General features: G+C 64.8%; 51 protein-coding genes, 1 other RNA gene and 1 pseudogene (1 of these 53 running past the window's edge). 39 read left to right on the plus strand and 14 right to left on the minus strand.

The features are described from left to right. The 14 genes from ccoN (VQ067_RS18165) to hemN all read left to right on the plus strand — a co-directional run. Positions 1-782 carry the 3' portion of a cytochrome-c oxidase, cbb3-type subunit I gene (ccoN, locus tag VQ067_RS18165; RefSeq protein ID WP_003087322.1) on the plus strand. The gene continues 646 nt to the left of window position 1, outside the view, so only the last 782 of its 1,428 coding nucleotides appear in the window; its start codon lies beyond the left edge, outside the window; it ends in the stop codon at positions 780-782. Positions 783-792: 10 nt separating this feature from the next. Continuing rightward, the gene (gene ccoO, locus VQ067_RS18170) at positions 793-1,401 is read left to right on the plus strand and encodes a cytochrome-c oxidase, cbb3-type subunit II (RefSeq protein ID WP_003087318.1); all 609 of its coding nucleotides are present in this window, start codon (positions 793-795) and stop codon (positions 1,399-1,401) included. 5 nt (positions 1,402-1,406) lie between these two features. Further along, positions 1,407-1,592, plus strand: a complete 186-nt coding sequence (locus tag VQ067_RS18175) for a CcoQ/FixQ family Cbb3-type cytochrome c oxidase assembly chaperone (protein ID WP_003087314.1) — start codon at positions 1,407-1,409, stop codon at positions 1,590-1,592. Beyond that, complete coding sequence (ccoP, locus tag VQ067_RS18180) at positions 1,589-2,515, plus strand: cytochrome-c oxidase, cbb3-type subunit III (protein WP_003087308.1); 927 nt, start codon at positions 1,589-1,591, stop codon at positions 2,513-2,515. The genes VQ067_RS18175 and ccoP (VQ067_RS18180) overlap by 4 nt, the downstream gene beginning before the upstream one ends. Positions 2,516-2,879: 364 nt before the next feature. Further along, positions 2,880-4,307 carry a cytochrome-c oxidase, cbb3-type subunit I gene (ccoN, locus tag VQ067_RS18185; RefSeq protein ID WP_003087306.1) on the plus strand — a complete coding sequence of 476 codons (1,428 nt, stop codon included), beginning with the start codon at positions 2,880-2,882 and terminating at the stop codon, positions 4,305-4,307. Between the two features lie 14 nt (positions 4,308-4,321). After that, entirely contained in the window at positions 4,322-4,933 is a 612-nt protein-coding gene (gene ccoO / locus VQ067_RS18190) for a cytochrome-c oxidase, cbb3-type subunit II (RefSeq protein WP_003087303.1), read from the plus strand. A 5-nt stretch (positions 4,934-4,938) separates the two neighbouring features. After that, positions 4,939-5,124, plus strand: coding sequence for a CcoQ/FixQ family Cbb3-type cytochrome c oxidase assembly chaperone (locus VQ067_RS18195; RefSeq protein ID WP_003087298.1), 186 nt, complete (start codon positions 4,939-4,941; stop codon positions 5,122-5,124). Continuing rightward, entirely contained in the window at positions 5,121-6,077 is a 957-nt protein-coding gene (ccoP, locus tag VQ067_RS18200; protein WP_003087292.1) for a cytochrome-c oxidase, cbb3-type subunit III, read from the plus strand. The genes VQ067_RS18195 and ccoP (VQ067_RS18200) overlap by 4 nt, the downstream gene beginning before the upstream one ends. Positions 6,078-6,295: 218 nt before the next feature. Continuing rightward, positions 6,296-7,711, plus strand: a complete 1,416-nt coding sequence (gene ccoG, locus VQ067_RS18205; RefSeq protein WP_003087288.1) for a cytochrome c oxidase accessory protein CcoG — start codon at positions 6,296-6,298, stop codon at positions 7,709-7,711. A gap of 11 nt (positions 7,712-7,722) precedes the next feature. After that, entirely contained in the window at positions 7,723-8,262 is a 540-nt protein-coding gene (locus tag VQ067_RS18210) for a FixH family protein (protein ID WP_003103941.1), read from the plus strand. Then, positions 8,259-10,694: a heavy metal translocating P-type ATPase gene (locus VQ067_RS18215; RefSeq protein ID WP_023126249.1), complete on the plus strand. Its 2,436-nt coding sequence runs from the start codon at positions 8,259-8,261 to the stop codon at positions 10,692-10,694. Before VQ067_RS18210 ends, VQ067_RS18215 begins: the two co-directional genes overlap by 4 nt. Continuing rightward, positions 10,673-10,882, plus strand: a complete 210-nt coding sequence (gene ccoS, locus VQ067_RS18220; protein ID WP_003087273.1) for a cbb3-type cytochrome oxidase assembly protein CcoS — start codon at positions 10,673-10,675, stop codon at positions 10,880-10,882. Before VQ067_RS18215 ends, ccoS begins: the two co-directional genes overlap by 22 nt. Next, the gene (locus VQ067_RS18225) at positions 10,875-11,558 is read left to right on the plus strand and encodes a sulfite exporter TauE/SafE family protein (protein ID WP_003087270.1); all 684 of its coding nucleotides are present in this window, start codon (positions 10,875-10,877) and stop codon (positions 11,556-11,558) included. The genes ccoS and VQ067_RS18225 overlap by 8 nt, the downstream gene beginning before the upstream one ends. 127 nt (positions 11,559-11,685) lie before the next feature. Next, positions 11,686-13,068, plus strand: coding sequence for an oxygen-independent coproporphyrinogen III oxidase (gene hemN, locus VQ067_RS18230; protein ID WP_003087267.1), 1,383 nt, complete (start codon positions 11,686-11,688; stop codon positions 13,066-13,068). A 48-nt stretch (positions 13,069-13,116) separates the two neighbouring features. On the opposite strand, the gene VQ067_RS18235 is transcribed toward hemN, so the two are convergent. After that, positions 13,117-13,584 (minus strand): hypothetical protein, encoded by a 468-nt coding sequence (locus VQ067_RS18235; RefSeq protein ID WP_003087264.1) that lies wholly within the window; start codon positions 13,582-13,584, stop codon positions 13,117-13,119. 245 nt (positions 13,585-13,829) lie between these two features. On the opposite strand from VQ067_RS18235, the gene anr reads away from it, so the two are divergent. From anr to mdtI, 5 genes are all read left to right on the plus strand, one after another. Beyond that, entirely contained in the window at positions 13,830-14,564 is a 735-nt protein-coding gene (anr, locus tag VQ067_RS18240) for a transcriptional regulator Anr (protein WP_003087262.1), read from the plus strand. An 85-nt stretch (positions 14,565-14,649) separates the two neighbouring features. After that, positions 14,650-15,198 (plus strand): adenine phosphoribosyltransferase, encoded by a 549-nt coding sequence (locus VQ067_RS18245; RefSeq protein WP_003087259.1) that lies wholly within the window; start codon positions 14,650-14,652, stop codon positions 15,196-15,198. 239 nt (positions 15,199-15,437) lie between these two features. Next, positions 15,438-16,274 carry a metal-dependent hydrolase gene (locus VQ067_RS18250; protein WP_003087258.1) on the plus strand — a complete coding sequence of 279 codons (837 nt, stop codon included), beginning with the start codon at positions 15,438-15,440 and terminating at the stop codon, positions 16,272-16,274. Positions 16,275-16,682: 408 nt separating this feature from the next. Continuing rightward, a complete protein-coding gene (locus VQ067_RS18255; RefSeq protein WP_003087256.1) occupies positions 16,683-17,051 on the plus strand; it encodes a multidrug/spermidine efflux SMR transporter subunit MdtJ in 369 nt (122 codons plus the stop codon). Continuing rightward, positions 17,045-17,374, plus strand: a complete 330-nt coding sequence (gene mdtI, locus VQ067_RS18260; protein ID WP_003103934.1) for a multidrug/spermidine efflux SMR transporter subunit MdtI — start codon at positions 17,045-17,047, stop codon at positions 17,372-17,374. Before VQ067_RS18255 ends, mdtI begins: the two co-directional genes overlap by 7 nt. Before the next feature lie 525 nt (positions 17,375-17,899). Here the strand turns inward: mdtI and VQ067_RS18265 are convergent. Next, positions 17,900-18,097 (minus strand): annotated as a pseudogene (locus VQ067_RS18265) (TetR family transcriptional regulator); the annotation flags it as partial. Between the two features lie 92 nt (positions 18,098-18,189). Between VQ067_RS18265 and VQ067_RS18270 the strand changes: the two are divergent. From VQ067_RS18270 to VQ067_RS18280, 3 genes are all read left to right on the plus strand, one after another. Then, a complete protein-coding gene (locus VQ067_RS18270) occupies positions 18,190-19,773 on the plus strand; it encodes a flavin-containing monooxygenase (protein WP_003121915.1) in 1,584 nt (527 codons plus the stop codon). After that, positions 19,770-20,657: an SDR family NAD(P)-dependent oxidoreductase gene (locus VQ067_RS18275; protein WP_003087246.1), complete on the plus strand. Its 888-nt coding sequence runs from the start codon at positions 19,770-19,772 to the stop codon at positions 20,655-20,657. The genes VQ067_RS18270 and VQ067_RS18275 overlap by 4 nt, the downstream gene beginning before the upstream one ends. A gap of 73 nt (positions 20,658-20,730) precedes the next feature. After that, on the plus strand, positions 20,731-21,270 hold the full coding sequence (locus VQ067_RS18280) for a CbrC family protein (RefSeq protein ID WP_003087245.1): 540 nt from the start codon (positions 20,731-20,733) through the stop codon (positions 21,268-21,270). 12 nt (positions 21,271-21,282) lie between these two features. On the opposite strand, the gene VQ067_RS18285 is transcribed toward VQ067_RS18280, so the two are convergent. From VQ067_RS18285 to dnaX, 4 genes are all read right to left on the minus strand, one after another. Next, a complete protein-coding gene (locus VQ067_RS18285; RefSeq protein WP_003087244.1) occupies positions 21,283-22,431 on the minus strand; it encodes an acyl-CoA dehydrogenase family protein in 1,149 nt (382 codons plus the stop codon). Between the two features lie 122 nt (positions 22,432-22,553). Further along, positions 22,554-23,150, minus strand: coding sequence for a recombination mediator RecR (gene recR / locus VQ067_RS18290; RefSeq protein WP_003087237.1), 597 nt, complete (start codon positions 23,148-23,150; stop codon positions 22,554-22,556). 78 nt (positions 23,151-23,228) lie between these two features. Further along, the gene (locus tag VQ067_RS18295) at positions 23,229-23,555 is read right to left on the minus strand and encodes a YbaB/EbfC family nucleoid-associated protein (protein ID WP_003087236.1); all 327 of its coding nucleotides are present in this window, start codon (positions 23,553-23,555) and stop codon (positions 23,229-23,231) included. 45 nt (positions 23,556-23,600) lie between these two features. Then, a complete protein-coding gene (dnaX, locus tag VQ067_RS18300) occupies positions 23,601-25,733 on the minus strand; it encodes a DNA polymerase III subunit gamma/tau (RefSeq protein WP_340080879.1) in 2,133 nt (710 codons plus the stop codon). A gap of 36 nt (positions 25,734-25,769) precedes the next feature. Here dnaX and VQ067_RS18305 point away from each other — a divergent pair, with 36 nt between their 5' ends. Continuing rightward, positions 25,770-26,636, plus strand: coding sequence for a substrate-binding periplasmic protein (locus VQ067_RS18305; RefSeq protein WP_074241328.1), 867 nt, complete (start codon positions 25,770-25,772; stop codon positions 26,634-26,636). A gap of 46 nt (positions 26,637-26,682) precedes the next feature. Here the strand turns inward: VQ067_RS18305 and ffs are convergent. The 6 genes from ffs to VQ067_RS18335 form a co-directional block, all read right to left on the minus strand. Beyond that, positions 26,683-26,779, minus strand: an RNA gene (gene ffs / locus VQ067_RS18310) — signal recognition particle sRNA small type. A 110-nt stretch (positions 26,780-26,889) separates the two neighbouring features. Further along, a complete protein-coding gene (locus VQ067_RS18315) occupies positions 26,890-27,267 on the minus strand; it encodes a hypothetical protein (RefSeq protein WP_003083354.1) in 378 nt (125 codons plus the stop codon). A gap of 45 nt (positions 27,268-27,312) precedes the next feature. Beyond that, a complete protein-coding gene (ligA, locus tag VQ067_RS18320; RefSeq protein WP_003140219.1) occupies positions 27,313-29,697 on the minus strand; it encodes an NAD-dependent DNA ligase LigA in 2,385 nt (794 codons plus the stop codon). 90 nt (positions 29,698-29,787) lie between these two features. Further along, complete coding sequence (zipA, locus tag VQ067_RS18325; RefSeq protein WP_023092009.1) at positions 29,788-30,657, minus strand: cell division protein ZipA; 870 nt, start codon at positions 30,655-30,657, stop codon at positions 29,788-29,790. 165 nt (positions 30,658-30,822) lie between these two features. Continuing rightward, positions 30,823-34,311, minus strand: coding sequence for a chromosome segregation protein SMC (gene smc, locus VQ067_RS18330; RefSeq protein ID WP_003133020.1), 3,489 nt, complete (start codon positions 34,309-34,311; stop codon positions 30,823-30,825). Between the two features lie 25 nt (positions 34,312-34,336). Continuing rightward, positions 34,337-34,996 carry a GntR family transcriptional regulator gene (locus VQ067_RS18335; RefSeq protein WP_003087224.1) on the minus strand — a complete coding sequence of 220 codons (660 nt, stop codon included), beginning with the start codon at positions 34,994-34,996 and terminating at the stop codon, positions 34,337-34,339. A 180-nt stretch (positions 34,997-35,176) separates the two neighbouring features. Between VQ067_RS18335 and alkB2 the strand changes: the two genes are divergently transcribed. The 5 genes from alkB2 to guaD all read left to right on the plus strand — a co-directional run bounded on the left by alkB2 (position 35,177) and on the right by guaD (position 42,617). Continuing rightward, complete coding sequence (gene alkB2, locus VQ067_RS18340; protein ID WP_003083349.1) at positions 35,177-36,310, plus strand: alkane 1-monooxygenase AlkB2; 1,134 nt, start codon at positions 35,177-35,179, stop codon at positions 36,308-36,310. Positions 36,311-36,530: 220 nt separating this feature from the next. After that, entirely contained in the window at positions 36,531-37,985 is a 1,455-nt protein-coding gene (gene xdhA / locus VQ067_RS18345) for a xanthine dehydrogenase small subunit (protein WP_023875552.1), read from the plus strand. Next, positions 37,978-40,377: a xanthine dehydrogenase molybdopterin binding subunit gene (xdhB, locus tag VQ067_RS18350; RefSeq protein ID WP_003087217.1), complete on the plus strand. Its 2,400-nt coding sequence runs from the start codon at positions 37,978-37,980 to the stop codon at positions 40,375-40,377. Before xdhA ends, xdhB begins: the two co-directional genes overlap by 8 nt. 26 nt (positions 40,378-40,403) lie before the next feature. Beyond that, positions 40,404-41,243 (plus strand): xanthine dehydrogenase accessory protein XdhC, encoded by an 840-nt coding sequence (gene xdhC / locus VQ067_RS18355; RefSeq protein ID WP_003117774.1) that lies wholly within the window; start codon positions 40,404-40,406, stop codon positions 41,241-41,243. Positions 41,244-41,312: 69 nt separating this feature from the next. After that, positions 41,313-42,617: a guanine deaminase gene (gene guaD, locus VQ067_RS18360; protein ID WP_003083342.1), complete on the plus strand. Its 1,305-nt coding sequence runs from the start codon at positions 41,313-41,315 to the stop codon at positions 42,615-42,617. A 53-nt stretch (positions 42,618-42,670) separates the two neighbouring features. Here the strand turns inward: guaD and VQ067_RS18365 are convergent, their stop codons facing one another. Further along, complete coding sequence (locus tag VQ067_RS18365; protein ID WP_033990455.1) at positions 42,671-43,450, minus strand: GntR family transcriptional regulator; 780 nt, start codon at positions 43,448-43,450, stop codon at positions 42,671-42,673. 374 nt (positions 43,451-43,824) lie between these two features. On the opposite strand from VQ067_RS18365, the gene VQ067_RS18370 reads away from it, so the two are divergent. Continuing rightward, positions 43,825-45,174, plus strand: coding sequence for an NCS2 family permease (locus VQ067_RS18370; RefSeq protein WP_023099760.1), 1,350 nt, complete (start codon positions 43,825-43,827; stop codon positions 45,172-45,174). A 241-nt stretch (positions 45,175-45,415) separates the two neighbouring features. Here the strand turns inward: VQ067_RS18370 and uraH are convergent, their stop codons facing one another. After that, entirely contained in the window at positions 45,416-45,796 is a 381-nt protein-coding gene (gene uraH, locus VQ067_RS18375) for a hydroxyisourate hydrolase (RefSeq protein ID WP_003087207.1), read from the minus strand. A 372-nt stretch (positions 45,797-46,168) separates the two neighbouring features. On the opposite strand from uraH, the gene puuE reads away from it, so the two are divergent. The 10 genes from puuE to VQ067_RS18425 all read left to right on the plus strand — a co-directional run bounded on the left by puuE (position 46,169) and on the right by VQ067_RS18425 (position 57,475). Continuing rightward, positions 46,169-47,095: an allantoinase PuuE gene (puuE, locus tag VQ067_RS18380; RefSeq protein ID WP_003083336.1), complete on the plus strand. Its 927-nt coding sequence runs from the start codon at positions 46,169-46,171 to the stop codon at positions 47,093-47,095. Then, positions 47,092-47,607 carry a 2-oxo-4-hydroxy-4-carboxy-5-ureidoimidazoline decarboxylase gene (uraD, locus tag VQ067_RS18385; RefSeq protein WP_003087205.1) on the plus strand — a complete coding sequence of 172 codons (516 nt, stop codon included), beginning with the start codon at positions 47,092-47,094 and terminating at the stop codon, positions 47,605-47,607. Before puuE ends, uraD begins: the two co-directional genes overlap by 4 nt. Positions 47,608-47,624: 17 nt before the next feature. Further along, positions 47,625-48,623 carry an allantoicase gene (gene alc, locus VQ067_RS18390; RefSeq protein ID WP_003087203.1) on the plus strand — a complete coding sequence of 333 codons (999 nt, stop codon included), beginning with the start codon at positions 47,625-47,627 and terminating at the stop codon, positions 48,621-48,623. A gap of 54 nt (positions 48,624-48,677) precedes the next feature. Continuing rightward, positions 48,678-49,187, plus strand: coding sequence for an ureidoglycolate lyase (locus VQ067_RS18395; RefSeq protein WP_003083329.1), 510 nt, complete (start codon positions 48,678-48,680; stop codon positions 49,185-49,187). A 48-nt stretch (positions 49,188-49,235) separates the two neighbouring features. After that, a complete protein-coding gene (locus VQ067_RS18400) occupies positions 49,236-50,513 on the plus strand; it encodes a urate hydroxylase PuuD (RefSeq protein WP_033957153.1) in 1,278 nt (425 codons plus the stop codon). A 617-nt stretch (positions 50,514-51,130) separates the two neighbouring features. Further along, positions 51,131-51,649: an Hcp family type VI secretion system effector gene (locus tag VQ067_RS18405; protein WP_003083317.1), complete on the plus strand. Its 519-nt coding sequence runs from the start codon at positions 51,131-51,133 to the stop codon at positions 51,647-51,649. A gap of 179 nt (positions 51,650-51,828) precedes the next feature. Further along, positions 51,829-54,357, plus strand: coding sequence for a type VI secretion system Vgr family protein (locus VQ067_RS18410; protein WP_060853493.1), 2,529 nt, complete (start codon positions 51,829-51,831; stop codon positions 54,355-54,357). Then, the gene (locus VQ067_RS18415; RefSeq protein ID WP_033941300.1) at positions 54,354-56,063 is read left to right on the plus strand and encodes an esterase/lipase family protein; all 1,710 of its coding nucleotides are present in this window, start codon (positions 54,354-54,356) and stop codon (positions 56,061-56,063) included. The genes VQ067_RS18410 and VQ067_RS18415 overlap by 4 nt, the downstream gene beginning before the upstream one ends. After that, entirely contained in the window at positions 56,060-57,202 is a 1,143-nt protein-coding gene (locus tag VQ067_RS18420; RefSeq protein WP_033990099.1) for a T6SS immunity protein Tli4 family protein, read from the plus strand. Before VQ067_RS18415 ends, VQ067_RS18420 begins: the two co-directional genes overlap by 4 nt. Before the next feature lie 12 nt (positions 57,203-57,214). Next, positions 57,215-57,475 carry a PAAR domain-containing protein gene (locus tag VQ067_RS18425; RefSeq protein WP_003083211.1) on the plus strand — a complete coding sequence of 87 codons (261 nt, stop codon included), beginning with the start codon at positions 57,215-57,217 and terminating at the stop codon, positions 57,473-57,475. Positions 57,476-57,671 lie beyond the last annotated feature (196 nt).

Consider the following 57,671-nt stretch of genomic DNA (forward strand, 5'->3'; position numbering starts at 1 on the left):
CCGCCGGCTTCCTCGGCATGATGTACTACTTCGTGCCCAAGCAGGCCGAGCGTCCGGTCTATTCCTACCGCCTGTCCATCGTCCACTTCTGGGCGCTGATCGCGGTGTACATCTGGGCCGGCCCGCACCACCTGCACTACACCGCGCTGCCGGACTGGGCGCAGTCGCTGGGCATGGTGATGTCGCTGATCCTCCTGGCGCCGAGCTGGGGCGGCATGATCAACGGCATGATGACCCTCTCGGGCGCCTGGCATAAGCTGCGCAGCGACCCGATCCTGCGCTTCCTGGTGGTGTCCCTGGCCTTCTACGGCATGTCCACCTTCGAAGGCCCGATGATGGCGATCAAGACCGTCAACGCCCTCTCCCACTATACCGACTGGACCATCGGCCACGTACACGCCGGCGCCCTCGGCTGGGTCGCGATGGTTTCCATCGGCTCGCTCTACCACCTGATCCCGAAGGTCTTCGGCCGCGAGAAGATGTACAGCCTGGGCCTGATCAACGCGCACTTCTGGCTGGCCACCATCGGTACCGTGCTTTACATCGCCTCGATGTGGGTCAACGGCATCACCCAGGGCCTGATGTGGCGCGCGGTCAACGAGGACGGCACCCTGACCTACTCCTTCGTCGAAGCGCTGGCCGCCGGCCACCCCGGCTTCATCGTGCGCATGCTCGGCGGTTTCATCTTCCTGCTCGGCATGTTCCTGATGGCCTACAACACCTGGCGCACCGTCAGTGCCGCCAAGCCGGCCGAATACGAAGCCGCCGCACAGATCGCCTGAGGAGCCGAGCATGAAACACGAAATACTCGAGAAGAACGTCGGCCTGCTGGCGCTATGCATGGCCGTGGCCGTGAGCATCGGCGGCCTGACCCAGATCGTGCCGCTGTTCTTCCAGGACGTGACCAACACCCCGGTCGAAGGCATGAAGCCCTACACCGCGCTGCAACTGGAAGGCCGCGACATCTATATCCGCGAAGGCTGCGTCGGCTGCCACTCGCAGATGATCCGTCCGTTCCGCGCCGAAACCGAACGCTACGGCCACTACTCGGTGGCCGGCGAGAGCGTCTGGGACCACCCCTTCCTGTGGGGTTCCAAGCGTACCGGTCCGGACCTGGCCCGCGTCGGTAGCCGCTACTCCGACGACTGGCACCGCGCGCACCTGTTCAACCCGCGCAACGTGGTGCCCGAGTCGAAGATGCCGGCCTACCCGTGGCTGGTGGAGAACAAGCTCGACGGCAAGGACATCGAGAAGAAGCTCGAAGTGATGCGCACCCTCGGCGTGCCCTATACCGACGAAGACATCAAGGGCGCCAAGGACTCGCTGAAAGGCAAGACCGAAATGGACGCCGTGGTCGCCTACCTGCAGGTGCTCGGCACCTCGATCAAGAACAAACGGTGACGGCAATGGATATCGGGACGCTGCGAGGACTCGGCACGCTGCTGATCATGGTCGCCTTCATCGGTCTGGTGATCTGGGCCTACAGCGGCAAACGCAAGAAGAGCTTCGACGAAGCGACGATGCTGCCCTTCGCAGACGATCCCGAAGCCAAAAAGCACGTCGAGCAAGCTTCTAGGAGTAACAAAGAATGACCACCTTCTGGAGTCTGTACATCACAGCTCTTACCGTCGGTACCTTGATCGCCCTGCTCTGGCTGGTCTTCGCCACCCGCAAGGGCGAGGCCAAGGGTACTACCGAAAAGACCATGGGCCACTCCTACGACGGCATCGAGGAGTATGACAACCCGCTGCCGAAGTGGTGGTTCATGCTGTACATCGGCACCATCGTCTTCTCCGTCGGCTACCTGGTCCTGTACCCGGGCCTGGGTAACTGGAAAGGCGTGCTGCCGGGCTACGAGGGCGGCTGGACCCAGGACAAGCAGTGGGAACGCGAGATGAACATCGCCCAGGAGAAGTACGGGCCGATCTTCGCCAAGTACGCCGCCATGCCCATCGAGGAAGTGGCCAAGGACGAGCACGCCATGAAGATGGGCAGCCGCATGTTCGCCACCTACTGCTCGATCTGCCACGGTTCCGACGCCAAGGGCGCCCTCGGCTTCCCCAACCTGGCCGACAACGAGTGGCGCTGGGGCGGTGACCCGCAGAGCATCGAGACCACCATCCTCGGCGGTCGCCACGCGATCATGGCGGCCTGGGGCGACATCCTCGGCGAAGACGGGGTGAAGAACGTCGCCGCCTACGTCCGCACCGAACTCGCCGGGCTGAAGCTGCCGGAAGGCACCAAGGCCGACGTCGAGGCCGGCAAGCAGATCTTCTCGGTCAACTGCGTCGCCTGCCACGGCCCGGAAGGCAAGGGTACCGCCCTGGTCGGCGCGCCGAACCTGACCAACCCCGGCGCGTTCATCTACGGCTCCAGCTACGCCCAGCTCCAACAAACCATCCGCCATGGCCGCCAGGGCCAGATGCCGGCCCAGGAGCCCTACCTGGGCAAAGAAAAGGTGCACATCCTGGCCGCCTACATCTACAACCTGTCGCACAACCAGGGCAGCAACTGACCCCTCCCCCCACCCGCGCCCTCCCGGGCGCGGGTCCTTCCCCCGGTCTCAGACCTTAGTCCCAGGCGGCGCGACGAAGTGTCGCACCAGCGGACGCCTTTCCTACCCTTCCTTTTCAATCGCGTCTAAGCTGCTCTGCATTCGTCCCTCTCCGGCAGAGCGACGGGACACCTAACTTCACCGGCCGAACCCACTCGCCCGGATAGCGCCAGAAAGCCATACGGCCGCCTTGGAAAGCGCTCTGAAGCAGGCATCAAACTGGCGTCGCCCCTGGCCTGGCGCGTTGCAATGCCCACCCGCTTTCTCCATACTTGCCGCCGATTTTTTGTCCCTAAAAAAGTCCATTAACCGTGGAACCCCTAGCATGAGCACAGCAATCAGTCAGACTGCTTATAACTATAAGGTGGTCCGCCAGTTCGCCGTTATGACGGTGGTCTGGGGGGTCATTGGAATGGGTCTCGGTGTCCTGATCGCCGCCCAACTGGTATGGCCCGAATTGAACTTCGACCTGCCATGGACGAGCTTCGGCCGCCTTCGCCCCCTGCACACCAACGCGGTGATCTTCGCCTTCGGTGGGTGCGCCCTCTTCGCCACCTCGTACTACGTGGTGCAACGTACCTCGCAAGCCCGACTGATTTCAGACACGCTGGCGGCCTTCACCTTCTGGGGTTGGCAGGCCGTGATCGTGGGCGCCGTGCTGACCCTGCCGCAGGGTTTCACCACCTCCAAGGAATACGCCGAACTGGAATGGCCGCTGGCCATCCTCTTGGCGATCGTCTGGATCACCTACGCGATCGTGTTCTTCGGCACCATCGTCAAGCGCAAGGTCAAGCACATCTATGTGGGCAACTGGTTCTACGGTGCCTTCATCCTGGTGACGGCGATGCTGCACATCGTCAACCACATGTCGCTGCCGGTGAGCTGGTTCAAGTCCTACTCCGCCTACTCCGGCGCCACCGATGCGATGGTCCAGTGGTGGTACGGCCACAACGCCGTGGGCTTCTTCCTGACCACCGGCTTCCTCGGCATGATGTACTACTTCGTGCCCAAGCAGGCCGAGCGTCCGGTCTATTCCTATCGCCTGTCCATCGTCCACTTCTGGGCGCTGATCTCCCTGTACATCTGGGCCGGCCCGCACCACCTGCACTACACCGCGCTGCCGGACTGGGCGCAGTCGCTGGGCATGGTGATGTCGCTGATCCTCCTGGCACCGAGCTGGGGCGGCATGATCAACGGCATGATGACCCTCTCCGGCGCCTGGCATAAGCTGCGCACCGACCCGATCCTGCGCTTCCTGGTGGTATCCCTGGCCTTCTACGGCATGTCCACCTTCGAAGGCCCGATGATGGCGATCAAGACCGTCAACGCCCTCTCCCACTACACCGACTGGACCATCGGCCACGTGCACGCCGGCGCCCTCGGCTGGGTGGCGATGATCTCCATCGGCTCGCTCTACCACCTGATCCCGAAAGTCTTCGGTCGCCCGCAGATGCACAGCATCGGCCTGATCAACGCGCACTTCTGGCTGGCCACCATCGGCACCGTGCTGTACATCGCCTCGATGTGGGTCAACGGCATCACCCAGGGCCTGATGTGGCGCGCGGTCAACGAGGACGGCACCCTGACCTACTCCTTCGTTGAAGCACTGGTCGCAAGCCACCCGGGCTTCATCGTGCGCATGATCGGCGGTGGTTTCTTCCTCACCGGCATGCTGCTGATGGCCTACAACACCTGGCGCACCGTGCGTGCTGCCAAGCCGGCCGAATACGAAGCCGCCGCGCAGATCGCCTGAGGAGCCCGACGTAAATGAAGAACCACGAAATACTCGAGAAGAACGTCGGCCTGCTGGCCATCTTCATGGTGATCGCCGTCAGCATCGGCGGCCTGACCCAGATCGTTCCGCTGTTCTTCCAGGACGTGACCAATACCCCGGTCGAAGGCATGAAGCCGCGTACCGCCCTGGAACTGGAAGGTCGCGACATCTACATCCGCGAAGGCTGCGTCGGCTGCCACTCGCAGATGGTCCGTCCGTTCCGTGCCGAGACCGAACGCTACGGCCATTACTCGGTCGCCGGTGAAAGCGTCTGGGACCACCCGTTCCTGTGGGGTTCCAAGCGTACCGGCCCGGACCTGGCCCGCGTCGGCGGCCGTTACTCCGACGACTGGCACCGCGCGCACCTGTACAACCCGCGCAACGTGGTGCCCGAGTCGAAGATGCCTGCCTACCCGTGGCTGGTAGAGAACAAGCTTGATGGCAAGGACACCGCCACCAAGATGGAAGTCCTGCGCAAGCTGGGCGTGCCTTACACCGATGAGGACATCGCCGGTGCACGTGAAGCCGTGAAGGGCAAGACCGAGATGGACGCCCTGGTGGCGTTCCTTCAAGGCCTGGGAACCTCTATCAAGAGCAAACGGTGAGTGTGATGGATATCGGGACTCTGCGTGGACTGGGCACCGTGGTGATCATGGTCGCCTTCATCGGCCTGGTGATCTGGGCCTACAGCGGCAAGCGCAAGAAGAGCTTCGACGAAGCGACGATGCTGCCCTTCGCAGACGATCCCGAAGCCAAAAAGCACGTCGAGCAAGCTTCTAGGAGTAACAAAGAATGACGACCTTCTGGAGTCTGTACATTACAGCTCTCACCCTCGGCACCCTGCTGGCGCTGACCTGGCTGATCTTCGCCACCCGCAAGGGCCAGCGCAGCAGCACCACCGACGAGACCGTGGGCCACTCCTACGACGGCATCGAGGAGTACGACAACCCGCTGCCGAAGTGGTGGTTCATGCTGTTCGTCGGCACCCTGGTGTTCGCCGTGGGCTACCTGGCCCTGTACCCGGGCCTGGGCACCTGGAAAGGCCTGATGCCGGGCTACCAGTCCGCCGACGAATTCGCCGACAAGGAAAAAGGCTGGACCGGCGTTCACCAGTGGGAAAAGGAAATGGCCAAGGCCGACGAGAAGTACGGCCCGATCTTCGCCAAGTTCGCCGCGATGCCCATCGAGGAAGTCGCCAAGGATCCGCAGGCGGTGAAAATGGGCGGTCGCCTGTTCGCCTCCAACTGCTCAATCTGCCACGGCTCCGACGCCAAGGGCGCCTACGGCTTCCCCAACCTGACCGACGCCGACTGGCGCTGGGGCGGCGAGCCGGAAACCATCAAGACCACCATCATGGCTGGCCGCCACGCCGCCATGCCGGCCTGGGGTGAAGTGATCGGCGAGGAAGGCGTGAAGAACGTCGCCGCTTTCGTCCTCACCCAGATGGATGGCCGCAAGCTGCCGGAAGGCGCCAAGGCAGACATCGAGGCCGGCAAGCAGGTCTTCGCCACCACCTGCGTCGCCTGCCACGGTCCGGAAGGCAAGGGCACCCCGGCGATGGGCGCTCCCGATCTGACCCACCCCGGCGCGTTCATCTACGGCTCCAGCTTCGCGCAACTGCAGCAGACCATCCGCTACGGTCGCCAGGGTGTGATGCCGGCGCAACAGGAACACCTGGGCAACGACAAGGTGCACCTGCTGGCCGCCTACGTATACAGCCTGTCGCACGGCGAGAAGAGCGCCGAATAAGCGCTCCCCTCCCCCACGACCCAGACGGCGCCGGCAACCCCGGCGCCGTTTTATTTTGTGCAAAAGAAAAGCGCGAATGGGACAATACGCGACCAAAAGTCGCACAGTTACCGCAAAAAGCCTGATAGATCAGGCGTATAATCAGTAGGCGTGCAACTATTTTCTGACCCTGTCGGCATGTACCGGCCGGGCGCCCCCCACTGCCGTGGTACGCACTGATGAGCAAACAGATTCCCGTTCAAGACGTCACCCCGCCTGCCAAGGGCGACACCAATAACAACGATCTCTACGCCAAGCGCGAGAAGATCTACACCCGGGCCTTCACCGGTATCTTCCGCCGACTGCGCATGGTGGGCGGTGCGGCGCTCTTCCTCCTCTACTTCGGTACCGTCTGGCTCAACTGGAGCGGCCGCCAGGCCGTCTGGTGGGACCTGCCCGAGCGCAAGTTCTACATCTTCGGCGCCACCTTCTGGCCGCAGGACTTCATGCTGCTGTCCTGGCTGCTGATCGTCTGCGCCTTCGGCCTGTTCTTCATCACCGTGTTCGCCGGTCGCGTCTGGTGCGGCTATACCTGCCCGCAGAGCGTGTGGACCTGGATCTACATGTGGTGCGAGAAGGTCACCGAAGGCGACCGCAACCAGCGCATCAAGCTGGACAAGGCCCCGATGAGCGGCAACAAGCTGCTGCGCAAGACCGCCAAGCACAGCCTGTGGCTGCTGATCGGCCTGGTCACCGGCCTGACCTTCGTCGGCTACTTCTCGCCGATCCGCGAGCTGATTCCCGAGCTGCTCACCGGCCAGGCCGACGGCTGGGCCTACTTCTGGGTCGGCTTCTTCACCCTGGCCACCTACGGCAACGCCGGCTGGCTGCGCGAGCAGGTGTGCATCTACATGTGCCCCTACGCGCGCTTCCAGAGCGTGATGTTCGACAAGGACACCCTGATCGTCTCCTACGATCCGCGTCGCGGCGAGAAGCGCGGCCCGCGCAAGAAGTCCCTCGACTACAAGGCCCAGGGCCTGGGCGACTGCATCGACTGCACGATGTGCGTGCAGGTCTGCCCGACCGGCATCGACATCCGCGACGGCCTGCAGATCGAGTGCATCGGCTGCGCCGCGTGCATCGACGCCTGCGACAGCATCATGGAGAAGATGAACTACCCGAAAGGGCTGATCAGCTACACCACCGAGCACAACCTCAACGGCCAGAAGACTCACCTGGCCCGGCCGCGCCTGATCGGCTACGCCATCGCCCTGGTGCTGATGATTTCCGCCCTGATCACCGCGGTGGTCCTGCGCCCGCTGGTCGGCTTCGACGTCAGCAAGGACCGCGTGCTCTACCGCGAGAACGAACTCGGCCGCATCGAGAACGTGTACAGCCTGAAGATCATGAACAAGGATCAGCAGGACCACACCTACATCCTCGGCGCCAAGGGCCTCGAAGGCCTGACCCTGGAAGGCCGGCGCGAGCTGAAGGTGGCGGCGGGCGACATCCTCAACCTGCCGATGGAACTGTCCATCGAGCCGGAGAAGCTGCCTTCGACCACCAACGAGATCGTCTTCACCATCGAGTCGGCCGACGACCCGAGCATCCATAAAGAAGCGAAGAGTCGCTTCATTGGCCCACGCACCCGTTGAGTAACTTGAGCATGCAGTCCGAGACCCACCCTCAACCCTGGTACAAACACTTCTGGGCCTGGTTCATCGTGGCCCTCCTGGCGACCTCGGTGGTGCTCGGGCTGAGCCTGGTCACCATCGCAGTGCGCAACCAGGACACCCTGGTCACCGACAACTACTACGAGGCCGGCAAGGGCATCAACCGCTCCCTGGAACGCGAGAACCTGGCCGTACGCCTGCAAGTGCACGCCAAGGTCAAGGTCGACGACCTGACCGGCGAAGTCGAAGTGCGCCTGACCGGCAACAGCCGTCCGGAGCAACTCACCCTCAACCTGATCTCGCCGACCCAGCCGGAGAAGGACCGCCGCGTGGAGCTGCTGCGCAGTAACTCCGACCGCGAGCGCTACGTCGGGCAACTGACCGACGCCGTCGAGGGCCGTCGCTTCGTCGAACTGCTCGGCCAGGAAGGCAGCGGCCAGTGGCGCCTGTTCGAGGAAGAGGTGGTATCGCCGACCGTGGTCATGGAGCTGGGTGACGAACCGCTCCAGGGAGCAGAAGCGAAGCGCCCATGAGCGCCCCCCTGCCCTGCTACCACTGCGGCTTGCCGGTCCCCGCCGGCAGCCGCTTCGAGGCCCGCGTGCTCGGCGAGACGCGGGCCATGTGCTGTCCGGGCTGCCAGGCGGTGGCCGAGGCCATCGTCGCCGGCGGCCTGGAAAGCTACTACCGGCACCGCAGCGAAAACGCCGCCAACCCCGAAGCCTTGCCCAAGGCGCTCAGCGAAGAGTTGCAGCTCTACGACCGCCCGGACGTACAGGGCGGCTTCGTCCGCCATGAGGGCGAGCTGGCGGAAACCAGCCTGATGATCGAAGGCATCAGTTGCGCCGCCTGCGGCTGGCTGATCGAGAAGCACCTGCGCCAGTTGCCTGGCGTGGCCGAGGCGCGGCTCAACCTGTCCAACCATCGCCTGCACGTGCGCTGGCAGGACAGCCAGTTGCCGCTCAGCCAGTTGCTCGGCGAACTGCGCCAGATCGGCTATGCCGGCCATCCCTACCAACCCGACCGCGCCACCGAGCGCCTGGCCATGGAGAACCGCCGCGCCCTGCGCCAGCTCGGTGTCGCCGGGCTGCTGTGGATCCAGGTGATGATGGCGGTGATGGCGACCTGGCCGGAATTCAACCTCGACCTTTCCGCCGGCATGGACCGCATCCTGCGCTGGGTCAGCCTGATCCTCACCACGCCGATCGTCTTCTACTGCTGCGGCCAGTTCTTCCGTGGCGCCCTGCGTGACCTGCGCACCCGCCACCTGACCATGGACGTCTCGGTGTCGCTGGCGATCGGCGGCGCCTACGTCGCCGGCATCTGGTCGACGATCACCGGCCAGGGCGAGCTGTATTTCGACGCGGTCGGCATGTTCGCCCTGTTCCTCCTCGCCGGCCGCTACCTCGAACGCCGCGCGCGGGAGCGCACCGCCGCCTCCACCGCGCAACTGGTCAACCTGCTGCCGGCGTCCTGCCTGCGCCTGGACGCCGCCAACCAGGGCGAGCGCATCCTGCTCAGCGAACTGCGCGTCGGCGACCGCGTGCTGGTACCGCCAGGCGCCGTGCTGCCGGCCGACGGAGTGATCCTCGACGGCCAGTCCAGCGTCGACGAGTCGCTGCTCACCGGCGAGTACCTGCCCCATCCACGCCAGGCCGGCGACGCCGTCACCGGCGGCACCCTGAACGTCGAGGGGCCGCTGACCGTCGAGGTCGGCGCCCTTGGCGACGACAGCCGCCTGTCGGCCATCGTCCGCCTGCTGGAACGCGCCCAGGCGGACAAGCCGCGCCTGGCGGAACTGGCCGACAAGGTCGCGCAGTGGTTCCTGCTCATCGTCCTGCTGGTCGCCGCAGCGGTCGGCGCGCTGTGGTGGCAGGTCGACCACCAGCGCGCCTTCTGGGTGGTGCTGTCGCTGCTGGTCGCCACCTGCCCCTGCGCCCTGTCGCTGGCCACGCCCACCGCGCTCACCGCGGCCACCGGCAGCCTGCACAAGCTCGGCCTGCTGATCACGCGCGGGCACGTGCTGGAAGGGCTGAACCACATCGACACGGTAATCTTCGACAAGACCGGCACCCTCACCGAAGGCCGCCTGACGCTCAAGCAGGTGCTACCCCTGCGCGATCTCGACGCGGATCGCTGCCTGGCCCTCGCCGCCGCCCTCGAGAACCGTTCCGAACACCCCATCGCCCGCGCCTTCGGCCGTGCGCCGGAGGCCGCCGACAGCGTCGCAAGCCATCCGGGGCTGGGCCTCGAAGGCCTGGTGGAAGGCCGCCGCCTGCGCATCGGCCAGGCCGCCTTCGTCAGCGACCTGGGCGGCAGCGCCACGCCCGCGATGCCCGGCGACTCCGGACAGTGGCTGCTGCTCGGCGACGAGCAGGGACCGCTGGCCTGGTTCGGTCTCGACGACCGCCTGCGCAGCGACGCCCCCGCCCTGCTCGCCGCCTGCAAGGCGCGCGGCTGGCGCACCCTCCTGCTATCCGGCGACGCCTCGCCGATGGTCGCCAGCGTCGCTGCCGAACTGGGCATCGACGAAGCCCGCGGCGGCCTGACCCCGGACGACAAGCTGGCCATGCTCGAACGCCTGCACGGCGAGGGCCGCCGGGTGCTGATGCTCGGCGACGGAGTCAACGACGTACCGGTGCTCGCCGGTGCCGACATCAGCGTCGCCATGGGCAGCGCCACCGACCTGGCCAAGACCAGCGCCGACGCGGTGCTCCTGTCCAACCGCCTGGACAGCCTGGTGCAGGCCTTCCGGCTGGCGCGCCGCACCCGCCATATCATCATCGAGAACCTGGCCTGGGCCAGCCTGTACAATGGCCTGGTCCTGCCCTTCGCCGCGCTCGGCTGGATCACCCCGGGCTGGGCGGCGATCGGCATGTCGGTCAGTTCGCTGCTGGTGGTGGTCAACGCCCTGCGGCTGACCCGAATCCCTTCGCCGAGGTCCGTATGGCCGCGCTCTACATCCTGATCCCCGTCGCGATCGTCATCGTCGCCATCGCCATCTACGTGTTCTTCTGGGCGGTGGACAGCGGCCAGTACGACGATCTCGACGGCCCCGCCCACAGCATTCTCTTCGACGACGAAGACCCGAAGCACCAGGCCGGCGTCGACGAAGCGGAGAAGCCGTCGAAACCCGAGGACCGACCGCGTGGCTGAACTGGCGCCGTTGCTGGTTTCCGCGCTGATCCTCGGCCTGCTCGGGGGAGGCCACTGCCTGGGCATGTGCGGCGGCCTGATGGGCGCCCTGACCCTGGCCATTCCCGCCGAACAGCGCGGCCGTCGTCTGCGCCTGCTGCTGGCCTACAACCTCGGCCGCATCCTCAGCTACGCCTGCGCCGGCCTGCTGCTCGGCCTGGCCGGCTGGGCGGTGGCGCGCACCCCGTTGGCCGGCGCGCTGCGGGTGGTCGCCGGGCTGCTGCTGATCGCCATGGGACTCTACCTGGCCGGCTGGTGGAGCGGCCTGACCCGCGTCGAGGCGCTCGGTCGCGGCCTCTGGCGCCACCTGGAACCCTTCGCCCGGCGCCTGCTGCCGGTCTCCAGCCTGCCACGGGCCCTGCTGCTCGGAGCGATCTGGGGCTGGCTGCCCTGCGGGCTGGTCTACAGCACCCTGCTCTGGGCCACCAGCCAGGGATCGGCACTGGACAGCGCGCTGCTGATGCTGGCGTTCGGCCTCGGCACCTGGCCGGTTCTGCTGGCCACCGGCATGGCCGCCGAACGGGTGACCGCCCTGCTGCGCCGTCGCGGCGTACGCATCGTGGGCGGCCTGATGGTCATCCTCTTCGGCCTCTGGACCCTCCCAGGACCGCACCAGGCCTGGCTGATGGGGCATTGACGGACGCCCGTCCCAACATCGGGCGACACATCCTGTATACATTCACCCGCTTGATACAAATCAACAGGCCTTCCCGGCGCAATCCCTAGACTTCCCGACTAAAGCTCGCCAACTGGGGATCTCTGGCATGCTCGACACCATTCGCTGGGACGCTGACCTGATTCGGCGCTACGACCTTTCCGGCCCGCGTTACACCTCCTATCCGACCGCCGTGCAGTTCCACGAAGGCATCGGCCCGTTCGACCAGTTGCACGCCCTGCGCGACAGCCGGAAGGCCGGACACCCCCTGTCGCTCTACGTGCACATCCCGTTCTGCGCCAACATCTGCTACTACTGCGCCTGCAACAAGGTGATCACCAAGGATCGCGGGCGCAGCGCGCCGTACCTTGCGCGCCTGGTCCGCGAGATCGAGATCGTCAGCCGCCACCTCTCCCGCGAGCAGGTGGTCGAGCAACTGCACTTCGGTGGCGGAACCCCGACCTTCCTCAGTCCCGGCCAGTTGCGCGAACTCATGTCGCAATTGCGCACCCACCTCAACCTGCTGGACGACGATTCGGGCGACTACGGCATCGAGATCGACCCGCGCGAGGCCGACTGGTCGACCATGGGCCTGCTCCGCGAACTCGGTTTCAACCGCGTCAGCCTCGGCGTACAGGACTTCGACATGGAGGTGCAGAAGGCGGTCAACCGCATGCAGACCCCGGAGGAGACCCGTACCATCGTCGAGGCCGCGCGCACCCTGCAGTACCGCTCGATCAACCTCGACCTGATCTACGGACTGCCGAAACAGACGCCGGACAGCTTCGCCCGCACGGTCGACGAAGTGATCGCGCTACAGCCGGATCGCCTCTCGGTGTTCAACTATGCCCACCTGCCCGAGCGTTTCATGCCGCAGCGGCGGATCAACGCCGACGACCTGCCGAGCCCGGGCCAGAAGCTGGAAATGCTCCAGCGCACCACCGAGCAGCTCGCCGCGGCGGGCTACCGCTATATCGGCATGGACCACTTCGCCCTGCCCGACGACGAGTTGGCCAGCGCCCAGGAAGACGGCACCCTGCAACGCAATTTCCAGGGCTACACCACCCACGGGCATTGCGACCTGGTAGGTCTCGGGGTCTCGGCGATCAGCCAGATCGGCGACCTCTACAGCCAGAACAGCAGCGACATCAACGACTACCAGACCAGCCTCGACAACGGCCAGTTGGCGATCCGTCGCGGCCTGCACTGCAACAGCGACGACCGGGTGCGGCGCGCGGTGATCCAGCAACTGATCTGTCACTTCGAACTGGCCTTCGAGGATATCGAGACAGAGTTCGGCATCGACTTCCGCAGTTACTTCGCCGAGCTGTGGCCCGATCTCGAACGCTTCGCCGCCGACGGCCTGATCCGCCTGGACGCCAAAGGCATCGACATCACTTCTTCCGGACGTCTGCTGGTGCGTTCGATCTGCATGCTGTTCGACCGCTACCTGCCCAGCCTCAACCGGCAGCGCTTCTCCCGGGTGATCTGAAAGCGCACCGCCCTGCCCGCACGACAGGGCGGTGAGTCCCCGCCCCTTCTACCGGCTGCCCATGACCTTCATGATCAGCGCCGGGTCGCTGATACCCATCTCCTTGATGGCCGATGCCATCGCTGCCGTTGCCGTCTGCAGGGCGGAGTTGAGTTGTTGCAACTCCTTCTGCAACTCAGGCACGCGAGCCTCCTTCGCCCCCGGATCGGACGACCTCATGGCCTCCTGCAGCTCCCTGAGCTTCTCCTCGATCTTCTTCTTCAACTCGCGGATCATTTTCACCATCGGCCGCAACTCCTGCGGGATATCCTCGTCCTCCTCCTCCACCGGCACCCCCATGGTGGCGGCCAGCTCGCGCCCTGCCTGGGAAAGCCGTACATGCTGATCGGCGGCGTCGGTACCGGCGGCCGGGTCTTCCGCCTGCTCGGCGGTGCCGGTCCGCGCGGCCTTGGCATCCGCGGCGGCGCGCGACGAGGGCGGCACCTGGGTGGTGATCCAGCCACTGAGGGTCAACATTCCAGTCACTCCGGGAAAAATGGAATTCTTCCATTGGATCGGCCCACGCGTCGCGAACTTGAGCCCCCTTTTCGTCGCCCCTTGACAGGGTGCGACAGGTAGTCGCAGTTGTTTGACGCAAGTCACTGATTGGAAACGCCATCGGCCTGTCAGAAATGGTCGTTGCCAGACCTATGGCTGGCACCCGCATCGCGGCTGCGTTACCCTTACTCCTGTTGTGCCTTTAACCTAGCAAGGACCCCTCAATGGCCGAAACCATCAAGGTGCGCGCACTGCCCCAAGCACACTGCAAGGATTGCAGTCTGGCCCCACTGTGCCTCCCCCTGTCGCTGACCGTGGAAGACATGGATTCGCTGGACGAGATCGTCAAGCGCGGTCGTCCCCTGAAGAAAGGCGAATTCCTGTTCCGCCAGGGCGATCCTTTCGGCTCGGTCTTTGCCGTGCGCTCCGGCGCCCTGAAAACCTTCAGCATCACCGATGCCGGCGAAGAGCAGATCACCGGCTTCCACCTGCCCAGCGAGCTGGTCGGCCTGTCCGGGATGGATACCGAGACCTATCCGGTATCCGCCCAGGCCCTGGAAACCACCTCGGTCTGCGAGATTCCCTTCGAGCGCCTGGACGAACTGTCCGAGCAGCTGCCGCAACTGCGCCGCCAACTGATGCGCCTGATGAGCCGGGAAATCCGCGATGACCAGCAGATGATGCTGCTGCTGTCGAAGAAGACTGCCGACGAGCGCATCGCCACCTTCCTGGTCAACCTGTCGGCGCGCTTCCGTGCCCGTGGCTTCTCCGCCCAGCAGTTCCGCCTGGCCATGTCGCGCAACGAGATCGGCAACTATCTCGGCCTGGCCGTAGAAACCGTGTCGCGGGTCTTCACCCGCTTCCAGCAGAACGGCCTGATCAGCGCGGAAGGCAAGGAAGTGCACATCCTCGACTCCATCGAGCTGTGCGCCCTCGCCGGCGGCCAGCTGGAAGGCTGAAGCGCCTGCGAACCGCCAACGGGCCCGCCTCAACGCGGGCCCGTTGTATGATGGGCCCCGAAAAACGCCCAGCCCAGGATCTTCCATGATTTTCGACGAGTTCACCCTCAAGTCGCAGATCCGCGCCGTGCCGGACTTTCCCAAGCCCGGCGTGGTGTTCCGCGACATCACCCCGCTGTTCCAGTCGCCACGCGCGCTGCGCATGACCGTGGACAGCTTCGTCCAGCGCTACATCGAGGCCGATTTCAGCCACATCGGCGCCATGGATGCCCGTGGCTTCCTCATCGGCTCGGCGGTGGCCTATGCACTGAACAAGCCGCTGGTCCTGTTCCGCAAGCAGGGCAAGCTACCCGCCGACGTACTCGCCGAGGGCTACCAGACCGAATACGGCGAGGCCTTCCTCGAAGTACATGCCGACAGCCTCTGCGAAGGCGACAGCGTACTGATCTTCGACGACCTCATCGCCACCGGCGGGACCCTGCTGGCGGCCGCGAGCCTGGTACGACGCCTCGGGGCCAGGGTCTTCGAGGCCGCGGCGATCATCGACCTACCGGAACTCGGCGGCTCCACTCGCCTGCAGGACGCCGGCATCTCCACCTTCAGTCTCACCGCGTTCGCTCTCGACGAGCGTTGATACGCCGGGGCGCGCCCTGGCGCCCCGCGTTCGCTCCTTGCGCCCCATCTTCCGTCTGGTCGAGCCGACCTGGCCATTAATGACTTCGAAATGGCCAGGAATGACCTCCCGCTGTTAGACAATCCTGCAATAATTACATCAGCTAATGACACATTCAGAGGTGTTATAGCGAACTCGCCATAGGGAACCCGAGGAAACCTGTGCGTTTCCCCTCCCCAGAACAACAAAAGGAGTTAGCCATGACTGCCACTGGCACCGCCTCCCCGGTTCGCGCCAATTTCCCCGTGCGGCGGATGGATTTCAGCTTCAGCGAAACCCCGAAGTACTGGTGGGACGGCCAACCCTTCATGACCCAGTTCATGAACAACCTGTCCTCGCTCTTCCCCTACGGCGAAAAATTCTTCGTCGATAGCGTGCGCGCGGTGCGCGACCGCCTGGAGGATCCGCAACTGAAGAAGGACGTCAGTGCCTTCATCGGCCAGGAGGCGATGCACTCCAAGGAGCATGCCGCCTACAACGAATATGCCGAGGAGCACGGGGTCGACCTGGAGTGCCTCGAACTGCGGATCAAGGTCCTGCTGGAAAACGTCAGCAAGGTCACCACCAGGAAACACCAGTTGGCGATCACCTGCGCCCTCGAGCATTTCACCGCGACCATGGCCGCGCAGCTGCTCAAGCGCGAAGACCTGACCATCCAGATGCAGTCGCCGAAGATGTACAAGCTGTGGATGTGGCATGCCATCGAGGAGAACGAACACAAGAATGTCGCCTACGATGTGTACCAGAAAGTCTACGGCGGCTACTTCACCCGGGTTCTGGTGATGATGCTGACCACCCTGATGTTCTTCGGCGTCATCGGCTGGTTCCAGCTCGACCTGCTACGCAAGGACGGCCAATTGTTCAACTGGCGCTCCTGGAAGCATGGCCTGGGCACCCTGTTCGGCCTGCGCAAGGGCTTCTTCACCCGCCTGCTGCTGCCCTACCTGGACTACTACCGGCCGGGCTTCCACCCCAGCGACCACGACACCGCGAAACTGGAGAAATACTGGAAGGACAAACTGGCCTTCGCCGATTGAAGCCCGCCTCCGCCAGTGCCGCTCCACCCCCGACGCCAGGCCCCGCCTGGCGTTTCTTATTCGAGAGAAGAACAGGATATTGCACACGGAAAAGCCTCCGTTTCGACTACCGTTCCTGAATCCGCCATTTTACGGAGGAAATAATTAGTCAATTCCTATCGATTGGCTTTTTACGATGCCCTGAGGTAATATCATGTTCATTATGTTGAACACTAAGGCATTACCTCTCCCCACTTCCCGTCTGGTCTCCCGCGAGCGTCACTGGACCGGCGACCTCTAGCTCCCTCCCTCGACACCTGCTGTCGGTGGCGACCGCCCCTGCGCTTCGGGGTCTTTCCCGCCCCTCGCCACCGCTCTTCGTCATCTTTGGCCGCGGCCTCCATTCCGCGGTGCCCATGGGAGGGCAACATGCGTTCCTGGATCTATCTGTTACTGGCTATCGGCGCCGAAGTGATCGGCACCACCTCGATGAAACTGGCCGCCACCCACGCCCCTGTCGCAGGCATGCTGCTGATGTACGGGATGATCGGCCTGTCCTATTTCTTCCTCGCCCTGGCGGTCAAGCGTGTCCCCGTCGGAGTCGCCTACGCCCTTTGGGAAGGCATTGGCATCGTCCTGATCACGGCGGTCAGCGTCGCCTGGCTGGGCGAAAGCATCGGCCTGTACAAGGCCGTCGGCCTCGGCGTGATGATCGCCGGCATCCTGCTGATCAAGTCCGGCACCCGCAACGCCAGCGGCACGCCGGCGCAGCCCCGTGGGGAGGCCGTCACATGCTGACCCTGAACTGGATTCCCTTCGCCTGGCTCGGCCTGGCGATCGCCCTCGAGGTCGTCGCCAACCTGCTGTTGAAATACTCCGACGGTTTCCGCAGGCGCGGCCTCGGGATCGCCTCGATCCTCTGCGTGATGGCCGCCTTCACCGCGCTGGCGCAGGCGGTGAAGGACATCGAGCTGTCACTCGCCTATGCGATCTGGGGCGGCTTCGGCATCCTCGCCACCGTCGCCATGGGCTGGGCGCTGTTCGGTCAGCGCCTGGCCTGGCGCGGCTGGCTCGGCCTGTTGCTGCTGCTGGCCGGCATGAGCCTGCTCAAGCTGGCCTGACGCCTCGGCGTCCAACGAAACGCCCATCATCTGCAGGACCGCGGCGCCGGTGAACAACAGCAGTATCTGTTCCTCACCCAGGGCGCAGATTTCCCGACGCCGCTCCGGCTGGCCGATATAGTCCAGCGACAACTGAAACAGCTGGCGGCCGATCAGGCTGGAGAGGCGGCGGATGGTCGCCTCGCTCACCGCCGGCAACAACCTGAATTCGATGATGTCCTCCGACATGTCCTCGGCGAACTCATCCATGATCTGACGCAGGGCACCACGCAGCACCGGCGAAGCCCCATGCAGTTCGCGCACGCCGACGATGAACGCGGCGGGATTGCTCTCCACGAAGTCGAAGAACAGCCGCACCGTCTCCCGGCAGACCCGCCGCCCCCTTTCCAGGTCCAGCCCGAACGGCGTCGTCTGCGCTCGGGCGCTGGGCGCCGCACGAGTCGCGGCCTCGCGGCGAAGCTGGCGCAGCGGCTGGCGCAGCTGGGTAGAGATGTCGCGGATCATGGTCAGGCCAAGATCGTCGATATCGCGGAAATGCCGATAGAAGGTGTTCGGATTCAGGCCCGCCTCGCGCGCCAGCTCGCGCAAGCCGATGGCCCCCAGGCTGCGGCTGCTGCTGCCCAGGCGCAAGGCCGCCTCCAGCAAGGCGCGTTTGCCGGGAGCGTCGGCAACCCTGTCCTTCGTTTCGTTCATATCGCTCATGTTCCACCTGGTTGTTTCCATGCGCCACAAGTTCGGCCGTTGCGCCGCGCCGACCCTACCTAAGGTTGGCTTGACCCTGAAGTATACAGATGTCTACATTCGCAGGTAGACGAGTGTATACGCCAGCAAACAATCATAACAGGAGCTTGGCCATGAGTACCCAACCCACCCCTGCCGCCGCCCGGCACTGCAAGGTCGCCATCATCGGCACCGGTTTCTCCGGGCTGGGGATGGCGATCCGTCTCCGCCAGGAAGGCGAGGACGACTTCCTGATCTTCGAAAAGGACGCCGGCGTCGGCGGCACCTGGAGAGTCAACAACTACCCTGGCTGCGCCTGCGACGTGCAATCCCACGTCTATTCCTTCTCCTTCGAAGCGAACCCGGAGTGGACGCGGATGTTCGCCCGCCAGCCGGAAATCCGCGCCTATCTGGAGAAGTGCTGGGAAAAATACCGCTTGCAGGAAAAGACCCTGCTGAACACCGAGATCGGCAAGCTGGCCTGGGACGAGCGGCAAAGCCTCTGGCACCTGCATGACGCCCAGGGCAACCATTACACCGCGAACGCCGTGGTTTCCGGCATGGGCGGCCTGTCCACCCCGGCCTATCCACGCCTCGATGGCCTGGAGAACTTCCAGGGCAAGGTCTTCCATTCCCAGCAGTGGGACCATGACTACGACCTCAAGGGCAAGCGCGTGGCGGTGATCGGCACCGGCGCCTCGGCGATCCAGTTCGTCCCGGAGATCCAGCCGCTGGTGGCCGCGCTCGATCTCTACCAGCGAACTCCGCCATGGATCCTGCCCAAACCCGACCGGGCAATCAGCGAAACCGAGCGCCGGCGCTTCCGGCGCTTCCCGCTGGTGCAGAAGCTCTGGCGCGGCGGCCTCTACAGCCTGCTCGAAGGGCGGGTGCTGGGCTTCACCTTCGCCCCGCAGGTGATGAAGCTGGTGCAGCGCCTGGCGATCCGCCACATCCACAAGCAGATCAAGGATCCGGAACTGCGCCGCAAGGTCACGCCGGACTACACCATCGGCTGCAAGCGCATCCTCATGTCGCACAACTACTACCCGGCCCTGGCGGCCGCCAACTCCACGGTGATCACCGAAGGCATCCGCGCCGTCACCGCCAACGGAATCGTCGACGGCAACGGCCGGGAGCGCGAGGTCGACGCGATCATCTTCGGTACCGGTTTCACCGCCAACGATCCGATCCCCCGCGGAGTGGTCTTCGGTCGCGACGGCCGCGACCTGCTGGACAGCTGGACCAAGGGCCCGGAAGCCTACAAGGGCACTACCACCGCCGGCTTCCCCAACCTGTTCTTCCTGATGGGACCGAACACCGGCCTCGGCCACAACTCGATGGTCTACATGATCGAGTCGCAGATCGCCTACGTCCTCGATGCGCTGAAGCTGATGAAGCGCCGCGAACTGCTCAGTCTCGAGGTCAAGGCCCCGGTGCAGGAACGCTACAACGAATACCTCCAGCGCAAGCTGGACCGCAGCGTCTGGAGCGTGGGCGGTTGCAAGAGCTGGTACCTGCATCCGGTCAGCGGCCGCAACTGCACCCTGTGGCCGGGATTCACCTGGCGCTTCCGTGCCCTGACCCGGCAGTTCGACGCCTCCGCCTACCACCTCACCACGACACCGCTCGCCGCCCTGAGCAACGAAGCCCGCCAACAGGCCGAAGGGGTACCCGCATGAAGTCGTTCGAAAACAAAGTCGCCGCCATCACCGGCGCAGGCTCGGGCATCGGTCGCGCCCTGGCCGTGGAGCTGGGCAGGCAGGGTTGCCATCTGGCCCTGGCCGACGTCAATGCCGCAGCTCTCGAGGAAACCCGCCAATTGCTCGCCAGCAGCGGGGTACGCGTCTCCACCGCGGTCGTCGACGTGGCCGACCGCGAGCAGGTGCAGGCCTGGGCCGACAAGGCGGCCAGCGAACATGGCCGGGTGAACCTGATCTTCAACAACGCGGGCGTCGCCCACGCCGGTACCGTGGAAGGCAGCGACTACTCGGAATACGAGTGGATCATGAACATCAACTTCTGGGGCGTGGTGAACGGCACCAAGGCGTTCCTTCCGCACCTGAAGGCCTCCGGCAACGGCCACGTGGTCAATGTCTCCAGCGTCTTCGGGCTGTTCGCCCAGCCCGGCATGAGCGCCTACAACGCCACCAAGTACGCGGTGCGTGGCTTCACCGAGTCGTTGCGCCAGGAACTGGACATGGAGGACTCCGGCGTCTCCGCCAGTTGCGTGCATCCCGGCGGGATCAAGACCAACATCGCCAAGACCGCGCGAATGAACGAGAGCATGGCCAAGGTCACCGGCCAAGCTGCCGACAAGGCTCGCCAGCAATTCAACGACCAGTTGCTGCGGACCACCCCGGAGAAGGCCGCCCAGGTCATCCTGCGCGGCGTGCAGCGCGACAGCCGGCGCATCCTGATCGGCGCCGACGCCCACGCGATCGACGTGATGCTGCGCCTGGCGCCAGTGCTCTACCAGCGCGTGGTCACCGCCAGCATGCGCCTGGCAGCGCGCTTCGCGCCGCGCCCGAAGAGCCCCCAGGGCGCCCGCGAAGCCAGCGAGTGAACAGGCCCGCCGGGTAGCCGCTAGGCTGCCCGGCACGTCATACTCGACAGCCAGTCTCCAGGGTACGGCCGTCATGAACCCTCCCCTTCCTCTCTTCCGCTACCATCCCGAACCGCTCGCCAGCGGCAGCATCGAGGCTTCCGCCACCACCTGCCAGTGCTGTGGCAAGGCTCGTGGCTACGTCTACACCGGTTCGCCCTATTCCCGCCACGAGTTGCCGCCCGGCAGCCTTTGCCCCTGGTGCATAGCCGACGGCAGCGCGGCCGCGCGCTACGAAGCGAGCTTTTCCGACGACTATCCGCTGCTCGACGCCGGCGTCGCCGCGGATATCGTCACCGAAGTCTGCGAGCGCACGCCCGGCTACACCTCCTGGCAGCAGGAGCGCTGGCTGGTTTGCTGCGAAGATGCCTGCGCCTTTCGCGGCGACGCGGGGCGTGAGGAAATCGGGCAACTGGGAGCCGAGGGCCTGGCGCAGCGCTTCGCCGATTTCGCCTGGCCGGCTATCACCTGGCAACGCCTCGTCGACGCCTATACGCCCGGCGGCAATCCGGCCATCTACCGCTTCGACTGCCTGCACTGTGGCCAGGCGCATTACGACCTGGACTTCACCTGATAGAACGCGGCCCTACAACCCCATCTGCTTGCCGATGATCTCGTTCATGATTTCCCGCGAACCGCCGCCGATGGAGAGAATCCGGTTGTCGCGATACAGCCGCTCCACCAGGCTTTCGCGCATGTAGCCCATGCCGCCGAGCACCTGCACGGCATCATAGGTCAGGCGATCGGCGACATCGGTAGCGAAGTTCTTGGCCATCGATATCTCCTTGATCACGCTCTTGCCGACAGCCATCTTCGCTGCCTGGCGATAGGTGAACTCCCGGGAAACCTCCAGTTGCGTGGCCATTTCCGCGAGACGATGGCGCAGCACCTGGAACTTGCCGATCGGCTTGCCGAACGCTTCTCGCTCGCGCGCCCAGCGCAGCGACTCCTCCAGAGCCAGTTGCGCGGTCATGTTGGCCATCACCGCCAGGGCCAGGCGCTCGCTCTGGAAATTGGCCATGATGCAGGCGAAGCCGGCATTCTCCACGCCGATGAGGTTTTCCGCAGGCACCCGGCAGTCGTCGAAGAACAGTTCGGCGGTATCCGACGCCCACCAGCCCATCTTCTTCAGCTTGCGGCCGACATTGAACCCGGCAGTGCCCTTCTCCACCAGCAGCAGGCTGATGCCGGCGAAACCCTCGCCGCCGGTACGCACCGCCACCGTGTAGTAGTCCGCGCGCACGCCGCTGGTGATGAAGGTCTTGCTGCCGCTGACGCGATAATGATCGCCATCGCGCACCGCACGGGTCTTCAGGTTGGCCACGTCGGAGCCGCCAGAGGGCTCGGTGACCGCCAGGGCCATGATCTTCTCGCCGCGCAGCACCGCCGGCACCACCCGCTCGCGCACCTCGGGACGGGCCCACTTGACCACCGGAGGCAAGCCGATATCCAGCGATCCCAACCCGGCGACCAAGCCGCCGGAACCGCAGCGCATGAGCTCTTCGCTGGCCGCCACCTTGGCGAACAGATCGCCTTCGCAACTGCCGCCGTAGGCTTCCGGGTAGCCGATGCCGAGGATCCCGGCCGCGCCGGCCTTGAGATAGAGTTCACGGGGAAATTCCTCGGCCTCCTCCCATTCATCGATGTGCGGCAACACCTCGCGCTCGACGAAACGGCGCACCGAATCCCGGATCAGTTGATGGGACTCGTCGAAGTACTGCTGGAAGTCAGTCATGGCCGGGCTCCTGATGGGAGCCTCAGAACTTACCTAGCGCTTGCTTGGTTTTCAATACGAGAAACTGGCCATCGGCGAGGGCGTATAGGCCGCCCTTCCTACGGACACGGGAGGCACAGAGCTCAGGAGATCGGCCGCCGTCCGGCCAGGGCGTGGGCCAAGGTGCCGCCATCGACCAGCTCCAGCTCGCCACCCAGCGGCACGCCATGGGCGATACGCGACAAGGTCAGGCCGCGGCCGGCCAGTAGCTGGGCGATATAGTGGGCGGTGGCCTCGCCTTCCACGGTGGGGTTGGTGGCGAGGATCACCTCGCTGAAGGCTCCGTCCCTGATCCGCGCTTCCAGTTCGGGAATGCCGATCGCCTCCGGCCCCAGGCCGTCGAGCGGCGACAGGTGTCCCTTGAGCACGAAATAGCGGCCGCGGTAGCCGGTCTGCTCCACCGCGAATACGTCCAGCGGGCCTTCCACCACGCAGAGCAGCGAGTCGTCGCGTCGCGGGTCGGCGCACTGCGGGCACAGCTCCTCCTCGCTGAGGGTACGGCACTGCCGGCAATGACCGACCCCTTCCATCGCGGCGGTCAACGCCTGGGCCAGCTTCAGGCCGCCGCTGCGATCGCGCTCCAGCAGCATCAGCGCCATGCGCTGGGCCGACTTCTGCCCGACACCGGGAAGAATGCGCAGGGACTCGATCAGTTGGCGGATCAGCGGGCTGAAACTCATGCAGGACTCGTCGGATAGAGGGAGGGGAATGGCTGCCGGGCGCCGTCCTAAGAAGGCGGACCCGGCACGAACGCAGAATCAGAAGGGCATCTTGAAGCCGGGCGGCAGTTGCATGCCCGAGGTGAAGCCGGACATCTTTTCCTGGTTGTTCTGCTCGATCTTGCGCACCGCATCGTTAACCGCGGCGGCGATCAGGTCTTCGAGGATTTCCTTGTCTTCCTGCATCAGGCTGTCGTCCAGGCTGACGCGCTTGACGTCGTGGCGCCCGGTCATCACCACGCTGACCAGACCGGCGCCGGATTGCCCGGTCACTTCCGCGTTGGCCAGCTCTTCCTGCATCTTCTGCATCTTTTCCTGCATCTGCTGCGCCTGCTTCATCAGGCCGGCCATGCCACCTTTCATCATGTTCTTCACCTCGAATGTCGTCTTGTTGCGTGCGCCAAGCGCCGGTCAGGCCTTGGCTTCCAAAGGTTCGATGGTACCGTCACGGACCACCGCGGCGAACTGCTCGCGCAACTGCCGGACCAACGGGTCGGCATCGATCGATGCCTCGGCCGCCCGCTGGCGCTCGGCACGCCGGCGTGCCGCTGCCTGGGCCGGGGTCTCCTGCTCAGGCTTCTGCAGGGTCACCTCCAGTTTGAGGGTGCGCCCCAGGTGCTGGTTCAGCGCATCGTTCAGCCGCCGCTGCTGGGTGGCGTTGAACAGCGCGCTCTGGCCCGGATCGAGATGCAGATGCCAGTGGTCGCCGTCGGCAGCTACCAGCGTACAGTTGGCAGCGATGCTGGCGGTCAGGCCGCCGAGGCCGAGCCGCGGGAACAGCTCCAGCCACTCCGCGGCCAGGCCGGTGGCCGGCTTCGCCGCCGGCAGCGGCTCCTCCACCACGACCACGTCAGGCTCGGGCGCGGCATCCAGGTAGGCCAGGGTATCCATGTCGACTTCGTAGTAGTCGTCCGCGGGCGGTGGCTCATCGTCCTGCTCGTCCTGCTCGTCAGGTGCTACCGGCAACGCAGCCGGCAGGGCTTCCAGAACGGTTTCCACCACCGCCTCGACCGCCACTGCCGGAGGGGCCGAGGGAGCCTCCACGGCTAGCGGCTCGGGCTCGGGCTCGGGCTCGGGCTCGGGCTCGGGCTCGGGCTCGGGCTCGGGCTCGGGCTCGGGCTCGGGCTCGGGCTCGGGCTCGGGCTCGGGCTCGGGCTCGGCAGCGAGGCTCGGCGCCGGCTCTTCCCAGGGCAAGTCGACGACCTCTGCCGCGGCGGCGGGCTCTTCGACAACCGCTTCCGCGACGCGCGCCTCGACCGCCGCCGGCGGCGCGGATGGCGCTGCCGGCGCTGCCGGCGGGGCAGCCGGGGCTTCGACGGGCGCAGCCACGACAGGCGCGGGAGCAACGGCAGCGACCGGCGCAGGCGAGGCCGCGCCGGCCACGGGGGAGTTGGCGGGATCAGTCGTGGCCTTGCTGATCCCCAGGTCCTTTAGCGGCGTCCTCGGCGCGCCGTCGGCGTCCGCCGGGCGGAACGCGAGCATCCGCAGCAACACCATCTCGAAGCCGCTACGCGGATCGGGCGCCAGCGGCAGGTCGCGACGGCCGATCAGGCCCATCTGGTAATAGAACTGTACGTCTTCCGCCGGCAACGCCTGGGCCAGGGCCAGCACCCGCTCGCGGTCGCCCTGGCCATTGTCGATCGCTTCCGGCAGGGCCTGGGCGATCGCGACGCGGTGCAGCACGTTGAGTATTTCGGCAAGCACGCCGCCCCAGTCCGGCCCCTGCTCGGCCAGGTGGCGCACCGCTTCGAGCAGGGCGCGCGCATCGCCCTCCAGCAAGGCCTGGAGCACGCCATAGACCTGGCCGTGATCGAGGGTACCGAGCATCGCCCGCACGTCTGCGGCCAGCACCTTGCCCTCGCCGAAGGCGATGGCCTGGTCGGTCAGGCTCATGGCGTCACGCATCGAGCCGTCGGCGGCGCGCCCGAGCAACCACAGGGCGTCATCCTCGAAGGGCACGTTCTCGGCTCCGAGCACGTGGGTCAGGTGCTCGACCACCCGCTCCGGCGGCATGTTCTTCAGGGAGAACTGCAGACAGCGCGAGAGGATGGTCACCGGCAACTTCTGCGGGTCGGTGGTGGCCAGCAGGAACTTGACGTGCGGCGGCGGCTCCTCGAGGGTCTTGAGCAGCGCATTGAAACTGTGCGACGAGAGCATGTGCACTTCGTCGATCAGGTAGACCTTGTAGCGGCCGCGGGTCGGCGAGTACTGCACGTTGTCGAGCAGCTCGCGGGTATCCTCGACCTTGGTCCGGCTCGCGGCGTCCACTTCGATCAGGTCGACGAAGCGGCCTTCGTCGATTTCGCGACAGACCGAGCATTCGCCGCACGGCGTGGAGCTGACCCCGGTCTCGCAGTTCAGGCACTTGGCCAGGATCCGCGCGATGGTGGTCTTGCCGACCCCGCGGGTACCGGTGAACAGGTAGGCATGGTGCAACCGCTGATTGTCCAGGGCGTTGATCAGAGCCTTGAGCACATGGGTCTGGCCGACCATTTCACGGAAGGAACGGGGACGCCATTTACGCGCAAGAACTTGATAACTCATCGAAAACCGTCGCAGAAGGGAAGCACAAGTCGGCCAATGCTAGCGCAATTTACCCCTTCTGCGCTCGCCGACTTGGCAAACTGCGTGCTAAGAATTCCCCTGGCCCTTCAGCAGCCCTCGTCGGTGGCAATGACTCTACCTTCCCTGACATCGTTCATGCCTCATTTCGGCGCACCTGCGCTGCTCCTGCTGCAGTTGCTCGCGGCCCTGCCAGCGACGGCCGCGGAGACCGACGCGACGCCATTGCGCTTCTCGGTGATGGAAAGCTGGAGCATGCCGTTGGTCCGCCTGCAACGGGGCCAGCCGATCGACGGCATCGTCTACAACATCACCCGCTCCCTTGCCCGGCAGGTCGGCCGCAAGGCGCTCTACCACCCCTACCCGCGCGGGCGCATCGAGCAGGCGATGAACGCTGGCGAAATCGATGTCCGCTGCTACATCAGCCCCGCCTGGCTCAGCCACGACTTCCCCGGCTATCGCTGGAGCGTCGCGCTGCTGGTGCAACGCGACATCCTGGTCGCCCGCGAAGGCTTCGCGCCGATTCCCGAGGCGCTGCCGGCCCAGCGTATCGGTACCGTCCTCGGCTACAGCTATCCGCGCTTGCAAGCGCTGTTCGACATCGGCCGACTGCGCCGCGACGATGCGCGCACCCAGGACCTGGTGCTGGAAAAGCTGCGCGCCGGCCGCTACCGCTACGCGGTCAGCCATCAACTGTCGCTGCACTGGAGCAACCGCCAGGCGCCGGGGCAGCCGCCACTCCAGGAAGCCGCGCAGCTCGAAGAGACGGCGGTGAGCTGCCTGGTGCGGGACTCCGCGGAGGTTCCGGTGGAAGCGATACTGAAGACGTTCGAGGAAATGAAGCGCAGCGGAGAGATCGAGGAGATACTGCAGCGCTACCGATAAGAGCGGCGGCGGCGTGCGGAAAATGGCGGGCCTGAAATGGAGGCGGCCCCGCCAGCCACACCCCGGCACACGATGTTCCCGCTGTGGCTGCTTCCTTCCGGACCTGACCAGGTTGACGGGTAATCGTTGCGGGGGGACCGACAGGGCCACCATTGCAGCCTACCCTCGGGTAGGCCGCGCCATTCTACCGGCTTGCGCGTAAGTTACAACCACTTCAAGCACTTACGTTTGCAATCCATTTCGCGAAAGCGGTTCATTGCTGCTGGATCAGACCCTCCGGCGGCGGCTGGGTCGATACGCTCAGCTCAGTATCGACATACAGGTCCAGGGTGCCCCAGCCCGGCTTGGTGCTGAACGACGCATACTTCTCCTCACCGCGATGGAAGGAGAAGGCGATCCGGTAATCGCTGCCGCCGAACAGCTTCACCGGAAACTCGCGGACCTGGCCGGGCCGGATCTCCCCGGAGAAGGTTTCCACGCCCTGCTCCTTGTAGCTGTAGGCGATCGGCGCCGAAGCCTGGCCACTGTAATGCAGCAGGATGCGCGGCCGCTCGCTCCAACCCACGTAGGCGCCGAACAGCACCACCAATGCGAGCACGCCCAGCAACCGCTGCTTTCTTGCCTTGTCCATCGTTAACTCCAGTCTTCGGAAATCTTTCGCAGCAGCGCCGCCGCTTCAGCGGGCGACGCCGTGCTCGTCGAACAGTTTCAGCAGGCCGTCTTCGTCGAGCACCTTCACGCCCAGCTCGTTGGCCTTGGCCAGCTTCGAGCCGGCGCCGGGCCCGGCGACCACGCAGTGGGTCTTGGCCGACACCGAGCCGGCCACCTTGGCGCCGAGCCCTTCCAGCTTGTCCTTGGCCACGTCCCGGCTCATCGCCTCCAAGGTGCCGGTCAGCACCCAGGTCTGCCCGGCCAGAGGCAGGCCTTCGACCGCCTTGCGCTCGCTCTGCCAATGCATGCCGAACTCACGCAACTGCGCCTCGATGGCCAGGGCACGCTGCACGTTGGCCGGCTCGTCGAAGAAATCGCGCAGGCTTTTCGCCGCTCGCTCGGGCAGACGCTCCACCTGGCGTAGATCGAGCCAGTCGGCGCGGATGATGCCGTCGAGCGAACCGAAGCGGCTGGCCAGCTTTTCCGCGCCGGTGGCGGCGATGAAGGGAATGTTCAGCTTGTCGATGAAACCGGCCAGCGAGGCACAGGCGGCGAACTCCGCGGCGACCTCGCCCTCTTCCTGCAACTGCACGCCATGTTCGGCATCGCGCAACTGGGCGATCACCTGGCGGTTGTGCTCGTCGGCGAAGAAGTTGTGGATCTCGTAGGCTACCTCGGCGCCGACGTCCGGCAGGTAGGTCAACACTTCCGGGAGCGCCTTGCCGATCCGCTCGAGCGAACCCAGCGAACGCGCCAGCAGCTTGGCGGTTTCCTCGCCGACGTCGGGAATCCCCAGAGCGAAGATGAAGCGCGCCAGCGAAGGCTTGCGGCTATCGGCGATGGCCGCAAGCAGGTTGTTGGTGGACAGCTCGGCGAACCCTTCCAGCTCGAACACCTGTTCATAGGTCAGGGTATAGAGATCCGCCGGCGAGGCGACCAGCCCGCGATCCACCAGTTGCTCGACGATCTTGTCGCCAAGACCGTCGATGTCCATTGCCCGGCGCGATACGAAATGGATGATCGCCTGCTTCAACTGCGCCTGACAGGAGAGGCGGCCGACGCAGCGATAGATGGCGCCCTCGCTGATCGACTCCTTGCCCTTGCTGCGCTTGACCAACTGGGTCCGCTCCACGGCCGAGCCGCAGACCGGGCAATGCTCGGGCACCTCGATAGCCTGCGCATCCGCCGGGCGGCGCTCGAGCACCACCTGCATGACCTGCGGAATCACATCGCCAGCACGGCGGATCACCACCGTATCGCCGATGCGCAGGCCCAGGCGGGCGACTTCATCCATGTTGTGCAGGGTCGCATTGGACACCGTGACGCCGGCCACCTGCACCGGCTTGAGGCGTGCCACCGGGGTCACGGCGCCGGTGCGGCCGACCTGGAACTCGACACCCAGCAGCTCGGTCAGCTCCTCGCGCGCGGGGAACTTGTGGGCGATCGCCCAACGCGGCTCGCGCGCGCGGAAGCCCAGTTCGCGCTGGAAGGCGATGCGGTTGACCTTGAACACCACGCCGTCGATCTCGTAGGCCAGCGCATCGCGTCGGCGACCGATGTCGTCGTAGTAGTCGCGGCAGGCCTGGGCGCCCTTGACCAGGCGCAGCTCGCGACTGATGGGGATACCCCAGCCGCGGAACGCCTCGAGGATGCCCACCTGGGTGTCCGGCAGCGTCCCGCTGACCTGGCCGAAGCCGTAGGCACAGAACTCCAGCGGGCGACTGGCGGTGATCTTCGAATCCAGCTGGCGCAGGCTGCCGGCCGCCGCGTTGCGCGGGTTGGCGAAGGTCTTGCCGCCGGTTTCCACGGCCTTGGCGTTGAGCGCCTCGAAACCGGCCTTGGACATGAACACCTCGCCGCGCACTTCGAGGATCTCCGGCCAGCCTTCGCCGTGCAGCTTCAGCGGTACGTTGCGAATGGTGCGTACGTTGCTGGTGATGTCCTCGCCGGTGCTGCCATCGCCGCGGGTGGCGCCGCGCACCAACTGGCCGCGTTCGTAGAGCAGGCTGACGGCCAGGCCGTCCAGCTTCGGCTCGCAACTGTACTCGACCTCCGCGCCACCGCCGAGCAGGTCGCCGCCAGGCAACAGGTCGGCCAGTCCTTCGCGTACGCGGCGGTCGAAGTCCAGCAGGTCCTGCTCCTCGAAAGCGTTGCCGAGGCTGAGCATGGGGATCTCATGGCGCACTTCGCCGAACGCCGAGGCCGGCGTGCCGCTGACCCGCTGGGTCGGCGAGTCGGGCGTCAGCAGTTGCGGGTACTCGGTCTCCAGCGCCTGCAACTCGCGGAACAGGCGATCGTATTCGGCGTCGGGAATGCTCGGTTCGTCGAGCACGTAGTAACGGTAGTTGTGGGTGTCCAGTTCGGTTCGCAGTTGCGCGATGCGTTCGGCGGCAGCCTGGGTGTCGGTCATGGTGGGAGTCCGTGAAACGAAAAGAGCAGCCTCGGCTGCTCTATAGAGTAGTTCGCCCCCTCCCGTACGAAGAAAGGGGCTGTGGCCGGATCAGCGCTTCTGCATCAGGCTGCGACGCTCATGGTCGATGATGCGCTGGCGGTAGTGCTCGATGGTCTGGGCGGTCAACACGCTGCGCTGCTCGTCCTTCAGCTCGCCGTTCAGCTCGTGGGCCAGCTTGCGCGCGGCGGCAACCATCACGTCGAAGGCCTGCTTCGGATGGCGCGGCCCCGGCAGACCGAGGAAGAAGCTCACGGCGCGGGTGCTGAAGTTGTCGATGTCGTCCAGGTCGAAAGTGCCCGGTTTCACCGCATTGGCCATGGAGAACAGGATCTCGCCATTGCCGGCCATGCTTTCGTGGCGATGGAAGATGTCCATGTCGCCGAAGCGCAGGCCGCTCTCGAGGATGTTCTGCAACAATGCCGGCCCCTTGAAGCCGCTTTCGTCGCGGGCGATGACGTTGATGATCAGCACCTCGTCGACCGGGGCAGGTTCGGCAGCAACCGCAGGGGCTTTCTCCCGCTCTTTCTCCTTGCGGCCCTTCGACTTGCCCTTGCGCGGCTCCACCGTCTCGGCGGCATCGCTCGGGTCCGCCTCCAGGGCCAGCCCCTCGTCGAGGTCCAGATCGCCCTGGCGCGGCTCTTCCTGGCGCTTGCCGCCCTTGCGCTCCTTGGTTTCGCGGGCACTGACGCTGGGCAGGTCCTGTTCGTCGAAGGACGGCTCGCGATGCTCGACCACCCGCGCCGGCCCCAGCAGTTCAGCCGAGTCGCCGTCGTCGTCCGGCAGATTGGCGAAACTGCGGTCGAGCTTGAACTTCAACTTGCCCTTGCCGCCCCGCATCCGCCGCCAACCGTCGAAGAGAATGCCGGCGATCACGATAAGCCCGATAACGATAAGCCATTCGCGCAGACCGATATCCATGTAATTCCGTAGCCCCTAGTGAAAATGGTGAATAAAAAAATGAAAAAAGGACGTCCCGTCCCTTGAAACGTGGAGCCAACCTTGTTCTGACAGAACTTTCCCACGCGATACAAAAAGTGGCCATTAAACTAACATGCCCATGCACAAGTTTACACTGCCTGACACTCAGGCTTCAGCCAATGCGACCGCCTCTTCCACGTCAACTGCAACAAGCCGTGAACAGCCCGGCTCATGCATGGTCACGCCCATCAACTGATCGGCCATTTCCATGGCGATCTTGTTGTGGGTGATATAGATGAACTGCACCTTTTCCGACATCTCCTTCACCAATCGCGCATAACGTCCGACGTTGGCATCGTCCAATGGCGCATCGACTTCGTCGAGCATGCAGAACGGCGCCGGGTTCAACTGGAAGATGGCGAATACCAGCGCCAGCGCGGTCAGCGCCTTTTCCCCGCCGGACAACAAGTGGATGGTGCTGTTCTTCTTGCCCGGCGGGCGCGCCATGATCGCCACACCGGTATCGAGTAAATCTTCGCCGGTAAGTTCCAGATATGCCGTACCGCCGCCGAATACCTTCGGGAACAATGCCTGAAGGCCAGCATTGATCTGGTCGAAGGTTTCCTTGAAGCGATTGCGGGTTTCCCGGTCGATCTTGCGGATGACGTTTTCCAGCGTCTCCAGCGCTTCGGCCAGGTCGTCGTTCTGCGAGTCCAGGTAGCGCTTGCGCTCGGACTGCTGCTGGTACTCCTCGATCGCCGCCAGGTTGATCGGCCCCAGACGCTGGATGCGCGCCGCGAGACTCTCGAGACGCTCCTCCCATTCGCGTTCACTGGCATCCAGGGGCAGGTTGGCCAGTACCGTATGCAGGTCGTAGCCGTCTTCGGCGAGCTGCTCCTGCAAGGCTTTGCGCCGCACCACCAGCCCCTGCCACTCCAGGCGCTGCTGCTCCAGCTGGCCACGCAGCAGTTGCGATTGCTGCTCGGCCTGGCCGCGGCGCTTCTCCACCTCGCGCAGTTCGCGATCGGCGTCTTCCAGGGCCAGCCGCGCCTGCTTGAGTTCGTCCTCGACGGCCATCCGTCGCTCCAGCAACTCCTCGAGCTTCATGCGCAGCTCTTCCAGCGGCGCCGCACCCTCCTCCAGATTGAGGTTGAGCTGTTCGCAACGCTCGTTGAGGCGCGCCGACTGCTGGTCGAGGCGCTCCAGAGCCTGCTGGGTGGAATTGTGCTGCGCCCTCAGCGAGCCGACCCGCACCGCCAGTTGGTGCGCATGGTCCTTGTGGGTACGGGCATCCTGGCGAATCCGGTCGAGCCGTTCGCGCAGGGCGTCACGCTCCGCCAGCAGGGTTTCCCGGCGCTCGGTGTCCAGCGCCATGCTATCCAGCGCTTCCTGCAGGGTCAGGCGCGCCTCGCTCAGTTGCTCCTGTTCCAGCGCGCGCTGCTCGGCCAGTTCCGCCACTTCTTCGTCGAGACGGCGGCGACGCAGTACCAGTTGCTCGACCTTGGCCTGCTGCGCGGACAACTGCGCCTTCAGCTCGCCGTGCCGGCGCCCCTCCTCCTGGACCTGGCGCCGCACCTGCTCGCGCGCGCCTTCCAGCTCGCGCTGCTCGTCGCGGGCCGCAGCCAGACGCTCCTCGCCCTCGGCGACGCGGGTTTCCAGGACCTCGCGCCGTTCCTGCAACGCCTCCAGTTCCTGGGCGCGGGCGAGCATGCCGCCTTGGGCCTCGTCGCTGCGCCGGACCCGCAGGAAGTGCCGGCCGACCCAGTAGCCATCGCGACTGATCAGGCTCTCGCCGTCGTCCAGGGCGCCGCGCTGGGCGAGCGCCTGTTCCAGGGTCTCCACCGGTTTCACCCGGGCCAACCAGGGACTCAGGTCGGCGTCGGCGCGGACCTTGTCCAGCAGCGAACCGGCCGCCGTCGCGGCTCCGCGAGCGGGGCTGAGCAGGCGCAGCTCGCCCTTGCCGAAGCCGGCCAGGGCGAGCCCGTCGAAGCCGTCCAGCAAGACCGCCTGCAGATCCGCGCCGAGCACGGTCTCCACCGCCAGCTCCCAACCCGGCTCGACACGCAAGCCTTCGGCGAGGCGCGGACGTTGTTCCAGGCCCTGCTCGCGCAACCACTCCAAGGCGCCCTGTCCGGGATCGAGAGCGGCCTGCTGCAGGGCCTCCAGCGAAGCGATGCGCCCGTTCAGGCGCTGCAACTCGCCCTGCGCCTGGTGCTGTTCGGCGGCCAGCTGCTGCAATTCCTGGCGCAATTGTTCGAGTCGCTCGGCTTGGCCCTGCTCCTGCAATTGCAGTTCTTCCAGGGCCAGTTCGGCGATCGCCACCTGTTCGTTGAGTTCGAGGATCGCCGCGTCCTCGGGGTCGGCCGCCAACTGGCCACGCTCCTCCTGCAGGCGCCGCTCGCGATCCTGCAGGCGCTCCAGGCTCTGCTCCAGGTGCTGGATGCGCGACTGCTGCACCTCGGCCTGGCGGCGGGGTTCGGCGCTCTGCTGGTTGAAGGCATCCCACTGCTGCTGCCAGGCCTGCATGCCCTGCTCGGCCTGTTCCAGGGCGATGCCCGCTTCTTCCGCGGCGGCCGCGCTGAGTTCCTGTTCCGGTGCGAGCATGGCCATTTCCTCGGCCAGGGTCGCGAGCAAGGTACGGTCGTGCCCGAGGTGCGATTCGGTTTCCTGGCGGGTCCGTTCGGCTTCGCGCAAGTCGTCCTGCAACTGGCGCTGGCGCTGCTGGCCATGCTGGATGCTCTGCTCGACCCGGGCGATGTCGCCGCCGACCGAATAGAAGCGCGCCTGCACCTGGTTGAAGCGTTCGGACAACTCGTGATGGCCGTCGCGCAGCCGTTCGATGCCGGCATCGGCACCACGCTGCTCGGCCACCAGGGCCTCGAAGGCGATCTCCTGGTCGCCGATGACCCGCTCGCGCTGACCGACCTGCTCGTTCAGGTCGCGCCAGCGCACGGCACCCAGCTGGGCCTTGAGCTGGCGCTCCTCGGCCTTGTGTTCCTGGTATTTTTCCGCCGACTGGGCCTGCCGGTGCAGGCGTTCCAGTTGCCGCCCCAGCTCTTCGCGCAGGTCGGTGAGGCGTGCCAGGTTTTCCTGGGTCCGACGGATGCGGCTTTCGGTTTCGCGGCGGCGCTCCTTGTACTTGGAAATACCCGCGGCTTCCTCGATGAAGTTGCGCAGGTCTTCCGGACGCGCCTCGATCAGCTTGGAGATCATGCCCTGTTCGATGATCGAGTAGCTGCGCGGCCCCAGGCCGGTGCCGAGGAAGATGTCGGTGATGTCGCGCCGCCGGCACTTGGTGCCGTTGAGGAAATAGGTGTTCTGCCCATCCCGCGAGACCCGTCGGCGAATGGATATCTCGGCGTACTGGGCGTATTCGCCCACCAGGGTGGTCTCGGCGTTGTCGAAGATCAGCTCGATGCTCGCCTGGCTCACCGGCTTGCGGGTATTCGAGCCGTTGAAGATGACATCGGTCATCGACTCGCCGCGCAGGTTCTTCGCCGAGCTTTCGCCCATCACCCAGCGCACCGCGTCGATGATGTTCGACTTGCCGCAGCCGTTCGGCCCTACCACTGCCGCCATGTTGCTGGGGAAGTTCACCGTGGTCGGATCGACGAAGGACTTGAACCCCGCCAGCTTGATGCTCTTCAGGCGCATGCGTGCGCTCCCGCCAGGGTCGCCATCAGCGTTCGGCGAGCGCGGCCAGCACCAGCTGGCAGTTGTGGCGGCCGTATTCCAGCAGGACCTCGCGGATCCTCGCCTCGTCACGGGCGATCACCGCTTGCAGGAGCTGGGCGAAACTGCCGAGGAACTGGTTCATTTCCGCCTTGCGCCGCTCCAGCGCCAGGTGGTAGGCGCGACTCACCGCCGGCAGCAGGTTTTCGACGGTCTCCTGCAGGTAGGGATTGTTCGCGAAAGGAAAGGCCGCGCGCATGATGTCGAAACTGGCCTCGACGAAGCCGTCGATATCGCTTTGCGCCAGGTTGTTCAGCAGGCGCTGCTGGATGGCCAGGAACGGTGCCAGCTCGGCCTCGCTGCGCCAGCGCCGGGCGACGCTTTCCGCCAGCAGGATGTAGAGCTGCACGATCAGCGCGTAGAGGCTTTCCACATGTTGCGGGGACAGTTCGGACACCTGGGCGCCGCGGCGCGGCAGGATGTTCACCAGGTGGCGGCGTTCGAGAATCAGCAGCGCCTCGCGGACCGAGCCGCGACTGACGTTGAGGGTCTGGGTGACCTTCTGCTCCTGGATACGTTCCCGTTCCTTGAGTTCTCCCCGGATGATGCGTTCCGCGAGGTGGTGGGCGATCTGCTCTGCCAGGCTGTCCGGGGCCTTGAACGTCATGGTGATCCTTTTATCCAGGGGCGCGTTTTCCGGGGGTATATGGATGGGAAGTGTAACACAGGGCGTTACCCCGCCGGCTTCCCGGCGAAGCGGCGGACAGAACGAAGGTTGGGATGGGGCAGGCCGGCCAAGGGAGGACAATTGTCAGACAATCTAACAAGATAAATACGAGGACTTCCCATGTTTGCCTCGCTTTCCTCTGCCTGGATGCTGCGTCTGAAAAAGTACGGCTACTGGATCTGGCTGATCGCGGTGCTCGGCATTCCGCTCAGCTACTGGTGGTCGCTCGGTAGCGACTATCCCAACGCCTGGCCCTGGCTGGTGATCAGCGTGGTGTTCGGGCTGATCCCGATCCTCGATGCCATCGTCGGCCGCGATCCAGCCAACCCCGAGGAAGCCAGCGAAGTGCCGGAGATGGAAGCACAGGGCTACTACCGCGTACTGTCCCTGGCCACCGTCCCGCTGTTGCTGGGCATGCTCGTCTGGTCCGGCTGGATCCTCGCCCACGAGACCCGCTGGGACTGGGTCGGCCAACTGGGCTGGATCCTGTCGGTGGGCACCGTGATGGGCGCCATCGGCATCACCGTCTCCCACGAACTGATCCACAAGGACCCGCAACTGGAACAGAACGCCGGCGGCCTGCTGCTGGCGGCGGTGTGCTATGCCGGCTTCAAGGTCGAACACGTGCGCGGCCACCATGTACACGTCTCGACCCCGGAAGATGCCTCGTCCTCGCGCTACGGCCAGAGCCTCTACTCGTTCCTCCCGCACGCCTACAAGCACAACTTCCTCAACGCCTGGCGCCTGGAGGCCGAGCGCCTGAAGCGCAAGGGCCTGCCGGCCCTGCACTGGCGCAACGAGCTGATCTGGTGGTACGCCATCAGCGCCCTCTTCCTGCTCGGCTTCAGCCTGGCCTTCGGCTGGCTGGGAGCGATCTTCTTCCTCGGCCAGTCGGTGATGGCCTTCACCCTGCTGGAGATCGTCAACTACGTCGAGCACTACGGCCTGCATCGGCGGCGTCTGGACAACGGCCGCTACGAACGCACCACGCCGGAACACTCGTGGAACAGCAATTTCCTCCTGACCAACCTGTTCCTTTTCCACCTGCAGCGCCATTCCGACCACCATGCCTACGCCAAGCGCCGCTACCAGGTGCTGCGCCACTACGACAGCAGCCCGCAACTGCCCAACGGCTACGCCGGGATGATCGTCCTCGCCCTGTTCCCGCCGCTCTGGCGCGCGGTGATGGACCCGAAGGTGCGCGCCTACTATGCCGGCGAGGAATACCAGCTTACCGACACCCAGCGCATCTGAGCGTCCCGCCCCTGGGAAACGGCACCTTCGGGTGCCGTTTTCGTTTATGGGGAAACTGACTGACCTACAGGTCAAAAAATTATTTGACTCAAAAGTCAGTTTTTTCTAGATTCGCCTCCATAGCTCCTACCGTGGAGCCCTGTGCGGAAACCGCCCCACTCCGGCCGGTTCTCCTGCAAGGCCTAGAATTCAATAACAAGAACCCGCCTGGAGGCACGCCTTGATCAGGTTCCTGCTCAACCGGGAGATCCGCGTCGAAGAACGCCTGGACCCCAACCTCACCGTCCTCGACTACCTGCGCCGGCACCTCGGCAAGACCGGCACCAAGGAAGGCTGCGCCTCCGGCGATTGCGGCGCCTGCACCGTGGTGGTCGGCGAACTGGTCACCGGCGAGGATGGTGCCGAACGCATCCGCTATCGCAGCCTGAACTCCTGCCTGACCTTCGTTTCCGCCCTTCACGGCAAGCAATTGATCACCGTCGAGGACCTCAAGCACCAGGACCGTCTGCACGACGTGCAGCAGGCGATGGTCGACTGCCATGGCTCGCAGTGCGGGTTCTGCACGCCGGGCTTCGTCATGTCGCTGTTCGCCCTGCAGAAGAACAGCGCCGGCGCCGATCCGGCCAAGGCCCACGAGGCGCTCGCCGGCAACCTCTGCCGCTGCACCGGCTACCGGCCGATCCTCGACGCCGCCGAGCAGGCCTGCTGCCACAAGCGCGCAGACCAGTTCGACGCCCGGGAAGCCGCCACCATCGAGCAATTGCGCGCCATCGCTCCGCGCGAAACCGCCGAGCTGAACAGCGGTGACCGGCGCTGCCTGCTGCCGCTCACCGTCGCCGACCTGGCCGACCTCTACGGCGCCAATCCGCAGGCACGCCTGCTGGCCGGCGGCACCGACCTGGCGCTGGAGGTCACCCAGTTCCATCGCGAACTGCCGGTGATGATCTATGTCGGCCACATCCGCGAAATGAAACGCATCGAAGTGGGCGTCAACTGCCTGGAAATCGGCGCCGCCACCCCGCTGACCGACTGCTACCAGGCGCTGGCCGCGGACTACCCGGACTTCGGCGAATTGCTGCAGCGTTTCGCGTCCCTGCAGATCCGCAACCAGGGCACTCTCGGCGGCAATATCGGCAACGCCTCGCCGATCGGCGACGCCCCGCCGCTGCTGATCGCCCTCGGCGCGAAGATCGTCCTGCGCCGCGGCGAACGGCGCCGCGAGCTGCCGCTGGAGGAGTACTTCCTCGACTACAAGGTCACCGCCCGCGAAGAAGGCGAGTTCATCGAGAAGATCCTGGTCCCGCGTGCCCGGCCCGGCCAGGCGTTCAAGGCCTACAAGGTCTCCAAGCGCATCGACGACGATATTTCCGCGGTCTGCGCCGCCATCAGCCTCGACCTGGAAGATGGCCGGATCGCCCGCGCCAGGGTCGCCTTCGGCGGCATGGCGGCGATTCCCAAGCGCGCCGCCGCCTGCGAAGCGGCGCTGCAAGGCGCGCGCCTGGAAGCCGCCAGCTTCGAACGCGCCGCGGCCGCCCTGGCGAACGACTTCACCCCGCTCAGCGACTTCCGCGCGAGCAAGGAATATCGCCTGCTGACCGCGCAGAACCTGCTGCGCAAATGCTTCCTGGAGCTGCACGCTCCCGCCGTCGAAACCCGGGTGACCGCCTATGTCTAACCATCGCAAGCCGCACAAGAGCCAGGAAGAGCTGGCCGACCTGTTCCGCGCCGAGTTGACCACCGGGGTCGGCCGCAGCGTCAAGCACGAAAGCGCCCCCAAGCACGTCAGCGGCGAGGCGATCTACATCGACGATCGCCTGGAGTTTCCCAACCAGTTGCACGTCTATGCGCGCCTGAGCGAGCGCGCCCACGCCCGCATCACCCGCCTCGACGTGACGCCCTGCTACCAGTTCCCCGGCGTCGCCATCGCCCTCACCGCCGCCGACGTTCCCGGCCAGCTGGACATCGGCCCGGTGGTGGCCGGCGACCCACTGCTGGCCGATGGCAAGGTGGAGTATGTCGGACAGATGGTCCTGGCGGTCGCCGCCGACAGCCTGGAAACCGCGCGCAAGGCGGCCATGGCGGCGATCGTCGAGTACGAAGACCTGGAACCGGTGCTCGACGTGGTCGAGGCCCTGCGCAAGCGCCATTTCGTCCTCGACAGCCACCAGCACCGCATCGGCGATTCCGCCGCCGCGCTGGCCGGCGCGCCGCATCGCCTGCAAGGCACGCTGCACATCGGCGGCCAGGAGCATTTCTACCTGGAGACGCAGATTTCCTCGGTAATGCCCAGCGAAGACGGCGGCATGATCGTCTATTGCTCGACGCAGAACCCCACCGAAGTGCAGAAGCTGGTGGCCGAGGTCCTCGGGGTTTCCTTCAACCGCATCGTCATCGACATGCGCCGCATGGGCGGCGGCTTCGGCGGCAAGGAAACCCAGGCCGCGGCGCCGGCCTGCCTGTGCGCGGTGGTCGCCTACCACACCGGGCGTCCGGCGAAGATGCGCCTGCCGCGCATGGAGGACATGCAGATCACCGGCAAGCGTCACCCGTTCTACGTCGAATACGACGTCGGCTTCGACGACGATGGCCGCCTGCACGGCATCCAGATCGACCTGGCCGGCAACTGCGGCTACTCGCCGGACCTCTCCGGCTCGATCGTCGACCGCGCCATGTTCCACTCGGACAACGCCTACTTCCTCGGCAACGCCACCATCAACGGCCACCGTTGCAAGACCAACACCGCCTCGAACACCGCCTACCGCGGTTTCGGCGGGCCCCAGGGAATGGTCGCCATCGAGGAGATCATGGACGCCGTGGCCCGCAGCCTGGGCAAGGACCCGCTGGAGGTGCGCAAGCTCAACTACTACGGCAAGGACGAGCGCAACGTCACCCACTACCACCAGACCGTCGAGCACAACCTGCTGGCGGAGATGACTGCCGAGCTGGAAGCGAGCAGCGAGTACGCCCGCCGCCGCGAAGAAATCCGTGCGTTCAATGCCGCCAGCCCGGTCCTGAAGAAAGGCCTGGCGCTGACCCCGGTGAAGTTCGGCATTTCGTTCACCGCGACCTTCCTCAACCAGGCAGGTGCGCTGATCCACATCTATACCGACGGCAGCATCCACCTGAACCATGGCGGCACCGAGATGGGCCAGGGCCTCAACACCAAGGTCGCCCAGGTGGTCGCCGAGGTCTTCCAGGTCGACGTGGAGCGCATCCAGATCACCGCCACCAATACCGACAAGGTGCCCAACACCTCGCCCACCGCCGCCTCCTCGGGCACCGACCTGAACGGCAAGGCCGCGCAGAATGCCGCCGAAACCATCAAGCGGCGCCTGGTGGAGTTCGCCGCGCGGCACTGGAAGGTCAGCGAGGAAGACGTCGAGTTCCGCAACAACCAGGTGCGTATCCGCGAGCTGATCCTGCCGTTCGAGGAACTGGTCCAGCAGGCCTACTTCGGCCAGGTCTCGTTGTCCAGCACCGGCTTCTACCGCACGCCGAAGATCTTCTACGACCGCGAACAGGCCCGTGGCCGGCCCTTCTATTATTTCGCCTACGGCGCCGCCTGCTCGGAGGTGATAGTCGACACCCTCACCGGCGAATACCGCATGCTGCGCACCGACATCCTGCATGACGTCGGCGACTCGCTGAACCCGGCCATCGACATCGGCCAGGTTGAAGGCGGCTTCGTCCAGGGCATGGGCTGGCTGACCATGGAGGAACTGGTCTGGAACGCCAAGGGCAAGCTGATGACCAGCGGCCCGGCCAGCTACAAGATTCCCGCCGTCGCCGACATGCCGCTGGACCTGCGGGTGAAACTGCTGGAGAACCGCAAGAATCCGGAGCAGACCGTGTTCCATTCCAAGGCCGTGGGCGAGCCGCCGTTCATGCTCGGCATCTCGGTCTGGTGCGCGATCAAGGACGCCGTGGCCAGCCTCGCCGACTACCGCGCGCAACCCGCCATCGACGCGCCGGCGACGCCCGAGCGGGTGCTCTGGGGCGTGGAACAGATGCGCCGGTTGAAGACCGCCCAGGCGCAAGCGGCGGACGCCGCGGTCGAGCCGGCCTGAACCGCCGCGATCGGGAGGATGACGAGATGAACTGGATCAGCGCCCTGGCCGAGTTGCAGCGTAGCGGCGAACCTTGCGTCCTGGTGACCATCATCGAGGAGCGCGGCTCGACCCCGCGCAACGCCGGCTCGAAGATGGTGGTCAGCGCCGAGCGGCTCTACGACACCATCGGCGGCGGCCACCTGGAATACAGGGCCCAGGCCATTGCCCGGGAAATGCTCGCCGCGCGGACCCAGGACACCCGCCTGGAGCGCTTCAGCCTGGGCGCCAGTCTCGGCCAATGCTGCGGCGGCGCCACGGTGCTGCTGTTCGAGCCGATGGGCCAGCCGCAGGCACACATCGCCGTGTTCGGCGCGGGCCACGTCGGTCGCGCCCTGGTACCCTTGCTCGCCAGCCTGCCCTGCCGGGTGCGCTGGATCGATTCGCGGGAACACGAATTTCCCGCGACCCTGCCCGACGGCGTGGAGAAAGTGGTGAACGACGAAGTGCTCGACGAGGTCGAGCGGATGCCGCCCGGCAGCCACTTCATCGTCATGACCCACAACCACCCGCTGGACCTGGAGCTTACCGCGGCGATCCTGGCGCGCAACGACTTCGCCTACTTCGGCCTGATCGGCTCGAAGACCAAGCGCGTCAAGTTCGAGCACCGCCTGCGCGAACGTGGCGTCGACGCCGAACGCTTGCAACGGATGCGCTGCCCGATGGGCCTGGATCAGGTGAAAGGCAAGCTGCCGGCGGAGATCGCCATCTCCATCGCCGGCGAGGTGATCGCCACCTACAACGCCGCCTTCGGCCTGGAACGCAAGCAGGGGCCGTCAAGCGTCACCCGGCTGACCCCGGAGTCGCGCCGCGCCCATGAATCCTGAGCGGCCCCCCGCTCCCCCGCGTCCGCCGCCAGGCGGCGGACCTCCCACGAACCTTTTTTCGAGACTGCCATGACCCGCAACGCCAAAGCCTACCGCGCCGCCATCCTGCACAGCATCGCCGACCCCGCGGAGGTCGGCGTCGAACGCTCCTACGAATACTTCGAGGACGGCCTGTTGCTGGTGGAGGACGGCAAGGTCGCTCGCCTCGGTGACGCCGAAACCCTGCTCGGCGAGATCGGCGAGGTCGAGGTCTTCGAGTACCGCGACGCGCTGATCACCCCCGGCTTCATCGATACCCACATCCATTTCCCGCAGACCGGGATGATCGCCTCCTACGGCGAACAACTGCTGGACTGGCTGAACACCTATACCTTCCCCACCGAGCGCCAATTCGGTGACCAGGCCCATGCCGACCAGGTCGCCGAGATCTTCCTGCAGGAACTGCTGCGCAACGGCACTACCACCGCGCTGGTCTTCGGCAGCGTGCACCGGCAGTCGGTGGAATCGCTGTTCGAGGCCGCCCGGCGCCTGGACCTGCGCCTGATCGCCGGCAAGGTGATGATGGACCGCAACGCGCCGGATTACCTGACCGACACCGCTGAGAGCAGCTACCGCGACAGCAAGGCGCTGATCGAGCGCTGGCACGGCCAGGGCCGTCTGCTCTACGCAGTGACCCCGCGCTTCGCCCCGACCAGCACCGCGGAACAGCTGGACATGGCGGCGCGGCTGCTCCGCGAGCATCCCGGCGTATACCTGCACACCCACCTGTCGGAGAACCTCAAGGAAATCGAGTGGGTGAAGGAGCTGTTCCCCGAGCGCAGCGGCTACCTGGACGTCTACGACCACCACGGCCTGCTCGGGCCGCGCTCGGTGTTCGCCCATGGCGTGCACCTGTGCGACGGCGAATGCCAGCGCCTGGCGGAGACTGGCTCGGCAGTGGCGTTCTGCCCGACCTCCAACCTGTTCCTCGGCAGCGGTCTGTTCGACCTGCCGAAGCTGGAGCGCTACAAGGTCAAGGTCGGCCTCGGCACCGATGTCGGCGCCGGCACCAGCTTCTCCCAGTTGCAGTCCCTGAACGAGGCGTACAAGGTCATGCAGTTGCAGGGCGCCCGCCTCGATCCGTTCAAGTCGCTCTACCTCGCCACCCTCGGCGGCGCCCGCGCGCTGGAGCTGGACGACCGGATCGGCAGCTTCGCCACCGGCAACGAGGCGGACTTCGTGGTCCTCGACTACCACGCCACCCCGCTGCTCTCCTACCGCCTGAGCCAGGCCGGCAGCCTGGCCGAACGGCTGTTCGCGCTGACCATCCTCGGCGACGACCGCACGGTGAAGGAAACCTTCGCCGCCGGTCGCTCGGTGCATCGCCGCGACTGACTCCCGGCGGAAACGAAAAAGCCCCGCATCGCGGGGCTTTTTCATGCTTCGGATCAGGCCGCCGAGTCGCTGTCGGCCTTGGCCCGGCGAGGCTTCTTCTTGCCGCCGAGGAGGTGCGAGAACACCGCGTGCAGGTCGCCGGAAGCGTTGTCGCTCTCCAGGTTGAGCTTGCTGTCGATATGCTCCATGTGGTGCATCATCAGGGTCACCGCGCGCTCCTTGTCGCCTTTCTCGATGGAGTCGAGGATCTCGTTGTGCTCGTCGAACGAGCAGTGCGAGCGACCGCCGCTTTCGTACTGGGCGATGATCAGCGAGGTCTGCGACACCAGGCTGCGCTGGAAACTCACCAGTGGAGCGTTGCGCGCCATCTCGGCGAGCTTCAGGTGGAACTCGCCGGACAGGCGGATGCCGGCGCCCCGATCGCCGCGGGCGAAGCTGGATTGTTCCTGCACCACCATCTCGCGCAACTCGGCCAGGCGCTCGGCGGTGGCGTTGTCGGTGGCCAGCTCGGTGATGGCGCGCTCGACGGTGCGACGGGCGAAAAGGATCTGCCGGGCCTCGTCGATGCTCGGGCTGGCGACCACCGCGCCGCGGTTCGGCCGTAACAGCACCACCTGCTCGTGGGCCAGGCGCGAGAGGGCGCGGCGAATGATGGTGCGGCTGACACCGAATATCTCGCCGAGCGCTTCCTCGCTCAGCTTGGTGCCGGGAGCCAGGCGTTGTTCGAGGATGGCGTCGAAGATGTGGGCGTAGACGATCTCGTCCTGGGTACCGCTGCGGGCAGCCTTGCCGGTGCGCGGCGGCTTCCTGATGTGTTGCAACTGATCGGTCATCGGTCTCGAACCTTGTGCGTCCGGCTTGTGGCCTGGGCTGATCCTCGCTCACGGGCGTGGGTGAGGCACGCCGGCGGCTGATAGCGAAATAGTGTACACAAGCAGCGGCATCCGGCGCACCACCCCTTTCCGCCCCTCGTTCCGAGCGCGCGGCACCGCCCGGAAGGACGCGTGACGGAAAGCTGATAAAAATGTGGCGAAACACCCTCAAACATTCTTTGACCTTTTTGTATACAAAGGCATAATCGCTCGCACGAGTTCTTGACCCAGAGGTCAGAAAATCGTGCCCTCACATCACCTTCGAGCCGCGTCAGGGACCTGGTAACCAACCGGCCCGCAGGACCTAACAACAAGAGCGATGAGGAGTACCTGCTGTGGAAAGCACCAAACAAGAAGAACAAGGGATCTACGCTGCGACACCGCCCGCCACCGGCCTGCTCGAACGCCTGTTCAAGCTCCGCCAGCATGGTACGACGGTCAGGACCGAGCTGGCGGCCGGGCTGACCACCTTCATCACCATGGCCTACATCATCTTCGTCAATCCCAACATCATGGCCGACGCCGGCATCGACCACGGCGCGGCGTTCGTCGCCACGTGCCTGGCGGCCGCCCTCGGCTGCTTCCTGATGGGCCTGTACGCCAACTGGCCGGTGGGCCTGGCGCCGGGAATGGGGCTGAACGCCTTCTTCACCTACACCGTGGTCGGCACCATGGGCTACAGCTGGCAGATCGCCCTGGGCGCGGTGTTCATCTCCGGGGTGATGTTCATGCTGCTGACCTTCTCCCGGGTCCGCGAATGGCTGCTCAACAGCATCCCCCGCAGCCTCAGGTTCGCCATGGGTGCGGGAGTCGGCCTGTTCCTCGGCCTGATCGGCCTGAAGACCGCCGGCATCGTGGTGGCCAGCCCGGCGACCCTGATCAAGCTCGGCCACCTCACCTCGCCCGGCCCGCTGCTGGCGGCACTGTGCTTCCTGATGATCGCCGTGCTCGAGTACCGCCGGGTGTTCGGCGGCATCCTCATCAGCATCCTCAGCGTCACCCTGGTCGGCTGGGCCCTCGGCCTGGTGCAGTACGACGGGGTGTTCTCGGCGCCGCCGAGCCTGGCGCCGACCTTCCTGGCGATGGACATCGCCGGCGCGTTCAACGTCACCATGATCAGCGTGATCCTGGCCTTCCTCTTCGTGCACATGTTCGATACCGCCGGCACTCTCATGGGCGTCGCCCAGCGCGCGCACCTGGTGAAGGAGGACGGGCGCATCGAGAACCTGTCGAAGGCGATGAAGGCCGACAGCGCCTCCAGCGTGTTCGGCGGCATGCTCGGTGTCCCGCCGGTGACCAGTTACGTGGAGAGCGCCGCGGGCGTGGCCGCCGGCGGACGTACCGGGCTCACCGCGGTGGTGGTCGGCGTGCTGTTCGTCGCCGCGATGTTCTTCGCCCCGCTGGCCGGGATGATCCCCGCCTTCGCCACCGCCGGCGCGCTGATCTACGTGGCCATGCTGATGATGGGCGGGATGGCGCACATCGACTGGGACGAGCACACCGAAACCATCCCGGCGATCGTCACGGTGATCATGATGCCGCTGACCTTCTCGGTGGCCGACGGTATCGCCCTGGGCTTCATCACCTACGTCGCGATGAAGGTCCTCACCGGCAAGCACCGCGAAGTCTCGGCCAGCCTCTATGCCTTGTTCGTGATCTTCGTCGCCAAGTTCATCTTCCTCTGACCCGCCCGGGTGGCGGATGGCCGCACGCGGCTATCCGCCTCGAACCTGTCGTTGCCCCGCAGGGCTCGCGACGCACAGCCTCATCCGTCGCCCATTCACACCTTGCGCCGCATCGTCCTGCCCCCCCCGCAGATGGCGGATAACCGGCAACCCTCGGCGCCTTCCCCGCGAACGAAAAAAGGCCCGCTCGACGGCGGGCCAGGGAAAAGGACTCAGGGAGTCAATGTTTCGTGGCACGCACCTAGCTGCCGCGATAGGTCGAATAGCTGTAGGGCGAGATCAGCAGCGGCACATGGTAGTGATCGTCGGCGGAGGCGATGCCGAAACGCAGCACCACCTGGTCGAGGAATGCCGGCTCCGGCAATTGCACGCCGCGGGCGCGATAGTAGTCGCCGGCGTTGAACACCAGTTGATAGACCCCGGGACGGAAGTCCTCGCCTTGCAGCACCGGCTGGTCGCAGCGGCCGTCGTGGTTGGTCAGGGTGGTGGCGATCAGTTCCAGTTGCTGGCCTTCTACCCGGTACAGCTCGATCTTGATGCCATGGCCGGGGCAGCCATGTGCGGAATCCAGTACATGCGTGGTCAAACGTCCCATGGGTTGCGGGCGCCCGCTGGCGGACACCACTCCTCCTCTTGCCTTCGTTCGATGGGGATCGCTCCGGGACCTGCCCGGCGCCGCTCGCTTGCAGCCCGCCAGGGAGCCGCTTGCGAAGCAATATAAGTTATCTTTCGATGAATTGTATACAAAAAACACCGCCACAACCGAAAATGCGGCAGCCGCCCCGAAATCGAGCATTCCTTCCACAAGCCCCACCCCGCAGGGCCTCATTCTTCGCTAACTGACCAGTCGGGCAGGTTTTTTGCTGGATGAATGGCAGGGATCGGCAAGCAGGATTGTATTTACAGACCGCAGGCAAACTTGTATACAATAAATCCATCACGGCATCCCCGGCCCGTCCGGCCCGCCGCCCCATCCACAATAAGGAACACTGCTGTGAGCGCTGACTACCCACGCGACCTGATCGGATACGGCAACAACCCTCCCCACCCTCACTGGCCCGGCGATGCGCGCATCGCCCTGTCCTTCGTGCTCAATTACGAAGAAGGTGGCGAGCGCTGCGTCCTGCATGGCGACAAGGAGTCCGAGGCGTTCCTTTCCGAGATGGTGGCTGCCCAGCCCTTGCAGGGCGTGCGCCACATGAGCATGGAATCGCTCTACGAATACGGCAGCCGCGCCGGGGTCTGGCGCCTGCTCAAGCTGTTCAAGCGACGCAACGTGCCGCTCACCGTGTTCGCCGTGGCCATGGCGGCGCAGCGCAACCCTGAGGTGATCAGGGCGATGGTCGCCGACGGCCATGAAATCTGCAGCCACGGCTACCGCTGGATCGACTACCAGTACATGGACGAGGCCCAGGAGCGCGAGCACATGCTCGAAGCCATCCGCATCCTCACCGAACTCACCGGCCAGCGCCCGGTGGGCTGGTACACCGGACGCACCGGCCCGAACACCCGGCGCCTGGTGATGGAGGAAGGCGGCTTCCTCTATGACTCCGACACCTACGACGACGACCTGCCCTACTGGGACCCGGCCAGCACCGCGGAGAAACCGCATCTGGTGATTCCCTATACCCTGGACACTAACGACATGCGCTTCACCCAGGTGCAGGGCTTCAACAATGGCGAGCAGTTCTTCCAGTACCTGAAGGACGCCTTCGACGTGCTCTACGAAGAAGGCGCGACGGCGCCGAAGATGCTCTCCATCGGCCTGCATTGCCGGTTGATCGGTCGCCCGGCGCGGATGGCCGCCCTGGAGCGCTTCATCCAGTACGCGCAGAGCCACGACAAGGTCTGGTTCGCCCGCCGCGAAGACATCGCCCGCCATTGGCACCGTGAGCATCCTTTCCAGGAGACCGAGGCATGAGCCGTTTCCAGACCCTGACCCCCGCCTCGCTGTCCCGCGAGGCCTTCGTCGAAGCCTTCGCCGACATCTACGAACACTCCCCCTGGGTCGCCGAGAAGGCCTATGACCTGGGTATCGACGACAGCCTCAACGATATCGAGGGCCTGCACCAGCGCATGGCCGACATTCTCCTGTCGGCAAGCCGCGAGGCCCAGCTGGCGCTGATCAACGCCCACCCGGACCTCGCCGGCAAGGCAGCGATCCGTGGCGAACTGACCGCCTCCAGCACCTCCGAGCAGGCCGGCGCCGGGATTCACGAATGCAGCGCCGAGGAGTTCGCCCGCTTCACCGAACTCAACGACGCCTACAAGGCCAGGTTCGGCTTCCCCTTCATCAAGGCGGTGAAGGGCAGCAACCGCCATCAGATCCTGGCGGCCTTCGAGGAACGCATCCAGCACTCCGCCGACGAGGAGTTCGCTACCGCGCTGGCCGAGATCAACAAGATCGCCCTGTTCCGCCTGCAGCAGCTCTGAGGCCTGCGGAGACGAGCATGAACGCCGAACACGCGCCCTTCCGCCACTACCTCGACCTCGCCGACGCGCGCCTGGGCAGCCAGGTGGTCGCCGTCAGCGACGAATGGTTCGCCCCGGCCAGCCGCATGCTGCAGGCCGGCGAACCGGTGTGGAAGGAAGGCGTGTTCGACGACAGCGGCAAGTGGATGGACGGCTGGGAAACCCGCCGCAAGCGCTTCGAGGGCCATGACCAGGCGGTGATCCGCCTGGGTGTGCCGGGCGTGCTGAAGGGCGTCGACATCGACACCCGCTTCTTCACCGGCAACCATCCGCCGGCGGCTTCCCTGGATGGCTGCTTCTGCACCGAAGGCGACCCGGACGACAGCACGTCCTGGAGCGAAGTGCTGCCGGCGGTGGGGCTGCAGGGCGATAGCCATCACTACCACCCGATAGACGACGAACGTCCCTGGACCCACCTGCGTCTGAACATCTACCCGGACGGCGGTATCGCCCGCCTGCGCCTCTATGGCGTGCCCTACCGCGACTGGAGCAGCCTGCCGCCGGGAACGGCGCTCGACCTGGCCGCAGCGGTCAACGGCGGCCGGGCGCTGGCCTGTTCCGACCAGCATTTCGGACGCATGGGCAACCTGCTCAACCCCGGACGTGCCATCAACATGGGCGACGGCTGGGAAACCGGCCGCCGCCGCACGCCGGGCCACGACTGGGTGATCGTCGCCCTCGGCCATCCCGGCAGCATCGAGGCGGCGGTCGTCGATACCTTGCACTTCAAGGGCAACTATCCGGAAAGCTGCAGCATTCAGGCCGCCTTCGTGGAAGGCGGAAACGAGGCCCGGATCGAGGCACAGAGCCTCTTCTGGCGCGAGCTGCTGCCAGCGCAGAAGCTGGAAATGCACCAGGAACATCGGTTCGAGCGGCACCTCAACGCCCTCGGCCCGATCACCCATGTACGCCTGAACATCTTTCCCGACGGCGGCGTCAGCCGCCTGCGCCTGTTCGGCAGGCCACAATTACCGTGAGACCCGGGCCCCGCGTGCGTCCGGAATACAACAAACAGAATCGACAGGATCAGTATGCGCACTCTCAAGATCGAGCCGTTGACCAAGGAAGCCTTCGCCCCGTTCGGTGACGTGATCGAAACCGCCGGCAGCGACTATTTCATGATCAACAACGGCTCCACCCGCCGTTATCACAAGCTGGCCACGGTCGAGACCGCGCAGCCGGAAGATAACGCGATCATCAGCATCTTCAGCGCCGAGAAGCTGGAAATGCCGTTGCGCATCCGCATGCTGGAACGCCATCCGCTGGGCAGCCAGGCCTTCATCCCGCTGCTCGGCAACCCCTTTCTGGTCGTGGTCGCGCCACTTGGCGATGTACCTGTACCGGGCCTCGTCCGCGCCTTCCTGACCAACGGAAGGCAGGGCGTCAATTACCACCGCGGCGTCTGGCACCATCCGGTGCTGACGATCGAAAAGCGGGATGACTTCCTGGTGGTCGATCGCAGCGGTTCCGGGAACAACTGCGACGAGCATTTCTTCACCGAGGACGAACAGCTCCTCCTCGACCCCCAATCAAACCAATAAGAGAGGTCCTGCCGCCGGTCCGCCGGCCAGGGCAAGAGGTACAAGACTGTGGAAGCACATCTCATCGAATGGCTGAACCTGCTGGTGCGCTGGATTCACATGATCGTCGGGATCGCGTGGATCGGCGCTTCGTTCTATTTCGTCTGGCTGGAGAACAACCTCAACCGCAGCAACCCGCGTGAAGGCCTGTCCGGAGACCTCTGGGCAATCCACGGTGGCGGCATCTACCACCTGGAGAAGTACAAGCTGGCTCCGCCGAAAATGCCGGAGAACCTGCACTGGTTCAAATGGGAGGCCTACTCCACCTGGATGTCCGGGGTGGTGTTGCTGACCATCGTGTTCTACCTGAACCCGACCCTCTACCTGATCGCCCCCGGCAGCGACCTGGCGCCGGCGGCGGCCATCGCCATCGGTATCGGTTCGCTGGTCTGCGGCTGGTTCGTCTACACCATCCTCTGCGATTCGGCGCTGGGCAAGACCCCTGCCCTGCTCGGCCTGGTCCTGTTCGTCCTGCTGGTCGCCGCCGCCTACGGCCTGACCCAGGTGTTCAGCGGCCGCGGCGCCTACCTGCACGTCGGCGCGATCATCGGCACCATCATGGTCGGCAACGTGTTCAGGGTGATCATGCCGGCCCAGCGCGCGCTGGTGAAAGCCATCGAAGAAAACCGCGAGCCCGATCCGGTGCTGCCGGCCAAGGGCCTGCTGCGCTCCCGGCACAACAACTACTTCACCCTGCCGGTGCTGTTCATCATGATCAGCAACCACTTCCCGAGCACCTACGGCAGCCAGTACAACTGGCTGATCCTGGCCGCCATCGCGGTGCTCGCGGTACTGGTACGCCACTACTTCAACACCCGCCACGAAAGCAACCGCTTCGCCTGGGCACTGCCCGCCGGCGCGCTGGGCATGATCGCCCTGGCCTTCGTCACCACGCCGAACTACCAGCAGGCTTCCGCACCGCTGGCCAGCACCCCGGCGGCGGCACCGGCACAACCGGCGACCGGCGGCGACGCACCAGCCGCGCCCGCCGCGCCCCAGGCGTCCAATGCCGGGGCCGCGAGCGGAGCCGACTTCGACAAGGTCCATCACGTGATCCAGGAGCGCTGCACCGTCTGCCACTCGGCGAAACCAACCAGCCAGCTGTTCAGCACCGCGCCAGGCGGGATCATGCTCGACACCCCGCAGCAGATCCAGCAACTGGCACCGAAGATCCAGGCCCAGGCCGTGGCCTCGCAGATCATGCCGCTGGGCAACATCACGCAGATGACCCAGGAAGAACGCAACCTGATCGGCAGCTGGATCGCCAAGGGCGCACAGATCAACTGAGCCTTGGCCGAAAGGCGAAGAACCGCACCTCCGGTTCCCGCAGCAGAACACCCCTGCTGGCCCTACCCCAAAAGCCCTCTCCATAGAGGGCTTTTGGCCATAACTGGCCATATCGTTCAGCCCCCAACCTCTCCAATAACTCACTTTCCTTCACCCAGGGCCGCTGGAACGAAACCGTGCGGCGCTCCACCATTGAAAGCGACCAACCAACCGTCGCTATCCGCAGGTACGTATCGTCTCGTATTTGCCCAGCAAACTTCGCTCGGGTGATCTGTGTGGCCGGGGGACCGGTGCTGCGTCGTGTGATAGTGCGCGCCCCATCTTCGGCTGCCTTGCCAATGAAGAACTGTGCAACTTTTTGGTTGATAACGTTGTGGATAGAACGCTAGGGAACAAATACCCAAAGGGCTCCGAGAGAGTGCGCAACTTTTTGCAAGCGGTGCGCAAAAAGTTGCGCAATTTTCAGTGTTCTTCCCATGAGAATCGCCAGCGAGTTTTTGGCTTCCCCCAATAACGCCTTGATGGAAAAGAGTTTCAAGACTAGTGGCACGGTTCTTGTCTAGCACCGATGTCCCCGGCATATCGCCTGGGCACTTTCAACGACAAGGAACGTATCCATGGCAACCCCCGCCTATATGTCCATCACCGGCACCAAGCAGGGCCTGATCACCGCCGGCGCCTTCACTGAGGACTCGGTCGGCAACACCTACCAGGAAGGCCACGAGGACCAGGTGATGGTCCAGGGCTTCAACCACGAAGTGATCATCCCGCGCGACCCGCAGTCCGGCCAGCCGACCGGCCAGCGCGTGCACAAGCCGGTGGTCATCACCAAGGTCTTCGACAAGGCCTCGCCGCTGCTGCTGGCCGCCCTGACCTCCGGCGAGCGCCTGACCAAGGTCGAGATCCAGTGGTACCGCACCTCCGCCGCCGGCACCCAGGAGCACTACTACACCACCGTCCTGGAAGACGCGATCATCGTCGACATCAAGGACTACATGCATAACTGCCAGGACCCGGGCAACGCCCACTTCACCCACCTGGAAGATGTGCACTTCACCTACCGCAAGATCACCTGGACCCACGAAGTCTCCGGCACCTCCGGCTCCGACGACTGGCGCTCGCCGGTCGCAGGGTGAGTTGACAGGCACACCGGTCGTACACCTGTACGGCCGGTTCTCCGTCGAGCCGAAAATGTCCGCTACTTCGCGAAATAGACACCGAGCCAAGACTTTCGGCAGCGGCTGAGCAAGAGTAACGTGGCTTGCTCCTCCAATGGATTGGAAAGGAACTGCCCACCCGGAACAGGGAACGATCCATGCGTCAAAGAGACCTGAAATTCACCTTCGTCGTTGGCGAAGGGAACCTTGCGTTCGATGTCGTCGAGTTCGAACTGGAAGAAGCGCTCTGCGAGCCTTTCCGCCTGAACCTGAAGCTGGCCAGCGACAAGAACGCCATCGATTTCAAGCAGGTACTCGACCAGCCGGGCACCTTCACCCTCTGGCAGGACGGCCGTCCGGCCCGCTACGTCCATGGCATCGTCAGCCACTTCACCCAGGGCAGCTCGGGTTTTCGCCGGACCCGCTACGAACTGCTGCTGGAACCGCAGTTGGCGCGCCTGGAGCTGTGCTGCAACTGGCGGATATTCCAGGAGAAGAGTGTTCCGGAGATTCTCCAGGCGCTGCTCAAGGAGCACCGGGTGCTCGACTACGAACAGCGTATCTACCACGAGCACCTGCCACGCGAATACTGCGTGCAGGCCGGCGACAGCGATCACTACCTGCACGACCGGCTGGCCTTCGAGGAAGGCCTGGTCTACTACTTCCGCTTCGACGAACACCGCCACACCCTGGTCTGCAGCGACCGGCTCTACGTCCAGGAGCGTATCGCCGGCGGCCCGGTACTGTTCAGCGCCCAGCCGGAGGGCGACAACCCACAGCCGGTGCTTCATTCTTTCCGCTACAGCGAAAATGTTCGTACGGCTCGACAGACCCAGCGGGACTACAGCTTCAAGCGCCCGACCTACGACCAGGAGCATCATCTCGCTGGCGAGGCGCTCGAGCATCAGGGCTCGTCCTACGAGCGCTACGACTACCCCGGTCGCTACAAGCAGAGCGGCGCGGGCCGGCCTTTCAGCGAAAGCCGCCTCAGAGGACATCGGCGCGATGCACGGGTGGCATCGGTCAGCGGCGACGACCCGCGGCTGATCCCGGGCCACGCCTTTGCCCTGGAAGGTCATCCGCGTGCCGACTTCAACGCCTGGTGGCGGCCGGTGCGGGTGGTCCATCGCGGCACCCAGTATGCCGGCCAGGAGGAAGAGTCCGCCGACGCCCCTCTGGGGGTGAGCTACGACCTGCGCGCCGAACTGGTGCCCGAGGACGTCGAATGGCGTCCCGCACCGCTGCCTCGGCCGCGTATCGATGGTCCGCAGATCGCGACGGTAGTCGGCCCGGCAGGGGAAGAGATCCATTGCGACGAGTGGGGGCGGGTGAAAGTCCAGTTCCCCTGGGATCGCGAGGGACGTCACGATGAGTTCAGTACCTGCTGGATACGGGTCGCGCAGAACTGGGCGGGTGCCGACTGGGGACACATGGCGATCCCGCGGATTGGCCAGGAGGTGATCGTCGATTACCTGGACGGCGACTGCGACCAGCCGATCGTCACCGGGCGTACCTACCGGGCGACCAACCGGCCGCCCTACGCGCTGCCCGACCACAAGATCCTCAGCACCATCAAGAGCAAGGAGTACAAGGGCAGCCGGGCCAACGAGCTGCGCATCGACGACACCACGGCGCAGATCAGTGCGGCGCTGATGAGCGACCACGGTGCCAGCGCGCTGCACCTGGGCTACCTGACCCATCCTCGGCCCGAAGGCGGCAAGCCGCGCGGCGAGGGCTTCGAACTGCGCACCGACGAACATGGCGCGGTGCGTGCGGCCAGGGGCCTGCTGCTGAGCACCGAGGAGCAGCTCAGGGCCGGCGCCGGCCATCTCGACCGAGGCGTCGTGGTGCAGGTGCTGGAGGCGGCGTTGGAGCTGGCCCGCGAGCTGGGCGACTACGCCGGGGAGCACCAGGGCGTGGGGCACGACGCGGCGCCGCAGCAAACCCTCCAGGAAGCCGTGCGCGACCTCGGCCACGGTGCCAACGACGAGTCCGGCAAGAGCAACGGAGGCAAGCCGGCGATCGCCTTGAGCGGTCCGGCAGGGATCGCCGCGGCGACGCCGGCGAGCCTGACCCTGGCCGCCGGCGAGCACGTCGACAGCGTGGCCCGGCAGAACCAGCAGGTGACCGCCGGGCAGAAGGTGGTGATCAACGCCGGCAGCGACATCGGCCTGTTCGCCCAGGGCGGCGAGCTGCGCCAGATCACCCACCAGGGGCCGATGCTGCTGCAGGCGCAGAAGAACGACATCCGCCTGGAGGCCGAGCAGAGCGTGGAGGTCAGCGCCAGCCAGCAGCACGTGCTGGTCACCGCGAAGGAGCACATCACCCTGATGTGCGGCGGCGCCTACCTGACCCTCAAGGGCGGCAACATCGAGCTGGGCATGCCCGGCAACTTCGTGGTCAAGGCGGCGAAGCACAGTCATGTCGGTCCCGCTCATGCATCGACCAGCTTCAACGCCTGGGATTCGACACCGTTCGATGACCGGTATGTCCTGCGCGACGAAGCCACGCTGGAGCCGTTACCCAATATCGCCGTTGAAGTGATACGAGGCGATGGTGGTGTGGTGAAACTGATGACCGACAGCCAGGGCCGTTTACCCAAGCAACAACACCTGGCCATGGACCCGGTGCAGATACGCATCCTGGGCAAGGGCAGTCACAACAGCGACACGGAGTCCAACACATGAGCAGCGAACCGCTCGAGCCGAATCAGGATGTGATCATCCCTCGCTCTCGCGACAGTCTGGGACGGCCTGTCTACAAGGCTCAGTTGACCCGTACCGACAACCAGAGCGAAAAGGTGGCACTGGTTCGGCAGACCGCTCCCCTGCCGGTGATCTTCATTCCGGGGATCATGGGAACCAACCTGCGCAACAAGGCAGACAAGAGCAAGGTCTGGAGGCCGCCGAACGGTCTCTGGCCCATGGATGACCTGTTTGCCTCAATCGGTGCGTTATGGACCTGGTATTGGCGAGATGCAAAGGCTCGTCAAAGATTGCTGAAAGCGGAGAGAGTGGAAGTCGATGACCAGGGTACGATCGATGTCGGTCAATCTGGTTTGTCCGAAGAAGCTGCCCGCCTGCGCGGCTGGGGCAAGGTCATGCGCAGTGCGTATAACCCGGTCATGGGTTTAATGGAGAGGCGACTGGATAACATCGTCAGCCGCCGGGAACTCCAGGCATGGTGGAATGACGAAGCCCTCTCTCCTCCTGGAGATCAGGGTGAGGAGCAGGGAAAAGTTGCGCCGATCGATGAAGAGGAATTGCTCAAGGCCAGCCGATACCAGTTCGATGTCTGGTGCGCCGGTTATAACTGGCTACAGTCCAACCGGCAATCGGCGCTGGATGTACGCGACTACATCGAGAACACGGTGTTGCCTTTCTACCAGAAGGAGTATGGTCTCGATCCCGGGCAAGTGAGTCGTATGAAAGTCATTCTGGTCACCCACTCGATGGGAGGGCTGGTGGCGCGGGCCTTGACGCAGTTGCACGGCTATGAGCGCGTATTGGGGGTGGTACATGGCGTACAACCTGCGACGGGTTCCTCAACCATCTACCATCATATGCGCTGTGGCTATGAAGGTATCGCACAGGTCGTGCTGGGACGAAATGCCGGTGAAGTGACAGCCGTTGTCGCCAATTCGGCCGGCGCGCTGGAGTTGGCCCCTAGCGCCGAATACCGGGAAGGACGTCCCTGGCTGTTTCTGTGCGACGCGCAGGGGCAGGTGCTCAAGGATATCGATGGAAAGCCTCGGGCTTATCCGCAGAATCAGGACCCTTATGAAGAGATATACAAGAGCTCTACGTGGTATGGATTGGTGCCTGAGCAAAATGCACAATATCTGGACATGTCAGACAAAAAAGAAAGTTTAAGAGTTGGCCCCCGTGATAACTTTGAAGACTTGATAGATAGCATTGCTAAGTTTCATGGTGAATTGTCAGCAGCAGGCTATCACTCAGAGACCTATGCCCATTACGGAGCTGACGATAGCCGCCATAGTTGGCGCGACCTGATCTGGAAGGGTGACCCTACCCCTCTGGAGACCCCTGGTGCCACACTCAACGACGATGAGAACGGCACTTACAACAGTTGGTTCCGTCGGGGCTTACCCACCATAGTGCAGGGTCCGCTGGAGGCGGGAAATCCACTGGACGCTTCCGGCAGCGGAGGTGACGAAACGGTACCGACCGACTCCGGCCAGGCGCCTGCCCTGGCGGGCGTCAAGGCCAGCTTTCGGCATGGCAGCAAGGGCAAGGGACAGGCCAATACCAAACGGGGCTATGAGCACCAGGAGAGTTACAACGATGCTCGTGCTCAATGGGCAGCGCTATATGGGGTGATCAAAATCACCCAGTTGGCGGATTGGCATCCTAATGACAAAGGAGGGACATGATGCATCCCCGTCGGTTGCTTGCTGTACTTGGGTTGGTGGTCTTGACCAGCATGACCAGTTGCACTTCGTTTTCTTCTTCTCGGAGCTCTTCCATGGACAAGACCGGATGGATCACTCATTGCTTTGGTCGCTTTCTGATTGATCTGCCACCTGACGCGGTAGTCAATGCCGGATACTACCTATGGGGAGACAGAATTGAGTACTTAGATGATAAACCTACCGAACTGGCAGCCAGGGTTGATCGTCTTGAACAAGAGTGGAGGACTCAGAAGCATAAATCCAAAGGTAACATGTTTCTTCGTAAAATTGACTTTGGCAATGAATCAGTAGGTTTATTGTCTTGGTCTTCAGAGGTTGCCTCTAAAACCTATTTATTGGATACCTATGTTACATCTAAGCCTACGTGGCATGCCTATCGTTGGAAAGGGAAAGTTTCGGTAGACAGAGAGCAACGTGCTATAGAGATGTCTAGGACTTTAGCTCGAAATCTACGCTCGCGCGCGCCCAAAGAAATCCCCAGCGGGCCGGGCTTTTGCATCGACCAAGCTTATATTGCAGGGGATAATTTTCAAGATGAAGAGTTTGGGGTTGGCGTTACGTTCCCCAACCACCCCGGCGTAGACTTCGAGTTTCGTTCCTTAACGGGGGCTGCGCAAAAAAACCTGCTTGAGCGCGTTGGTGGCCTCATGCAGGAATTGCTCTCCACGTTTGCAGGTATGGAAACATTAAGAAAAGGAAAGCATCCTGTCGGGAGCCTTCCCGGAGAGGAGTATCTGGTTGCGGGAAGCGATAAGGGGCAGCGCGGCTATACCTTCATGTGGGAGGTTCAAGGCAAGGAGGAATCGCTAACCGAGCCCAATCTTACTGCGGGACTGGCGGTACTGGAACGCAGCAATGAAAACGGTAAACCACCGCCCCCTGCCTTCAAATCGGATAAAGAAGCATTGGAACTGTGGGACACCATTGTCGATTCGATTCGCGTGCGCCCGACGTCTTCATCGCCGCGTGGCGGAAATGCCGGTCCTTCCCCTGCTCCGAAACCCGCTACGCCTGGCGGCCAAACGCTCGGTGATGACTATGTCTATGAGGAATTCCTCTCCAGCCTGAAGCCGAAAGACAGCTGGCTGGACGACCTATAGGAGCAACCCGCGATGGACATCATTCGCCTTGGCGACACCACCAGCCATGGAGGCACGGTGATTGAGGCGTTCGGCCAGACCGACCTCAACGGCAAGCCGATGGCCGGTGTAGGCCACCAAGTGGTTTGTCCCTTGTGCAAGGGAACCTTCCCCATTACCGAAGGTAGCGCCCTGCTGGATGTGAATGGGGTCCCGGTCGCGCTACATGGGATGAAAACAGCTTGTGGTGCCAGCCTGATTGCCAGTGGCCCGTTGGGCGCTGCCGAAAACTGAAAAAGGGGGACGTTCGATATGCCGAAAGACTTCGGCGACCTCCTTCGTGCCTCTCCTGTAGAACGCTCAGGAAAACTCCGCCGGCTTCTTGCCCAGCCTGACCTGCCCCGAGCCTTGGCACCTTGGCCAGTCTGCCGTTGTGCACTCCAGCAAGCGCTGGCGGCATTCTCTTTGCTCGTTGAGCGTCTCCATTGCC

The sequence above is a fragment of the Pseudomonas sp. KBN12P06040 genome, assembly GCF_037574965.1.
Classification (GTDB): domain Bacteria; phylum Pseudomonadota; class Gammaproteobacteria; order Pseudomonadales; family Pseudomonadaceae; genus Pseudomonas; species Pseudomonas aeruginosa.

Bases quoted from the DNA above. Each gene is read 5' to 3' on its own strand.
- ccoO (WP_003087318.1), top strand. From the start codon at position 793: ATGAAACACGAAATACTCGAGAAGAACGTCGGCCTGCTGGCGCTATGC.
- VQ067_RS18175 (WP_003087314.1), top strand. From the start codon at position 1,407: ATGGATATCGGGACGCTGCGAGGACTCGGCACGCTGCTGATCATGGTC.
- ccoP (WP_003087308.1), top strand. From the start codon at position 1,589: ATGACCACCTTCTGGAGTCTGTACATCACAGCTCTTACCGTCGGTACC.
- ccoN (WP_003087306.1), top strand. From the start codon at position 2,880: ATGAGCACAGCAATCAGTCAGACTGCTTATAACTATAAGGTGGTCCGC.
- ccoO (WP_003087303.1), top strand. From the start codon at position 4,322: ATGAAGAACCACGAAATACTCGAGAAGAACGTCGGCCTGCTGGCCATC.
- VQ067_RS18195 (WP_003087298.1), top strand. From the start codon at position 4,939: ATGGATATCGGGACTCTGCGTGGACTGGGCACCGTGGTGATCATGGTC.
- ccoP (WP_003087292.1), top strand. From the start codon at position 5,121: ATGACGACCTTCTGGAGTCTGTACATTACAGCTCTCACCCTCGGCACC.
- ccoG (WP_003087288.1), top strand. From the start codon at position 6,296: ATGAGCAAACAGATTCCCGTTCAAGACGTCACCCCGCCTGCCAAGGGC.
- VQ067_RS18210 (WP_003103941.1), top strand. From the start codon at position 7,723: ATGCAGTCCGAGACCCACCCTCAACCCTGGTACAAACACTTCTGGGCC.
- VQ067_RS18215 (WP_023126249.1), top strand. From the start codon at position 8,259: ATGAGCGCCCCCCTGCCCTGCTACCACTGCGGCTTGCCGGTCCCCGCC.
- ccoS (WP_003087273.1), top strand. From the start codon at position 10,673: ATGGCCGCGCTCTACATCCTGATCCCCGTCGCGATCGTCATCGTCGCC.
- hemN (WP_003087267.1), top strand. From the start codon at position 11,686: ATGCTCGACACCATTCGCTGGGACGCTGACCTGATTCGGCGCTACGAC.
- VQ067_RS18235 (WP_003087264.1), bottom strand. From the start codon at position 13,584: ATGTTGACCCTCAGTGGCTGGATCACCACCCAGGTGCCGCCCTCGTCG.
- anr (WP_003087262.1), top strand. From the start codon at position 13,830: ATGGCCGAAACCATCAAGGTGCGCGCACTGCCCCAAGCACACTGCAAG.
- VQ067_RS18245 (WP_003087259.1), top strand. From the start codon at position 14,650: ATGATTTTCGACGAGTTCACCCTCAAGTCGCAGATCCGCGCCGTGCCG.
- VQ067_RS18250 (WP_003087258.1), top strand. From the start codon at position 15,438: ATGACTGCCACTGGCACCGCCTCCCCGGTTCGCGCCAATTTCCCCGTG.
- VQ067_RS18255 (WP_003087256.1), top strand. From the start codon at position 16,683: ATGCGTTCCTGGATCTATCTGTTACTGGCTATCGGCGCCGAAGTGATC.
- mdtI (WP_003103934.1), top strand. From the start codon at position 17,045: ATGCTGACCCTGAACTGGATTCCCTTCGCCTGGCTCGGCCTGGCGATC.
- VQ067_RS18275 (WP_003087246.1), top strand. From the start codon at position 19,770: ATGAAGTCGTTCGAAAACAAAGTCGCCGCCATCACCGGCGCAGGCTCG.
- VQ067_RS18280 (WP_003087245.1), top strand. From the start codon at position 20,731: ATGAACCCTCCCCTTCCTCTCTTCCGCTACCATCCCGAACCGCTCGCC.
- VQ067_RS18285 (WP_003087244.1), bottom strand. From the start codon at position 22,431: ATGACTGACTTCCAGCAGTACTTCGACGAGTCCCATCAACTGATCCGG.
- recR (WP_003087237.1), bottom strand. From the start codon at position 23,150: ATGAGTTTCAGCCCGCTGATCCGCCAACTGATCGAGTCCCTGCGCATT.
- VQ067_RS18295 (WP_003087236.1), bottom strand. From the start codon at position 23,555: ATGATGAAAGGTGGCATGGCCGGCCTGATGAAGCAGGCGCAGCAGATG.
- dnaX (WP_340080879.1), bottom strand. From the start codon at position 25,733: ATGAGTTATCAAGTTCTTGCGCGTAAATGGCGTCCCCGTTCCTTCCGT.
- VQ067_RS18305 (WP_074241328.1), top strand. From the start codon at position 25,770: ATGCTAGCGCAATTTACCCCTTCTGCGCTCGCCGACTTGGCAAACTGC.
- VQ067_RS18315 (WP_003083354.1), bottom strand. From the start codon at position 27,267: ATGGACAAGGCAAGAAAGCAGCGGTTGCTGGGCGTGCTCGCATTGGTG.
- ligA (WP_003140219.1), bottom strand. From the start codon at position 29,697: ATGACCGACACCCAGGCTGCCGCCGAACGCATCGCGCAACTGCGAACC.
- zipA (WP_023092009.1), bottom strand. From the start codon at position 30,657: ATGGATATCGGTCTGCGCGAATGGCTTATCGTTATCGGGCTTATCGTG.
- smc (WP_003133020.1), bottom strand. From the start codon at position 34,311: ATGCGCCTGAAGAGCATCAAGCTGGCGGGGTTCAAGTCCTTCGTCGAT.
- VQ067_RS18335 (WP_003087224.1), bottom strand. From the start codon at position 34,996: ATGACGTTCAAGGCCCCGGACAGCCTGGCAGAGCAGATCGCCCACCAC.
- alkB2 (WP_003083349.1), top strand. From the start codon at position 35,177: ATGTTTGCCTCGCTTTCCTCTGCCTGGATGCTGCGTCTGAAAAAGTAC.
- xdhB (WP_003087217.1), top strand. From the start codon at position 37,978: ATGTCTAACCATCGCAAGCCGCACAAGAGCCAGGAAGAGCTGGCCGAC.
- xdhC (WP_003117774.1), top strand. From the start codon at position 40,404: ATGAACTGGATCAGCGCCCTGGCCGAGTTGCAGCGTAGCGGCGAACCT.
- guaD (WP_003083342.1), top strand. From the start codon at position 41,313: ATGACCCGCAACGCCAAAGCCTACCGCGCCGCCATCCTGCACAGCATC.
- VQ067_RS18365 (WP_033990455.1), bottom strand. From the start codon at position 43,450: ATGACCGATCAGTTGCAACACATCAGGAAGCCGCCGCGCACCGGCAAG.
- uraD (WP_003087205.1), top strand. From the start codon at position 47,092: ATGAGCCGTTTCCAGACCCTGACCCCCGCCTCGCTGTCCCGCGAGGCC.
- alc (WP_003087203.1), top strand. From the start codon at position 47,625: ATGAACGCCGAACACGCGCCCTTCCGCCACTACCTCGACCTCGCCGAC.
- VQ067_RS18395 (WP_003083329.1), top strand. From the start codon at position 48,678: ATGCGCACTCTCAAGATCGAGCCGTTGACCAAGGAAGCCTTCGCCCCG.
- VQ067_RS18405 (WP_003083317.1), top strand. From the start codon at position 51,131: ATGGCAACCCCCGCCTATATGTCCATCACCGGCACCAAGCAGGGCCTG.
- VQ067_RS18410 (WP_060853493.1), top strand. From the start codon at position 51,829: ATGCGTCAAAGAGACCTGAAATTCACCTTCGTCGTTGGCGAAGGGAAC.
- VQ067_RS18415 (WP_033941300.1), top strand. From the start codon at position 54,354: ATGAGCAGCGAACCGCTCGAGCCGAATCAGGATGTGATCATCCCTCGC.
- VQ067_RS18420 (WP_033990099.1), top strand. From the start codon at position 56,060: ATGATGCATCCCCGTCGGTTGCTTGCTGTACTTGGGTTGGTGGTCTTG.
- VQ067_RS18425 (WP_003083211.1), top strand. From the start codon at position 57,215: ATGGACATCATTCGCCTTGGCGACACCACCAGCCATGGAGGCACGGTG.